Consider the following 57,671-nt stretch of genomic DNA (forward strand, 5'->3'; position numbering starts at 1 on the left):
CTTATTTCCTTCAAGATTAATGTGAATAAGATTTTCGTTGTCAATGGAATCAATTTTTAAACCATTTTGTTTCAGTTGGTTTTTAAGTATTTCAAAAACAATATCCTTTTTTTTATTATTGAATTCAAAAAGTTCAGACATAAATATCAGTGTTTATTATAATTTTAAATTGCCTTCTAATACAAGCTATAATTGAGGTTTTGCAAAGTCTGGTTTAGGCATACTTTGCGCCACAAATAAGCTTTTAATAGGCTAATATAGCACTATTTTTAGTACAAATAATGCATGAAATTATGATAATCCTGAAGAAAATATTTTTAAGAGTAAGAGTTGAGTCTAGTATCCTAAAGATCTAGGAATGCGAATGCAATATCTGATCGACTGACAAAAAATAAAAATAAATAGGAAGAGAATAAAGACAAGAAACGTTTTTAGAAATAAAAAGAAGGGGATCAGGAAGGGGATATAATTTAAATGCAACTTAACTTTACTTAAATTAAGCTGCATTTTTTTTACTACAAGTTTCATTAATGTGAAACCGATTTTAATCCGATGATTGAACCAACCAATGTTGCAATAAAGAACAATCTCCAGAAGTTTGTTGGATCTTTAAACACAAAAATGCCGACCAAAACTGTTCCAACAGCACCAATTCCAGTCCATACAGCATAAGCAGTACCAATAGGTAATGTTTGTGTACTCTTGATAAGAAGCAACATACTTATAATAAGCGAAACCAGGAATCCTCCATACCATAAATAAACATCATTTCCTGTTGCCTCTTTAGCTTTTCCTAAACACGAAGCAAATGCCACCTCAAATAATCCTGCAATAACCAATAGAATCCAATTCATATTTTAAATTTTAATACGACAAAGATCCTCTAGCCGATTCAATTAAAATTTAACAAATGATAAAAAATGAATTTATTTTATTTCGGCTCGTATTCGGCTTAAACTTACTTGAGTAATCCCGAGATAGGAGGCAATATGCCCCAATTGAACTCTCTTAATTAAATCGGGGTTATTGGTTATTAGTTCTTTATATCTTTCAGATGCTGTTTTAAACTGCCTAGAGATTAACCGCTCTTCTGTTTTTATGAGTTCACTTTCTGCAAATTTTCTTCCCCAATTTGCAATATGTATATCTTCTTCAAATAATCGTTGCAGATTTACTGTTTTTAATTCATATAAATCACACTCCTCAAGAAGTTCGATATCTTCATATCCTTTTTGGTTTTCGACATAACTTCTCATAGAAAGAATGGTTTCTCCTTCTTTGCCAAACCAAAAAGTAACATCGCTATCATTTTGATTGACATAGGCTCTAACAATTCCCTTTTTTATGAAATAGATATTCGATTCGATTTTTCCTGCTTTTAATAAAATATGTCCTTTGGGGTAATGTACCAATGTAATGTTTTCCTCCAATGTTTTTCTGGAGTTTTCTGGTAGTTTAAATATTTTGTCAAAAATAATGTTACTGTTCATTTAGGGATATTGTTCTGGATAAATTGAATACAGTTTTAATTTTTATTTAGCCCGTTGGGTATAATTCACAAAAATCTCATTTAACACATAGAAACATAGATTTTAAAATAAAAGCCAAAAGAGTTTTCTAGAAAACCATGATTTTTTCGCATAGCACTATGAGATTTATTTTAAGCGAAACATCTTTTTTTACACTTTTTAGGCTATGATTCTATGTGTTAAAATATATTTACATTTTTTTTAGTTAATTACTAAGCGTAGAAATAAGGTGTTCCCACTTTAATTGTTTTGCAATATCTAATGCTGTTTTTCCTTGATTCGTTTTCATATCTTTATTTGCTCCAGACTCTAGTAAAACAGCCACAGAAGTCACATTTCCAGCAATTGTTTCTCTATGTAACAAAGAAAATCCATCTTCATCCTGAAAGGTAATTTCATCTGGATTTTGCTCTAAGAACTCCTGAAGTTTTTCTTTCATGTTTTTGCTCATAGGATGTTCTACAAGGTTTTCAGGCTTTTCTTTTTGTTCATTAACGAGAAGCACTTCGTTAAAATCCCCAAAATCCAATCCCCAGGCTTTATCATGATCTTTTCTTTCTTGATTCGTCATTTCTGAACGTATTGCCTGTATTGTAAATCCTCCATAAGCTCTTGGCTGAGACGAAGAAAATAGTTTAGAAAGCCCTTTTGGTGAACTGCCCTGAATGGCAAATAACCAATCACTAATTTGATTTAAAGGAACTGCAACATCGTCTCCATTTTGAATATTTGTTAATTCATCAGGATCGTTTATTAAAACACCTCTTACTTGTTCACCATCAAAATCAATATCATTAATCCACATATGTTCAATAGTAGGATTTTCACTTCCATTTATATTTTGTGAAAAGGCAACCTTTACGCACGCTACAGTTAATGCAGGAACAATTCGTCTAGATTCCCATGATAATTCTCTCCAAAAATATTTAAAAGTTTCTTGTGCATTTTTAAAAGCTTCAATCATTTTTGGGCTATCTCCTTTAGCGAAGAATATTTCTTGATTTGCCATTGGTTTTAAATTTTATACTATTATTTAATCTTATTAGGTGTTTTACAGTTCGGTTACAGAAATTTCAGGTCTAATTTGAAATTAAAACCGCTTATATATAGCTAATATAGGACTATTTTATTATTAATAATGGAATGCGTTTTTATAAATACGATCCTTTTCAGTAATAAACCTTAAGATATTTGCTCTTAATTTCGCATAAAAAAGTATGAATAGAATAGCATTTTAATCATAAAAAAACTCCTTAATTTCTTAAGGAGCTAGGCTTTATAATTTCAATCAGGAAGAATTTGTATTTTATATCCTTCAGATTAATAGTAGGGTAGGAGCCCTTTTTTTAGTTTAGTGCTGGTATTTATTATTTTGAAAATAAAAATTCTTTTCCACCTTGTTTTAAAAGCATTTGTTTTTTTTCGGTATTAAATTCAAGAATAATTCCTGCTTGTTCAAATTTAAAAATAGTAGTTTCTGTAGCTTCTAATGGAAATGCTGGCTGCCCAGTTCCTTGTGCAAATAATTTATCATCCTTTATGGTAACATCAATTTTTATTGGAATTTCCGTACTTGCATATTGTCCTGTATATAAATTTAATACTTCTGGTTTTAACTTTAAAGCTTTAAAAGTAGGCATAGCAAATGGAGTATTGAAATAACTACTCAAAGCACATGACAATATACTATTATTAGGATAAATCATTCCATTTGAAGTAATTGCGACAGCGAGTTTTTCATTTGGAAAGTAAGTTAAAACAGATCTAAAATCATCTACGCCGCCTGTGTGTCCATACCCTTTATGTTCAAAATAAGGAGTTTCAAACATGCCCATACCAAAATTTTGGTTTAACGTTTTCATTAGCGATAAAGACTTTTCAGAAACTATTTTGCCATTAAAAAGTCCTTCTATGAATAGTGTCAAGTCAGTTGGATTTGATACGATTGCCCCAGCTCCCATTGGAATTGATGGGTCTGTATCTGTTGCCTTCAGCCACTTATTATCAAAATGATAAGAATACGTTTCATTGTTTTGGATTTGAGTTTTACTTCCAAAATAGGTATTCTTTAAACCTAATGGTTTTGCAATTTTAGTTTCTAAAATGATCGAATATGGTTTTTTGTAAACTTTTTCGAGAATATAACTCAAAAGAACATAGTTAGAATTACTGTATTCAGCTTTGCTATTAGGCTCAAAATCACTTTTTAGTTTAGTTATCACTTCAACCATTTCTTGCTCAGATTTCGGTGTTGTAATAAACTCATCAGATCTACAATATTCCTCGTTAGTAAAATTATGAATACCGCTTCGATGATTTAGTAAGTTACCTATCGTTATTTTTTTTGAATTTTCTATTTGCGGAAAATAGGAGTCAAGAGTTTGATTCAATTTTAATTTATTCTCTTCAATTGCTTTTAAAACTAATGTGGCTGTAAACATTTTAGAAATAGAACCAATCTTATATTTAGTTTCAACATCAGCTTTTTTAGAATTTTCCAGATTCGAATAACCTATGGTTTTGGCATATAATAATTTTCCATCTTGAGAAATGGCTATGCTTCCCATAAATTTATTATTTTTTTCTAGAACCATAAACAAACTATCCATTCTTTGATTATTGAATGTTTGTGAGAAACTCATTGTGGTGCTTAAGATAAGCAGACCGGTAATTAGAATTTTTTTCATAGTGATTGATTTATTATTGATTGATTTCTTGAATTTTAATAATAATGTAATTAAGATGTAAAAGAGTAGTATAGAAGCTATCATTGCTGGTATGAATGCATTGCCTAATATTTCAGTCATTCCGGTTTGGTTTGCCTTATTACTTAATCCTAAATAAAAAGAGGAACTATCTTTATACCAGAATCCAACTTCAGCTGGATTTATTATTTTGGCAATTATTACAAATACAAAACCAAATAAGAAAAGATATAGCAGGAAGAATATTATATACGAAAAGCCATTGGTAATATTTAATAGCAATGCTTTAAAAACATGAATAGGATTAAATGTTTTGGTAGCCTGCTCCAGCTTTTTATCTGCAATAAGCGGTTTTAAAACTTCTTCCGGAATACCTAGTTTTTCAATAACATCCAATAACACATCAATTTCATTAGCTCCGTTTTTATGTTGAAGTGCCTCAAAGATATGACTGTTAAATTCCATATAAATATCTTGTTTGTCATCTTTCGATAAGGAATCTGTAACTTTTAAAATGCGCTTCATATAATCGTTATAAACTCTTTTTGAAGCTTCTTGACTGAATTTTATTTCTCCTGTTTTCATTTGATTATTTTTTGAATAGCACTTTCTAAATTTTTCCAATATTCATTCATATGAACAAGCGTTTTAATTCCTGTAGGGGTTAGAGCGTAATATTTTCTGGGAATTCCGGTTTCTTGCTCAACCCATTTAGAGTCTACTAAATTCTCAGTTTTGAGCCTATTCATCAATGGATATAAAGTACCCTCAGCAATTTCTATTTCAGTATGTTGCTTTATTTGTTCAATAAGTTCATAACCATAATACTCATTCTCTTTGAGTACATTGAGGATAATAAAAGTAAGTGTACCCTTTTTTACCTGTGATTTCCAGTTTGTTACAAAAGTTTCATTCATGACAAAGTTTTATTGGTTAAAACAAATATATAGCAAAATACATAGCTATACAATGTATCTAGGTGAAAAAATGAACATATTTTATAATATGCTCATTTTTAAAAACATAGAAATATTAAAATCAGCAGAACCAAATAGTTTAATGGCAAATTTTACAATAAAATTGTTCGTTCTACGTTTATTTGTTCCAAAAAGTGTTCATCGTGTGATATAACAATTAAGGTTCCTTTAAATTCATTAATTGCTGCAGTTAGTATTTCGATGTTTTGTATATCAAGGTTATTGGTCGGTTCGTCAAGAATAATACTATCTGGCGACTGATTCCCTATTGTTATACAACAAAGCATCAATCGCATTTTTTCTCCTCCACTTAACACACTGCAAGGTTTATCCCAATCTTCACTGGTAAATAAGAAACGGTTAAGCCTCATTTTGATGTCATGTTCTTGTAATCCAGCGGTATTAAACTGTTGTGCTTGGTCGTACACTTTAAGCTCATTGTTTATAAGGGAATAATCTTGATCGATATAAACAGATTTATTCTCAGCGCGGGATAGTGTACCTACTTTAGGTTCTAATTTTCCTAATATTAATTTTATCAAAGTGGTTTTTCCAGAACCATTTGCGCCTTTTAAAGCAATACGTTCGCCGCTTATAATTTGAATATTTAGGTTTTGTTTCCAAAGAAACTCATCATCATAACAGAAATTGATATTTTTGGCATTAAATAGTATTTTGCCTTTGTGCAATAACGAATTATCAAAACCAAATTTCATTTTGTCAATGTCTGGCAAAACCGATCGTAATTCTTGTAGTTCTTGCGAGATACCATCAATTTTTTCGGTGTGCATGCCTTTTATTTTTGATGTACTATTTTCGGCATTATTCCTTAGAGTATTTATCATTATTCGGGCAACACCCGCTTTTTCCTGTTTCTTTTTTCCGCGAGCGTCTAGTTTTTGTTGACGTTCTAGAGTTTCACGTTCTTTTTCTTTAGCTTTTCGCAACGCTTTTTCTTTACTGTGCAGATCCTGATTTAATGCGTTTTGTTCTATTTGCTTTTGCTCAGCATAAAAATCATAATTGCCACCATAGACATTAATCCCTCGTTTACTTAATTCAAAAACAATGCTAATAATATTTAGTAATTTTATGTCGTGACTTACTATAATCAAAGTGCATGATGTCGATTGGATAAAATCATACAATAATTGCCTCGCTGCATTATCAAGATGGTTACTGGGTTCGTCTAAAAGAACCAACTCAGGCTGATGAATAGCAATACCAGCAAGGAAAACCTTAGTCTTTTGTCCACCGCTTAAAGTTTCCATTTTTTGTGATAAATCTAAGTCTATTAATTGCCAATGTTTTAGAGCATTATTACAACGTTCCTCAATAGCCCAATCATCATTTAGTACATTAAGATTGTTTTCGGATACATTACCCTCTAGTATTTCTTTTAGTGCAGTTAGTTTCTCATCAATTTGTAATGCTTGGGCAATTGTAAAATGATTGTACTGACCAAATACTTGTGGTATGTAATAAGGTTCGGAGTTGCATCTAACTTGCCCATTTGAAGGCTGTAATTCACCTGCAATGATTTTGAGTAAAGTCGATTTTCCTGTACCATTGTTGCCTATTAAGGCTATTTTTTCGTTATTATTGACAGTAAAACTAATGTTGTCAAATAATAATTCCTTGTTCGGATGTGTATATGAGATGTTTTGTAGAATAAGCATAATTTCTTTCTTGTGAGATGAATAAATAGAGCAGACCACATTTGTAGTCTACCTTCTTGATTGTCTGAAAGAAATTGTTTTTCACATAAATTGTTACGCTTGTTTAGAGTTAGCAAAGATACAATTTTTCTTAATTAGTGTTTCTTTTCTCGTTAAACGAAAAAAAGCTCCTTAATTTCTTAAAGAGCTTGATTGTATATTTTTTTAATCAGAACAGAATAAATAGTCTAAAATAGGAGGTAGGAGCTTTATTATCGACTGCATATTTGCTGATAAAAAGAAGCTTTAAACGATCTATTTTCTATTAGAAATTACTGTTTTAAGGGACTCACCTAAATTTTTGAATTTATTAAAAGTACCATTAGAAATCATATCCTTTTCTATGCTTATTTTTAATTGATCATTAGTAACTACAAAAGAAAATACTGGTTGACCATTTTCTTCTTTAATCCATTTAAAAGTTTTACCGGAAACACTTCTATATTCTTCATCGATATTATCAGATAATAATTTTATAATTTCTTCTTTTTTATCCAAAGGAAATTTAGCTCTCAAACTATAAAAAGTATCCGAATCATTAACAGATATTGAACTGTGTTGTCTTTCAACTCCATCAATTTTAGTTATTGATGACGATGAACTGCTACTTGTTGTTTTAGATTGTGCATTTATTAAAAAAGAACAAAGCATAAACACTAACAAAGAAATTATTTTTATCATTTTACTAATTATTTGATTTAACATTAAACTCAAGACCAATTCCGCGAATACTCAAAATAGAAATAGATGTATCTTCTTTAAAATACTTCCTTAAACGGCTGATAAATACATCCATACTTCTGCCCAAAAAGAAATCATCATTACCCCATATTTCTTTTAGTATATCTTCTCTTTTTAAAAGCTTATTTCTGTTATTGTATAAATATTGAATTAAATGTGCCTCACGTTCAGTAATACGGTGAGTTACTTTATTATGAGTCAGCATAAAATTTTCAATATCAAACATATAGTCTCCGATAACCATTTGTTTGGCTGATGCTTTAAATACAGGAGCCTTATTAATACGTTTTAGAATATTAGTAATTCGCAAAATAAGTTCGTCTACTTCAAATGGCTTCACTACATAATCATCTGCACCGAGCTTAAGGCCTCTTATTTTATCTTCTTTAAGTCCTTTTGCAGTAAGAAAAACAATCGGTATCTCAGGATGAGATTCAATTATCTTTTCTGCTAAGGTAAATCCATCCATATTTGGCATCATAACATCAAGCACACATATATCTGGTTTTATTGTAGAAAAAAGAGCGTATGCTTCAACTCCGTCTTTAGCCCAACTGATCTTAAAACCAGATATTTCCAAAAATTGCTTTAAGATAAAAGCATAATCTAAATCATCTTCGGCCAATAAAATATGTACCATTACAATGGGATTGAAATTAATAATAAAGTCCCTTTTTTTTCTATGCTTTTTACACTTATAGTTCCTTTATAAGTCTCTACAATTTGCTTTACATAAAACAATCCTAAGCCAAGTCCTTTTGTATTGTGAATATTATCTTTTTCTATTCGATAGAACTTTTCAAAAATATTTTTTTGTTCATTTTCAGGAATTCCTCTACCATTATCTTCTATCGAAAGCGTTGTAAATACTTCAGATTGCTCACAAGTCAACTTTATATCATCTGCTCCGTATTTGACTGCATTATCCAATAAATTAATCAATATCGTATTCAGATGGAATTGTTTCATAGAGATTTGTGTAGCAGTATCAATGGAGTAACTGATCGTAATATTAGGATACGATAATCTAAAATCGGCTATTATTTCCTCTATTTCCTTTCTGCTGGCTATATTATTATCAATGGCTATTTCTTGTGAACTAAGTGAGGCTCCTGCGACCTGACTGAATATCGATTGTAAACGTTGATTTTGTCTTTTTATAATAGCAATCGTATTTTTATGTTGCTCTTCGGTGATAGTATCCAATTCAAACGTTTTTACGGCTATATCCATTGCCGCAAGTGGTGTATTGAATTCATGAGTAATATTGTTTATAAAATCTGTTTTAATATCGGCTATCTTTTTCTGAGTAATTAAATTCCGAATAGATAAGTAAAATAGAATGATAACAAATGTTATGAGTAGAACTGAAAACACTAATAATCCTATCATTTCTTGTAAGATTATTTTCTGCAGGCTGTCAAAACTATAATTGCGTTCTGAACGTATTTCGATATTATAAACATCTCGATCTTCTTCACTGCTAGAACTAATTTTTGTTTGCCATATTCCAGTAGCAAGAGAGAACTCCTCTTGACTTTTTATATTATTACTCAACACCAATAGTTTTCCTATATAAACGGTATCTTTTTTTATTCCTTCATTATCAAATATTGCAGTTATAGCTATTGAATAGCCTATTTTATGTTTAAAATTTACTTTTTTATCCATAATAGATGAAAGCGCAGCCGAAAGAGAATCCCTATTTTTCTTAATATAATTGAAATAATCCTCTTTAGAAAACTTTTTACCTTTATGTGTTTTTACAAAATCCCTCGATTTTTCCATGCAGGCATCTTCAATAGCTATAAATTCAGGATCATCTTCAAATGCTAATAATTGCTTTCTTATCACATCTTTAACTTCCTTCTTTTTCAGTTCATAGGTATTACAAATGAAATAACCTTGAATACAAGTCAATGCAACAACCGTAAGAATACATCCTGTGATTAGTAGTATTATTTTTCTTTTCATAGAAACAAAGCTAAAATATTATACTGTTTAAAAATAGATAAGTGTGCCTATTAACCCTTCATTAACCAAACTTTATAAATATACTGCATCGCCTCTTGATTGAACACCTTTTTTCAGATAAGAATATAGTTAACCCAAAATAACATTAACCCATCGTTAACCAAGCATTAACCGAGACAACAAGGTACTTTGCTGAAATTTGTCCGAAACAAAAAACGTTATGAAAAAAGTTATTTTCTTATGGTGTCTTATTCCCTTTATCAGTGTCGCGCAAAATATAAAAGTTTCAGGAATTGTAAAAGATTCCGACAAGCAACCCATTCCATTTGCAGATGTGAAAATATTAAATTCATTGGATTCTTTAGTTTATCGAAATACAGCTACTGATAAAATTGGTTTATTCAAATTAGAAAATATTGCAAAGGGCAAATACATCTTAAAGATAAGTCTCTCTGGTTATGCAGATTATTATACAGATTTTACACTTAATAAAGATAAAGAATTTGCAGAAATAGCAATGATGAAAAATGCCGAAGCGCTTGATGATGTAGTAATTACACATAAGAAGCCTGTTATAAAACGAAAGATTGATCGGATGGAATTTAATGTAGAAAATTCTGTACTATCTAATACAAATGCATGGGAAATATTAAAAAGTACTCCGGGAGTTACAGCTTCAAATAATGGGACAATTGCAGTAAGAGGTAGCACCGGAATATTGGTTACTATCAATGATAAAAAAGTATATTTAAGTGGAGAAGAGCTAAAACAATTGCTTGAAAATACAAATGGAGATACTGTAAAATCTGTAGAAGTTATAACAAATCCTCCTGCTAAATATGATGCTCAGGGAAGTACTGTTCTAAATATAAAAATCAAACAAAATAACCAAAATGGATATAAAGGAACTCTTAGTACGGCTTATGTACAAACGGCATATCCTAAAGGCGTCATGTCAACAAGTCAATATTACAAGACTAAAAAACTGGCGTTATCAGGAAACTACAGTTTGGGAGCTGGAATATATTACAGAGAAGGTGCAGATGTAGTTTATTATAAAGACAATCAGGATCAGGTAACCTCAATTTGGGAAAGCATATTAAACCGTAAGAATAAATCATTATCGCAAAATACCTATCGCATAACTGCCGAATATGAAATAGATAGTCTTAATACCTTAACTCTAGGCACCAATGGATTTATTAGTCTTAAAAGTCATGGAGAATACAATGTTCCTACATATATTTATGATGCTAACAGACAAATTGATTCACTTTATACAACACAAAACAAAAGGAAAAACCCAACAAGGACAAATGCTTACAATGCCTCTTTTGAACATAAGTTTTCAGAAAAACAATCAATAGTTATTTCATCAGATTATACACGGTATTTCAAAAATGAAAATCAAGATATATATTCCGTTTTTTCATTACCTCAAAGCGCACCCTATCGCGACACTCGCTTTGTAAGTGATAATACACAAAAAATTGGATTATTTTCTATACAAGCAGATTATAACAACGAAATAGCAGAAACTAAGATTGAAGCAGGAATTAAATTTGGAAATGTAAATGCCAATAGTAATCTGGATTATCGAGACGACATAGCAGGAGAATTACAACTAAATCCAAACAGAAGTAGTCAGTTTTTATATGATGAAAATATTTATGCTGGTTACTTAAGCCTTGGTAAAGAAATTGGTAAATGGAGTTTAAAAGCAGGATTACGATCTGAATATACAGAACTGGAAGGAAACTTATTAACTGGAAATGAAGTAAATACACAGCATTATTTTAAACTATTTCCAACATTATATGCTTTATATAAGCTTACAGAAAACCATGAAATTGGAATATCTTATGGAAAACGAATCAACAGACCTCAATACAGTTCTTTAAATCCATTTCGTTCCTATTATAATTCTTATTCATATTATACAGGTGATCCTAAATTGCAACCCGAAATTGTTCATAACGTTAGTTTACAATACACACTTAAAAGCAAATATAATTTTGACTTATATTATCGTAATTCTATAAATCCATCAATGGAAATTTCCTATCAGGATTATGAAACAAACACTGTAATATATCGACATACTAATATTGAAAGAAAAATAGGTTATGGATTGGATTTTAGTGCAAATCAAGAGATATTTCCTTGGTGGCAATTTATATTTTCAAATGGAATAAGTTATTCAAAGGATACTTTTCAGGGTGGTGATGGTACTTTGTATCACAACAATATCTGGTCATATAACAATAATATCAACAACCGATTTACCTTAAATAAAAAGAAAGAACTAAGCATGGAATTAAATTGGTCGTATGATTCTCCTTCAGTACAAGGAACTTTTACTGTAACAGGATCTTCAAGTCTTTCCATGGGTATTTACAAGAAAGTTTTTAATAATAACGGACAAGTATCCATTTTATTCTCAGATATATACAAAGGGCAGAAAGTACGTGTTACTACAAATTATGCGAATCAATACAATTATTTTGATGATTATGGCGATACACAAAGTGTACGTATATCTTTTAAATATAATCTAGGCAATCAAAAATTAAAGAACAGCAATAACAAAGAAAAAACAGAAGAACAACAAAGGCTGTAATTTAAAAAACAAAGTTGTCCTTTTTGGGACAACTTTGTTTAAACTCTTTAATTTTTATCGAGAGTGAGCGTCATATCCTCTCCATCTAATACCAGTTGTTCTTTATCTATAGTACTTGTAAAAGGGTAGGGAGTACCTACTTCATCTTTAATAATTAAATTTTTACCGCCTTTATTTAGAGCATAAGTTCCATTTAATTCAACATCAAGAAATCCTGTAACCTTTCCATCTTTAGAAAATTTGAGATTTCCTTTAGATAGAATTACGTTTTTAATAGAATCAGAAAGTGTTTTTTTGGCTTCAACATTAGTAACTTTCCAAGAATTAACAAGCTTATTTCTTTCCTTTTGACAAGAAATCATTAGCAATGATAAAAAGACAAACCCAAAGATAAATAGTGTAGATTTTTTCATAGTTATTTCAATTTAAGGTTAAAGATGGAAGTTACAAAAAAAATACATTCAAACAAATAGTAAAACGAAAGCATATAGAGCTAAACTATTTGTATACTAGAGTATTATGTTTACTGAGGTTAAGGCAAATTTAATTCTGAATCATGCATGCATCATGATTTCATAATAGCATCGATAGTATGACTACAAGATTAATTATTGCTTTTAATTAGAAGAATTTTAGCGCTTAAAAAATTATCTAAGGGTAAGTGCACCTAGAATTTCTTCGGACATAAATGGTCCTCCAGGATATTTTGCTGTATAGTCAAGGTTTAACCATACTTGTCCACGCTCATCAATATGATAATGTAAAGTTTTACCATAGCTTTCTTTTACAAATAGGACATTTTTAACCAAGTAGTTTACTTTTTCTAAATCTAGTAAAGATCCGATCAAAATTTCTGGGTAAATGTGTCCTTTAGTATGAATAAGTCTTGGTGTACCGCCAATAGAACGTATTGCAGCAGCCATTAAAATAGAATGATCATCGCAATCACCTGAGAAATACATTAATGATTCACTTGCAGTAGCAATATAATCACCTTCTTTAGGATCATTTACATAATTCCATCGACTATTAATTTCTTTAAAAACAGCAAAACATTGTATTATGGTTCTGTAGTCAGAATATCCTTTAATGTTTTTAAAATGCTTAGTTGTTGCCATTATAGCAAAATTCCTCACTTTAGGATTTTGATATTCAATTGCATTAATAATTTTGGATTTATTAGGAAACGGAAGCAATTTAGCAACAATAATATCTTGTGGGTAGGGATTATCAGACATGGTGTAGATTATAGCGTTATAGTCTTCAGCAACTTCACCAAAACCATAATTACCCAAAGCGGTTCCGTAAAATAAAACCAGGAGATATAAAACGATACAAATAATAATGATCGTTTTTAATTTCATTAAAAGGAAATATAATCCAACAAGAACAAAAATAAAAAGTAAAACCCTATCAAAATTAAAAGGCCAATTAAAATCTATTAAATTTTGGTGCATTATGATAAAAGTAGGAAGCGTGATTAAAAAACTCAATAGCATAATAATAACCTCGTTCCAAGGTGATTTTACCTGAAGGTTACTTTTAAGTTTATTTAAGTCAATTTTTCTATTTTTTATCATAATGCCCAAAAAGCAAATTTTAAAGAAATTTTACTGTTTCTACAAAAGTACTTTTTTTATCAATAATACCCAGTTCAAATAACTGATTTTGGATTTTATTAAATGTTTTTTCATTCAACGGTTTTTGTGACCATTGAGTCAATTTTAGCCACTCCTGTATATCCTCAACCTTTTGTTCAAATAACTCAGATAAAGTCCTGTCAATACTTGGAATAGCTTTAAAATCTTCGGTGGTTACATTGATAATTTCAAGAATTGAAGCAATTATTTGCGGATCATTTTTTAATACTTCGTCACGCACAGCAATTACAAACGATGGCCATGGAGTAGGGCAGTCAGTTATACGTCTGAAAATTCCTTTGTCAACTAATGGTTTTGTCATAAAACGTTCCCACATAAAGTAATCAGCCGTTTTATTAGTCAAAGCTTCGACAGCACCATCGATAGTGTTTACAATTTCAAATTCTAAATTATCAGTTTTCCAACCCTGATTGTTCGCATTTACATAGGCCATTAATTGAGAACCTGAACCCAGACGCGAAATAGCCACTTTTTTATTTTCTAAATCACCTATGGTTTTATAATCGGATTTTGCAGCAACATGAATTCCCCAAATTAAAGGTGATTGCACATATACCTGCACAATTTTACTTGGATTTCCTGCAACAATATCTTTTACAATCCCTTCAGTTAATATTACAGCAATATCGGTTTCACCATCTCGAAGCATTTGGCACATTTTGCCAGTACCTTCAGGAACATCAGTCCATTGCAAATCGATTCCTTCGGCTTCAAATTCTCTATTTTCAATGCATAAATGCCATGGTAAATTAAAATGCTCCGGAACACCAGCTATTTTTATAGTTTTCATTCTTAGATTTTTAGATTAGTTAGACTGCTTAGATTTTAGAAAATTTATTTAGCTTTTAATGACGAAATAATAATACGAAAACCATCTGGATCAAGAAACATTTTTCCGTTTTCATTCCAATATGGATTTTTTGCCTTTATAAATAACATATCATTATTTAAAACATTAATCACTAATCTGTTATATTCTAAAATTGTTTCTGGATATAGCACTAAAGCATCATCTTCATCTGAAGTATGATTGGCTTTATCGTTCGACTTTGTAAATTCAAAATGCCAGTCTAAATTAGGTTTACCAATAAAAGCTCCGTCATAATTATTATGATTTTCAAAACCTCCTAGTCTTTCAAATCCCAAAATATCGATATAGAAATTTATTAGTTTTTTCAAATCATTCGTATGGCGTGCTACTCTTAGTGTCATGCTATTTTTTTATTTGATTAATATGATGTTCTAAATGATCAACATAATCTTTCATCAAGAAATCCAGATTAATGATAGAACCATCGCTTAATCGGATTTCATAATCTAATGCTTTTTCATCAACAGATTTAAATAGTCTAATAATTTGCTTATTTATCGAGTACCAAAGCTGTATTAACTCATCCGTATCCATAGTTTGATATTGGTTAATGGTAACCAAATCATTCTGGTTATATGGCCTGTGATTATACGGCTTTGGCAGATAATTTATCTCTGTAAAACGAACTAAATTATGTATAGATGAATCTACAAGATGTCCTAAAATTTCTTTTTTTGACCATTTTTCAGGAAGTTTCTTTTCTAAAGTTTCTTTGTCTAAAGATTTTAAATATTCTGAATTTTCATGAAGCAATTTTTCAAACTTGTAGATTGCATTTTGCATATTAATTTGCGATTAACTTGTTCAGAGTATATTTAATCAATTCATCAACAGCTTTATACGGATCTTCACTAAAAGTACCTGTAGCACGATTAGCAATAATAGCATTCAATGATAATGCGTGATGTCCTAATAATGCTGAAAGACCATAAATAGCAGCAGTTTCCATTTCTAGGTTTGTAATACGGCTGTCATTAAATGTAAAATTGTCCATTTTAGAGTTTAATTCTTCATCTTGAATGTTTAAACGTAAAACGCGCCCTTGTGGGCCATAAAAACCACCAGCAGTTGCAGTAATCCCTTTATGCATTTTATCACTTTCAATAAGCTTTTCTAATTTCTCAGAGCATGCAATTACATAAGGCTTTCCTTTACGAATATCCCAATTGGTATGGTTTATAAAAGCTTCTTCGATAGCATCATTGGAAACCTCGTCAATTAAATAAGAACGAAGCATATTGTCAAGTCCTAACCCAAAAGTCGACATTACAAAACTATCAACTGGAATATCTGCTTGTAATGAACCCGAAGTTCCAATTCTGATAATGTTCAGAGAAGTTAGGTTTTCTTTTGGTTTACGAGTTTCTAAATCAATATTTACCAAAGCATCTAGTTCATTGACAACAATATCTATATTGTCTGGACCGATTCCTGTTGACATTACCGTAATTCTTTTTCCTTTATAGACTCCAGTTTGAGTTTTAAATTCTCTTTTTTGAGTAGAAAACTCGATACTGTCAAAAAACTGTGTTATTTTTTCAACGCGATTTTGATCGCCTACAAAAATAATGTCATTTGCAATATGTTCTGGGCGAAGATTTAAATGATAGACACTTCCGTCTGGATTTAGTATTAATTCTGATGATTGTATCATTGTTTTATTTTTTTTAAGGTTCAAAGAGACAAAGGTTCTGAGGTTCTAAGGTTTATTATAGAAGCGCATAATTAGATGTCTTTATTTTTTAAGGTTCAAAGAGACAAAGGTTCTGAGGTTCTAAGGTTTAACATAAAAGCGCATAATGGATGTCTTTATTTTTTAAGGTTCAAAGAGACAAAGGTTCTGAGGTTCTAAGATTTAACATAGAAGCGCATAATGGATGTCTTTATTTTTTAAGGTTCAAAGAGACAAAGGTTCTGAGGTTCTAAGGTTTAACATAGAAGCGCATAATGGATGTCTTTATTTTTTTGTGATTTAACCGCAAAGGGCGCAAAGGTTTCATACTAAACTTTTACAAACGCAAGGGTTCGCAAATGAAATTTTAAACTACAAAGTATGTAACTGAAAACCGAAACTGATTACTGACACTAAGCACTAGCCACCTACGCGTTTTACTTTAAATCCTTTTGCTTTTAGTATTTCCATTATTTTATCACGGTAATCCCCTTGTATAATAATAGAATCATCTTTAAAAGTCCCGCCAACACTTAATTTAGTTTTAATTTCTTTGGCTAGGATTTTAAAATCTTCATCAGTTCCTTCGTAACCTTCAATAATTGTGGTGGCTTTCCCTTTTCGTTTTTCGTATTTACAAATCATAGGTTCTTTTTGGATAAAAAGAGTATGATCTTCTGGAACCACTATTTCATCGGGAGATACTTCGTGATCTGGGAAAAGATTTTTCAGTTGGTCTTGTAAGTCCATTTGTAATTTATTTTAAAATTAAAAAGACATTAAGTATAAACTCAATGTCTTTTTATAATTAGGTAAATTTAAAGATTATTTTTTGATTAAACCCAAATCTACCAAACGTTCGTATAAATATTCTCCAGCAGTAATATCCTCGAATTTTTTAGGATTCTCAGCATCAATACAATTTTCTAAACAATCCAAACGCATATCGCTTACTGGGTGCATAAAAAACGGAACAGAGAAACGAGATGTTCCCCATAATTCTCTTGGAGGGTTAACTACTTGGTGAATAGTCGATTTTAGTCTGTTGTTGGTATGACGTGAAAGCATGTCTCCAACATTAATTACCAATTGATCATCTTCGGCAATGGCATCAATCCATTCTCCATCATGATTCTGAACTTGTAAACCTTTACCTTGCGCTCCCATTAATAAGGTAATAAGATTAATATCACCATGAGCAGCAGCACGAATAGCATCTTTTGGTTCAGATGTAATTGGTGGGTAATGAATAGGTCGTAGGATAGAATTTCCGTCTTTGGCATATTTGTCAAAGTAGAATTCATCTAATCCAAGGTGTAATGCTAAAGCTCTTAAAACGTAAACTCCAGTTTTTTCAAGCATTTGGTACGCTTCTTTACCAACTGCATTAAATTTAGGGAGTTCTGTAACTTCAACATTTTCTGGATATTCCGAAGCATACTTAGAGTTTTCACTCACATACTGACCAAAATGCCAGAATTCTTTTAAGTCGCCTTCTTTTCTTCCTTTGGCGTGTTCTGTACCAAAAGAAACATAACCTCTCTGACCTCCAATACCTGGGATTTCATAATTATGTTTAGATTCTATTGGCAATGCGAAAAATTTTCTAATTTCGCCATAAAGTTCGTCAACTAACTGATCATCTAAAAAATGACCTTTTAGGGCAACGAAGCCAATGTTTTCAAATGCATTTCCGATTTCATTTACAAATTTTTGTTTACGTTCCGGGTTGTCCGAAAGGAAATCACGTAAGTCTACACTAGGAATGTTTTGCATACTTTACATATTTATTGATAACTTGATACGGCTATAAACCATATCTTAGAGCAAATGTAAAACTAATTTGTTATTTTTATTTCAACAAATGCTAATAATTAATAATTATATAACAAAATATAACCAAGTTGTTATAATTTTACAACATTCATTGACTAAATAATAAACCAAAAAATGATTTTTGACAGAAAAAAATTGACCAACGAGCAGCTATTAGATTTATACAAGAGATTATTAAAACCAAGATTGATAGAAGAGAAAATGCTCATCTTAATCCGCCAGGGAAAAGTATCTAAATGGTTTTCAGGAATAGGACAAGAAGCAATATCTGTAGGAGTTACAGCCGTTTTGGACTCCGATGAGTACATCTTACCAATGCACCGAAATCTGGGTGTTTTTACAGGAAGAGATATCCCATTATACCGTCTTTTTTCGCAATGGCAAGGAAAAGCCAATGGTTTTACCAAAGGTCGTGACAGAAGTTTTCACTTTGGAACACAAGAATATAAGATTATTGGAATGATTTCGCACTTAGGACCTCAATTAGGTGTAGCCGACGGAATTGCCTTAGCCAATAAATTAAAAAAGAACAATAAAGTAACTGCTGTTTTCACAGGAGAAGGTGCAACTAGCGAAGGTGATTTTCATGAAGCATTAAATATTGCTGCTGTTTGGGAATTGCCTGTAATGTTTGTCATCGAGAATAATGGTTATGGACTTTCGACTCCCACAAACGAGCAATATCGTTGTGAAAACCTAGCAGACAAAGGAGTTGGTTATGGTATAGAAAGTCATATAATCGACGGAAATAACATACTTGAAGTTTATAATCTTTTATCTGAATTAAAACTTTCGATGATAGAAAAACCACGACCTGTTTTATTAGAATTCAAAACATTCAGAATGCGTGGACATGAAGAGGCGAGTGGTACAAAATATGTTCCGCAAGACTTAATGGATATGTGGGCAATAAAAGATCCTGTAAACAATTACAAGAACTATTTGACTGAAATAGGAGTATTAACTACAGAATATGATGAAGAATTACATGCTGAAATTAAGAAAGATATCGACGACAGCCTTGTTTTAGCTAATGAAGAGCCAGAAATAGAAGCTTCATATGAAGAAGAGTTAAATGATGTGTATAAACCTTATAGCTATAAAGAAATTACACCTGACTTGGAGACAAAAAACATTCGCTTTATAGATGCCATTTCGTCCAGTTTAAATTTATCAATGCAGCTTCATACCAATTTGGTTATTATGGGGCAAGACATTGCTGAATATGGTGGTGCATTTAAAATAACAGATGGTTTTGTAGAAATATTTGGTAAAGATCGTGTACGGAATACGCCAATTTGTGAGAGCGCTGTAGTTTCAACAGGAATGGGACTTTCTATAAATGGTTATAAAGCAATTGTCGAGATGCAATTTGCAGATTTTGTTTCAACAGGATTTAATCCGATTGTGAATTTATTAGCGAAATCACATTATCGATGGTTAGAAAAAGCTGATGTTGTAGTTCGAATGCCTTGTGGCGGAGGTACTCAGGCAGGACCATTTCATTCGCAAACCAATGAAGCTTGGTTTACAAAAACACCAGGTTTAAAAGTAGTTTACCCAGCTTTCCCTTATGATGCTAAAGGTTTATTAAATGAATCTATCAATGATCCAAATCCTGTTTTATTCTTTGAACACAAGCAATTATATCGAAGCGTTTATCAAGATGTACCTACAGATTATTATACAATACCATTAGGAAGAGCTGCATTGTTAAAAAAAGGAGATGATGTTACAATTATTGCTTTTGGAGCACCTGTACATTGGGCTTTAGATACACTTGCCAAGAATCCAGAAATTTCAGCAGATCTATTAGATTTAAGAACTTTGCAACCTTTGGATACCGAAGCAATTTATGAATCGGTTAAGAAAACAGGGCGTGTAATAATTTATCAGGAAGATTCACTTTTTGGTGGTATTGCCAGTGATATTTCGGCATTAATAATGGAAAATTGCTTCCGTTATCTCGATGCTCCAGTTAAACGTGTTGCAAGTTTAGACTCTCCAATTCCTTTTACAAAAGCACTAGAAGATCAATATTTGCCAAAAGCGCGATTTGAAAAAGAATTGATTGATTTGTTAGCTTACTAATTTACATTAAGGCTCTAAGTGGCAAAGATTCAAAGGCTTTCCTAGCTTTGCATAAAGTTTTGCGAACTTTGCAGTTAAATTTTAATCCATTATAATAGCTCGCCATAAAGATCATTTTTTATCTTTAGCGGTTAAATACATTATATATATGAAAAAACTTTTTATTCCTATTGTTATTGTTGCTTTACTTGTTTCCTGCAATAAAAATGCTAAATCAGGTAACGATAAGGTTGCAAATGAAAAATTTGAAAAATACAAGGACGGCTTTATTACCGACTTATGGAAACTAAATCCTGATTGGGCAGCAAGCCAAGGATATCATAAATTTGATAGTGTTTTGGTTATTCCAAATGCTGAAAATCAAAAGAAACAAATAGCTTTTGCTAATTCTCAATTAGATTCATTAAAACAATATCCATTAGAAAACCTTTCTGATAATAACAAAACTGATTTTTATATGATTAAAAATCAGCTTGAAGGCACACTATTTGGTATAAAAGAGCTTAAATCATCTGAGTGGAACCCATCATCTTACAACGTTTGTGGTGCTTTTGCAGAAATATTAAATGGTAAATATGATTCTCTAGATGTGAGATTACGTAATTTCAATTTAAAAATGAACGGGATTCCTGCTTATTATGAAGCAGCAAAGTCAAATATTAAAAACCCAACCAAAGAACATACTGCACTTGCAATAGATCAAAATCTAGGTGGAACTTCTGTTTTTAAAGAAGATTTAGTAGCTGCTTTAAGCAAAAGTAAATTATCTCCAGAAGAAAAAAAGAGCATCATCGATAAAGCAAATGTATCAGTAAAAGCAATTACAGATTATGCAAACTGGTTAAAAAATCTAGATAATAAAACCCCTCGTTCTTTTAGATTAGGTTCTGAATTATATGCTAAAAAATTCAACTTTGATATTGAGTCTGGATATACTGCTGATGAAATTTATAAAATTGCAGTAAATCATAAAAATGACTTACATGAAAAAATGTTTGTTCTCGCTAATAAATTATGGACAAAGTATAATGGAACAGCTGCAAAACCAACTGATAAACTCGAACTAATTAAGCAAGTAATTGATAAAATATCATTACAACATACAACTCCTGAAAAATTTCAATCAGAAATTGAAAAACAAATACCAGAGCTTGTAGCTTATGTTAAAGCCAAAGATTTACTTTACATAGACCCATCTAAACCACTTGTAGTCAGAAAAGAACCTGCATACATGGCAGGTGTTGCAGGAGCTTCAATATCTGCACCAGGGCCTTATGATAAAAATGCAAATACCTATTATAATGTTGGAAGTATGACGGGTTGGACAGCCGAAAATGCTGAAAGCTATTTAAGAGAATATAACGATTACATCTTGCAAATTCTGAATATTCACGAAGCAATTCCAGGACATTACACACAATTGGTTTACAGCAATCAATCGCCAAGCATCATAAAATCTATTTTAGGAAATGGAGCAATGATCGAAGGTTGGGCAGTTTATACTGAAAGAATGATGCTAGAAAGTGGATACAAAAACTCAGATGAAATGTGGTTAATGTATTATAAATGGAATCTTAGAACAACTTGCAACACAATATTAGATTATAGTGTTCATACTAAAGACATGTCAAAAGAAGCAGCTATAAACTTGTTAACCAAAGAAGCTTTCCAACAGCAAGCGGAGGCAGATGGAAAATGGAAACGCGCAACGCTGTCACAAGTACAATTATGTTCTTATTTTACAGGATATACCGAGATTTATGATTTTAGAGAATCATTAAAAAAAGAACAAGGAGCGAAATTTAACCTAAAACAATTTCATGAAAAGTTCTTAAGCTACGGTAGTGCTCCAGTAAAATACATAAAAGAGCTAATGACTAGTAAAGAACAATAAAATAAAAAAATTTTAGATTATCCTAAAAAGCCCCCAAATAGTTTAAAACACTATTTGGGGCTTTTTGTGAAAATAAAATCCAAATTTTAGAATATATTTACTCTTTGTGAAAAATTAGATTAAAATGAAGAAAAATCGCTTATCATTATTATTTATACTAGCTAATCTATCGATAGTTTTAGCTCAAACAACCCAACAGGAAATGTTTGATACACCAGAAAAAACGGCTGGTGTTTACTACGCATATCCTGCCAAAGATATTATAGCCTATACGGCTGCACCAAAAGGATATGAAGCATTTTATATAAGTCATTTTGGACGTCACGGTTCTCGTTATCTGATAAGTGATAATGACTATAAAGAAGTATTAGATTTATTTGAAAATGCTAACAAAAATGCCGCACTTACCGATCTGGGCAAAGATGTATTAAAACGTTTGCAACAACTTTGGGGCGAAGCTGAATTTAGAGGTGGAGATCTTTCACTTATAGGGGTACAAGAACAAAGAGGTATTGCAGAACGCATGTATAATCTTTATCCAAAGGTATTTACAAAAGAAGCACAAGTAGATGCCAGCGCAACAACAGTAGTACGTGTTGCATTAAGTATGGATGCTTTTTGTGAGCGCATTAAAGAGTTTAATCCAAGCTTACAAATTACTAGAAATTCAGGTATAAAATGGCAGCGTTATCTCAACTATCACACACCAGAAGCAATAGCTTTTAGATCAGCAAAAGATACATGGCGAGAAGAATACCAAAAATTTGAAGCAAAACATCTAAATCCAGATCGTTTGATAAATTCTTTATTTTCTGATGAAGATTATATTATCAAAAAAGTGAATCCAGAAACGGTCATGAAAAAGTTATTTGCTATAGCAGGAGGGATGCAAAATGTAGAAACAAAACTGAGTTTTTATGATTTATTCGAAAAACAAGAGCTTTTTGATTTATGGCAATGTACAAACTATCGCTTGTATGTAAATGATGCTAATTCAGCTATCAATAACGGACTCATGTTTGAAAATCAAAAACCAACTTTAAAAAATATTCTAGAGAATGCTAATAAAATGATAGCATCAAAAGGAAAAGGAGCAACGCTTCGTTTTGCACATGATGGCAATATAATTCCGTTGGCAATGCTACTGCACTTAGAAGGAACCTATAATAGTATTTCTGATACTAATAAATTTTATGAAGCATGGAGCGATTTTAAAGTAGCACCTATGGCAGGTAACATTCAAATTGTATTTTTCCGCAAACCAAAATCGGAAGATGTACTTGTAAAATTCCTTCTTCATGAAAAGGAAATTCTTGTTCCAACTATAAAAACAAATACTGCTCCTTATTATAACTGGAAAGATGTAGAGAGCTATTACAAAAGCTTACTCGCTAGTTAAAACAAAATCTCAACTCTTTATAAATCAAAAAAAAATCCGCTAAAGAATATTTAAATTCTCTAGCGGATTTTTATATAGAATACTTTTTACTTAACGTAAGCTAGCACCAAGTTCATTTTCAAAACTTTGTTGTAATTTACCCATGATTTTATCAATTTGAGCATCAGTGAGTGTTTTTGTGTTATCCTGAATGGTAAAACTTAATGCATAAGATTTTTTGCCTTCAGGAAGATTTTTACCCTCATATACATCAAATAAATTCACATCTTTTAACAACGATTTTTCTGTTTGTTTAGCAAGGGTATAAATACTATCGTAGGTAACATTTTTATCAATCAATAACGCTAAATCTCTACGTACTTCAGGGTATTTAGGAATTTCAGTATATTTTATTTTACCAGTAATTATTTTCAAAATAAGATCCCAGTTAAAATCTGCATAAAAAACCTCTTGTTTAATTCCGAAGTGTTTTAAGATTGATTTTTTAACAACACCCATTTCAACTAAAGTATCATGACCATATCCAATTGCAGCACCTTCAGAAAAAACATCTGATTGTGATGGGATATTATTAATTTTATCAATTCCCAATCGAGAAAGAACACCGTTTACATATCCTTTTAATAAAAAGAAATCTGTAGATTGCTGTCCATTAGTCCAAGTTTCTTTATTTCTGTTTCCAGTAATAAACAAGGTTAAATGTTTATGTTCTTCATAACCATTAAGAAATTTATGGTATGATTTTCCAAATTCAAATAATTTTAAATCCGAATTTTTTCTGTTGATATTATATGAAATAGCTTCTAATCCAGAAAACAATAATGATTGACGCATTACTGATAAATCACTACTTAACGGATTTAATATTGTAACATTATGTTCTTCTTTTAATAAACTAGAAAGATTAACATAAGCAGCTGTTGTCAATGAATTGGCCATCATTTCATGATAACCTTGTGAGTTTAATTGTGCTGCAATACTATTTTGTACTTTATAATCTTCTGTTCTTGGCGAGATAGAAACTGTCGCATTGAATTTTTTAGAAAAATTAATGTTGTTATATCCGTAAACCCTAAGGATTTCTTCGATAACGTCAATTTCGCGTTGTACATCTACACGGTATGCAGGAATTGTTAATCCCAATCCAGCTTCAGACACACTGTTTACTTTAATATCAAGAGATACTAATATTTTTTTGATAGTATCTTTTGGAATCTCCTGTCCAATAATTTTTGAAACATGGCTAAAGTTTAAGAAAACAGAGAAATCTTCTATTTTCTTTTGATAGATTTCAACAATATCAGAAGTAATCTCTCCACCAGCAATTTCTTTTATCAATAAAGCTGCACGTTTTAATGCGTATGCAGTAATCGAAGGATCAATACCTCTTTCAAATCTAAAAGAAGCATCAGTGTTTAATTGGTGTCTTTTAGCCGATTTACGAACAGTAACTGGATTAAAATAGGCACTTTCTAAGAATATAGAAGTAGTACTTTCTGTTACACCAGATTTTTTCCCTCCAAAAACACCTGCAATACATAACGGACCTTTCTCATCACAGATCATTAAATCTTCTTGGTGCAATGTTCTTTCAACATCATCAAGAGTAACAAATTTAGTACCTGCAGGAAGCGTTTTTACAATTATTTTTCCGTTAATTTTACTTGCATCAAAGGCATGTAAAGGCTGTCCTAATTCATGAAGAACATAGTTTGTAATATCAACAATATTATTTTTAGGAGTAATTCCAATTGCTTTTAATCTGTTTTGTAACCAACTTGGAGATTCGCTTATTGTAATTCCTGAAATGGTAACACCACAATATCTTGGTGCCAAAGATGGTTCTTCGACATTTACATCAATTTTTAAAGTTCTCATGTCAACTCTAAAATTACTTACAGATGGTGTAATTAACTCTACGTTTTGACCTCTTTGTAATAATCCTGCACGTAAATCACGAGCTGTACCAAGATGACTCATCGCATCAGCACGGTTTGGAGTTAATCCTATTTCGAAAACTTCATCATTTTCAATATTAAAAACTTCAGACGCCGGAGTTCCTGGAACCAAAGCTTCATCCAGAACCATAATACCATCATGACCTGTTCCTAAACCTAGTTCATCCTCAGCACAAATCATTCCGTGGCTTTCTTGTCCGCGTATTTTCCCTTTTTTAATAATAAAAGATTCACCACTTTTATCATATAAAACAGTACCAATAGTAGCAACAGGAACTTTTTGCCCTGCAGCAACATTAGCTGCTCCACATACAATTTGTATAGGATGTTCTAATCCTAAATCAACAGTTGTAATTTTTAATCGATCAGCATCAGGGTGCTGTACACAGGTTAATACATGCCCTACAACAATACCTTCTAATCCGCCTTTTATTGATTGGTATTTTTCAACTACTTCTACTTCAAGCCCTAAGTCAGTAAGTAAAGCAGATGTTTCATCGGATTTCCAGTCTATTTTAATGAATTGTTTTAACCAGTTGTAAGATATTTTCATTTGAGTAATATTATTCTTGAATAAGTTTACAAATATAGGCATTGCACATTGTAGTAGGAAACAATTTATTTGGTTTTTTACAGCTCTTTATTAATTGAGCTCAAATAAAACCATTTTATATATTATCTATTTTTTGTCATAATATTTTACTAATAGAGTATTAAAATTTAGTTATAAAAGAGAATCTGTTTTTTTTGTGCTATTACATGAATGAATTGTGCTATTCTTTATAAAAGAATGAAAGTAAATTTGAAATGAATCCAAAAAAAATATTTTATGAGTACTCTAGCAAAAAGACCTGAATTTAAGGCAAAATACGATAATTACATTGGCGGAAAATTTGTAGCACCACTAAAAGGAGAATATTTTGATGTACTTTCTCCAATAGATGGAAAAGTCTTTACAAAAGCAGCACACTCTGGTAAAGAAGATATTGATTTAGCAGTTGATACAGCTTATGAAGCATTCAAAACATGGGGAAAAACCTCCGTTACAGAACGTAGTATTTTATTAAATAAGATAGCACAAAAAATAGAGGATAACTTAGAATATATTGCTACTGTAGAAACGATAGATAACGGAAAACCAATACGAGAAACCTTAGCAGCTGATATTCCGCTCGCAATAGATCATTTTAGATATTTTGCAGGAGTAATACGTGCCGAAGAGAGCTCAATTGCTGAATTAGACTCGCAAACAGTTTCAATTGCATTAAGCGAACCATTAGGAGTCGTAGCACAAATTATTCCTTGGAATTTCCCAATATTAATGGCTGTCTGGAAAATAGCTCCAGCACTAGCAGCAGGAAACACAATTGTTTTAAAACCTGCAGAAAGCACACCAATTTCTATATTGGTATTAATGGAACTTATTGGCGACATACTTCCTCCGGGAGTGTTAAATATTGTAAATGGTTTTGGTGCGGAACTTGGACGCCCATTAGTTACTAATAAAAAAGTTTCTAAAGCAGCATTTACAGGCTCTACAACTACAGGAAGATTGGTAATGCAATATGCTACCGAAAATATAATACCAGTTACATTAGAACTCGGAGGTAAATCACCAAATATATTCTTTCCATCTGTAGCTGATCATGATGATGATTTCTTTGATAAAGCCATAGAAGGAGCTGTTTTATTTGCTTTAAATCAAGGAGAAATCTGTACATGTCCTTCCAGATTATTAGTTCATGAAGATATCTATGATAAATTTATTAAAAGAGTAATAGAAAGAACAGAAGCTATTATTGCAGGAAATCCACTGGATAAAACGACAATGATAGGAGCACAGACATCAATTGTACAAAAAGAAAAAATCCTTTCTTATATAAAATTAGGAAAAGAAGAAGGAGCAGAATTGCTTACTGGTGGCGCAGAGAATAATTTAGGAGGCGAGCTAGAAGGTGGTTATTATATCAAACCTACATTGTTTAGAGGAAATAATAAAATGAGAATTTTTCAGGAAGAAATTTTCGGGCCAGTACTAGCTGTTACTACTTTTAAAACAACCGAAGAAGCTATTGCTATTGCAAATGATACCATGTACGGTTTAGGGGCTGGTGTTTGGACACGTGATGCACACGAAATTTACCAAGTCCCAAGAGCAATTCAAGCTGGTAGAGTTTGGATAAATCAATACCATTCTTACCCTGCAGGCGCACCGTTTGGAGGATACAAACAATCAGGAATTGGTCGTGAAAACCACAAAATGATGTTAGGACAATACCGTCAAACTAAAAACATGCTGATTTCTTATGATAAAAAGAAATTAGGTTTCTTTTAAAGAATTATATCAACCAAAGACTGGTATATAAATGTGCTGGTCTTATAAATCAATACCATTATGTTGCCAAAAACAATGAAAGCCGCAGTTGTAAGAGAATTTGGTTCTCTGTTAAAAATTGAAGAAGTAGAAGTAAAACGACCAGGTAAAAATGAAATACTTGTAAAAGTTATCACCAGCGGAGTTTGTCATACCGATTTACATGCTATAGAAGGGGATTGGCCCGTAAAACCTAAAATGCCACTAATTCCAGGACACGAAGCTGTAGGTTATGTTGTAGCTGTAGGTCAGGATGTTAAAAATGTAAAAGAAGGTGACGCTGTAGGTGTGCCGTGGCTATATAGCGCTTGTGGAGGCTGTGATCAATGTATTACAGGCTGGGAAACCTTATGCGATACCCAACAAAATGGTGGTTATAGCGTAGATGGCGGGTTTGCCGAATATGTAATTGCCGATGCAAGATACGTTGGAATCCTGCCATCAAATGTAAATTTTATGGAAATGGCACCAATACTATGCGCTGGAGTAACAGTTTACAAAGGACTAAAAGAAACCGAGGTAAAACCAGGAGAATGGGTTGCTATTTCAGGAATTGGAGGTTTAGGTCACGTTGCTGTACAATATGCCAAAGCAATGGGAATGCATGTTGCAGCAATAGATATCGCCGATGATAAACTTGATTTAGCCAAAAAACTTGGAGCAGATTTGGTAGTAAACGCAAAAAATCAAAATCCTGGAGAATTTTTAAAAAAGGAAGTTGGTGGAATGCATGGGGCATTAATTACGGCCGTTTCTCCAATAGCTTTCAAGCAAGGTCTTGAAACTTTAAGACGTAAAGGTACGATGGCACTTAACGGACTTCCTCCAGGAAACTTTGATTTATCAATTTTTGATACTGTTTTAAACAGAATTACAATTCGTGGTTCAATTGTAGGCACACGTAAAGACATGAGAGAGGCAATAGAATTTGCTACAGAAGGAAAAGTAAAAGCTACAATCACTCCTGCAAAATTAGAAGATGTCAATGATGTTTTTGACAAAATGAAAAAAGGACAAATTGAAGGAAGGGTTGTGCTCGAAATTGCTAAACCTTAATTGAATTAAATCATGAAAGCAACAAACTCTCAATAACTACAAGAGTTTGTTGCTTTTTTTAAACCTAAAATCATGATAAAAAGAATTGATGCTTCAGAAAAAGCCATTGAATTAATAAAAATATTAAAAGAAAAACATGGCGAATTAATGTTTTATCAAGCGGGCGGATGTTGCGAAGGAACACAGCCGCAATGTTTTGAGAAAGGTGGTTTTTACCAGCGAACAGGAGACATATGCATTGGAACAATAGAAGATACCGAATTTTGGGTTGATAAAGATTTATTCGAATATTGGAAACATGCACATTTTACACTCAATGTAATTGATGCATTTGGAGTTGGCGGTTTTTCATTGGAAACACCATTAAAAAAAACATTTCAAATCGAATATCGAATTTTCACCGAAGAAGAAGAGAAGGAATTAGAGCCAGTTAAGATTATTTTTTAAGGTGCAAAGGTTTTTTGGTAAAAGGTACAAAGGTGCAAAGGTTCTGAGGGACTAAGGTTTTTAGCGAAACGTGAATCAATCTATCTTGTTATAAAGAAATTTTAGCGCGAGATAACCACAATTTTGTCGCCCTGACGAAGGAAGATTTTCTACTAGTAACTCGGTAATTATTGTGCAAAAAAAAAAGACGCACTGCGGTGCGCCTCTACAGGAAATCTTTGAACCTTTTTTTTAGAACCTTTGTGCCTTTTACCAAAAAACCTTTGAACCTTTGAACCTTAAAAAAGAACCTCTAATTAATAAACAACAACTGATATTGCTTTGGAGTAATTCCTTCGTGCTTTTTAAATAATCGGATGAAATAATTAGCATCTTCAAAACCTGATAAATAACACACCTCATTAATTTGTATCGAAGGATTTTTTAGTAATTTCTTCGCACATTTAATTTTTTCATTCAATACATATTCTATTGGACTCATTCCTAGTTCTCTCTTAAAAAAACGATAGAAAGAGGCTGTACTCATACATGCTTTATCACTCAGACTTTTTAAATTTATATTTTCCTTCAAATTCTGCTTGATAAATTCTGTAACTTCTTTTATTGGATTATTTGCCTGAATTACTATTCCTTCATCAATAGATTTTAAAGTTTGCGTTTGTATAATACGAATCAATAATTCTTTCAGAGTTAGATCAGCTAAAATATCTTTAGAAATAGATGAACTCATGCATTCCTTAATGAGCTTATTGATAGTAGCTGCCATATCAACACTATTGTAAAAAAAATAATTTTGATAATGCAATTGCCAAAGCACATCATTTTCTTTCGGATATTTCTCGTTTAAGAAATTTAATGTTTCTGTAATCTTATATTGTTCAATGGCTAAAGCCAGACATTGTGTAGGGTTATTTCTTGTTGCGTCTGGAAAATCAATCTTCATTTCTACGTTTGCAGGAACAACAACAGTTTGTCCCGGTAAATATTCGAATTCAGGATCATCAAAAAGATGCATTATCTTTTTTCCTCTCAACATACTTGTAACTACCAAATCATCAAACTTTAAAGGAACTAAAGTAGAAGATTCGTATGTTTCGAAGATATTTAACTCGCAATGATTCAAGTTATAAATCGTTCTATTTTCAACAAGAGTTTTTAAGGATTTCTCTTTTGATAATTGAAGTGGATTTATTAAAAAATGTTGATTATTCATTGCTCTAAATTTTAAGTCGAAAGCTTAAATTTAAACATAATAATCATAAGAAAAGAAGATTTAACATTAAATCAATTCTTCAACATGTTTTTTAATATTTTCGGCTATTTTTTTAGTAGGTAAATCATTTTCATCTTCACCAAATGGATCTTCAATTTCTTCAGCAATAAGTTCTAAACTCGCTAGTACATAAAAAACAAAAACAACTACAGGAGCAACATAATAACCTAAACTTATAGAGTAACCAAAAGGCAAAGTCATGATATAAAAGAATATGAATTTTTTGATAAATGCACTGTAAGAGTAGGGAATAGGTGTGTTTTTTATTCTCTCGCAAGCACCACAAACATCTGTAAAAGCTTTGAACTCGTCGTTTATAATAATAAGTTGATTGCCCGATATTTTTTTAGCATCATACAAATCATTTATTTTGTGATACATAATTCTCTTTACCTGATTTGGCTTGTGTTTATGATGATCTATTTCTAAATCAACATCTTCAAAAAGTTGCTTTCCAGTTTCTGAATCATGTAAATGCTTGTGTAAAATATCAGCATACACAGGAATGAATTTTCTAAAGAACTTCCTGTCATTTTCATCTTTTAAGATTACCGAAAGCTTGATTGCCAGATTACGACTATTATTTACAAGAATCCCCCATTGTTTTCGACCTTCCCACCAACGATCGTAGGCAGTATTTGTTCGAAACACTAATAGTAGCGAAATTACAAAACCTAACATTCCGTGCATGATCGGAATATTCTGTACATAATCGTTTTTACCTATCTTAAAATAATAAACTTCAAGATAACCAACTAGACTAGAGTAAATTGCTATAGCAATCATGATAGGAAATAATTTCCTAACTGTATCTGATTTATGGAAATGAAAAATAAAAGTAAACCAGTCTTTAGTATTATATGATATCATTTGATAAAATTTTAAAACAAATTTAGACTAAAAACTAATATTTCCTGCTAATTCTTTTAAAGCAATTTCGGATAATTTAGCTTCAAATTGAGCGTTACTATAACGTACTTTTGCATTCACGTAATTAAGTTGTGCTGTTCTAAACTCAAGAGTTGTAATCGTCCCGATGCGAAATTTATCTAGAGTAATCTCTAAATTTTGTTTAGCAATAGCTTCATTGTTTTCTTCTAAATTTATCAACTCTAGATTCGTTAGATACGTTTGATAAGAAGTAGCTAATTGTGTACTCAAAATTTGATTTTGTTGCTCTAAAGCGTATTTAGTATTTTCAATTGTTAGTTTAGAAGTTTTTTCATTTCTATGTTGAGCAAAACCATCAAATAAATTTAAAGAAGCACTAAAGCCATAATTTAATCCTCTGGCAGTTGATTCACTTGTAAATCCTAAACTAGAATGACTTTCTGCAAAATTATATCCAGTATTTAATTTAACTGTAGGATAGCGATTTGCTTTTACTTGTTTTAATTGTAATTCGGCGATTCTAATATTTATAATCTGCGACTCTAATTGTGGATTTTGTTTTTTAGCTAATTCAAGTAAATTATCTAAAATCAATGCATTATCTACTTTTACTTCATTTATTACTTTAAAATTAATTTTAGAATCTCTTGCCAAAATTTGATTCAATAAAATCTTTGCATTTGCATACAATTCTTTTTGTCTCAATAACGAAACCTGGTCTGTATTTAAATCTACTTGCGCATTTAAAACCTCTAACTTAGAAGCTTTTCCAATAGCAAATCTATTTTGTGCCAAAGTCAATCTTTGTTTGGAAATTACAATAGTTGTATCCAAAGCTGCCAATTGCTGTTGCTGTTGAACCAAATCATAGTAAGTAGAATTTACCTGTCCAACTTTTACTAAAATAGTACGTCGCAATTCAGCATCACCTAATTTTTGAAGTTCTTTAAGCTGGTCTAATTGGGCAAACATTCGCATACCATCAAATATGGTCCAATCTAATCCAACACCATAGTTTAAACTATTATTTTTTGCATTACTCAAAGAAGTCGAAGTTCCATCCTGACGAATTTGCGAGGTATTTTGTATGCTATTATTATCTACAACACTAGCTGTTACTTTTGGCAACATACCAGCATTTCCTATTGTTGCATTAGTTTCATTAATTTTTAAATTATTTGAAGCTATTTTTATTTCAAAATTATTATCTAATGCTATTTTAACTGCATTTTCTATAGTAAGAACTTCTTGCGCATTGCTTTTTGCAACACAAAAAAGCAACAAAACCAAGCATTTAAATAGAGTTTTAGTGTACATCATTTTTTATATTTATTACCACGAATCTGCAAATCAAATTTTATTTAAAAGCGATTCGTGGTTACTATTTTATTTAAAGTATGCGTTTGCAGCTTATTTACTGCTTTCTTTTTCATATTCTTCGATATGATCAAACTCAGGATAGTGCTTACGGGCTTTAGACCACATTAAATACATTGCTGGAATTACAAATAAGGTAAGAATTAATGAAAAGATAGTTCCTCCCACAATTACAACTCCCATTCCTATACGGCTTGTAGAAGCTGCTCCAAGCGACATTGCAATTGGCAAAGCACCAAGTGCAATTGCCAAACTCGTCATTAAAATTGGTCTTAATCGCGCTTCTGAAGCTTCTAAAATAGCTTCTAATTTTGGTTTGCCTTGTTCTCGCAATTGATTGGCAAATTCTACAATTAAAATACCATTCTTGGTAACCAAACCAATCAACATTACGGTTCCGATTTGGCTAAAGATATTCCATGTTTGGTTAAACAACCATAATGAAAACAGTGCTCCAGCAACGGCCATCGGTACAGTTAAAATAATAATAAATGGATCAATAAAACTTTCAAATTGAGCCGATAATATCAAAAATATTAATAATAAAGCCAATCCAAATGCAAATGAAGTATTCGAACTACTCTCCACAAAATCCCGAGATTCACCACCTAAATCAGTAGTAAAACTATCATCAAGAACTTTGGCCTTTATTTCGTTCATAGCATCAATACCATCGCTAATACTTTTTCCTGGAGCTAAACCAGCAGATACGGTAGCCGACATATACCTATTGTTATGATACAATTGTGGCGGATTACTTTGTTCTTCAATCGTAACTACGTTATCCATTTGTATTAATTGCCCTTTTTTGTTTTTTACAAACATCGAAGTTAAATCCAATGGTTTCGAACGGTCTTTTTGGTCAAATTGTCCAATTACCTGATATTGTTTTCCGTTTTTAATAAAATAACCAAAACGTTGTCCGCTTAACGAAAGCTGTAATGTTTGTGCAATATCAATAATCGAAATACCTAAGCTTTCGGCCTTTTCACGATCGATACTTACATTAATTTCAGGCTTATTAAATTTTAAATTTACATCAGTTACAGAAAAAGTATCATTCTTATTGGCTTCCTCCATAAATAAAGGAATTTTTTCTTCTAATTTCTGAAAGTTAGGCGCTTGGATAATATACTGAATTGGTAATCCTCCACGGCGATTTACTGCAATAGTAGGCTGTTCGGTTACTGAAGTTTTTGCTTCAGAATATCTTTTAGTCCATTTTGTTAGTTTTTCGGCAATTTCTTTCTGAGAACGAGTTCTTTCGTTAGCTTCTTTAAGCGCGATTCTAACTCTACCACTGTTTACAGATGAAGATCCAAATCCTGGCGAAGTAATTACTAAGCTTACTTTTTTCTCTGGTATCGAATCATCTATTAACTTTCCTAGTTCTTGCATAAAACGATCTGTATATTCGTATGAAGATCCTTCAGGAGTTGTTACGCTTAAAACAAGCGCACTTCTGTCATCATAAGGAGCCGTTTCTTTTGGCAAAATGCTAAAAAACAGATAAATTAATCCAAAACAAATTGCGATAATAGGAAAGCTCAACCATTTTTTCTTCATAAAACGAGCTAATGCATCAGCATATCCGCTATTTAATTTCTCGAAGTATGGTTCTGTTTTAATATAGAAATTTGATTTTTTTTGTTCGCCACCTTTCATTAAATAAGCATTTAACATAGGGGTTAGGGTCAAGGAAACAAATGCAGAAATTAATACTGCTGCACCAATAACAACTCCAAACTCTCGAAATAGCCGCCCTACGAATCCTTCTAAAAAGATTACTGGTAAAAATACCGCTGCAAGCGTTACTGAGATAGATATTACAGCAAAGAAAATTTCATTAGATCCTTTAATTGCGGCTTCTATTGGCGACATTCCTTCTTCAACTTTCTTAAAAATATTCTCTGTTACCACAATACCATCATCAACCACAAGTCCTGTTGCCAAAACAATTGCTAATAATGTTAATACATTAATCGAGAATCCAAAAAGCCACATAATAAAAAATGTTGCTATTAAGGAAACTGGAATATCAATTAATGGTCTAAATGCGATTGCCCAATCTCTAAAAAACAAAAAGATAATCAAGATAACCAGAACAATAGATATCATTAATGTTTCTGCAACTTCCAGAACCGATTTCTTAACAAAAAGGGTACTATCAATTGCAATATCAAGTTTGATATCTTTAGGAAGATCCTTTTTTAAAGCATCGTATTTTTTATAAAATTCTTTTGAAATATCCAGATAATTTGCTCCTGGCATAGGCACAATAGCAAGTCCTATCATAGGAAGCCCTGATTGGCTTAATTTTGTTTCCGTATTTTCTGGACCTAATTCGGCATTTCCAACATCGCTTAAACGAACTATTTTTTCACCATCAGAACGAATAATAATATTATTAAATTCTTCTGGTTTTGATAAATTTCCAACTGTTTTTACAGTCAACTCTGTATTATTTCCTGTAAGTTTTCCTGAAGGTAACTCAACATTCTGAGCATTTAAGGCAGCACGAACTTCTGATACTGTGCATCCGTATGCAGCTAGCTTTATAGGATCAATCCATAAACGCATTGCATATCGTTTTTGCCCCCAAATTTGAACACCACTTACTCCCGGAATAGTTTCTAGTCGTTGCGAAATAACATTCTCGGCATAATCACTTAATTCAAGAGCACTTCGTGTATCACTTTGAACTGTCATAGAGATTATAGATTCACCATTGGCATCTGCCTTAGAAACAACTGGAGGAGCATCTATATCCTGAGGTAAACTTCGAACAGCTTGTGATACTTTATCACGGACATCATTTGCTGCTTCTTCAAGATTTTTGTCAAGATTAAACTCAATAGTAATATTACTGCTTCCTTGTACACTTGATGAAGTAATGTTTCTAATTCCATCAATGGCATTAATTGCTTTCTCAAGCGGTTCGGTAATTTGAGATTCTATAATATCCGAATTTGCTCCTGTATAATTAGTACGAACAGAAACTTGTGCTGGATCGATAGATGGAAATTCTCTTACACCTAAAAAACTATATCCTATAAGACCAAATAATACAATTGCTAGATTTAAAACAATTGTTAATACGGGCCTCCTTATACTTGTAGTTGATAAACTCATTTTTTTGAATTATAAATGGGGAAATGAATTATGTTTTTTAATTATTTAAGATTTAGCAAAAGTGCTAAGCCTTATAATTTCAAATTCATAACTTATAATTTAACTTTTACTTTAATTGGATTGTCATTCTTTAATGACATTACACCACTTGTTATAACGGTATCTCCCTTTTTTAAACCTGAAAGAATCAAAATAGATGCATCAGTTCGTGTAGCTGTTTCTACCATAACTTCTTTGGCTTTACCAAAATTTGAGATAAAAACTTTTTTACCATTTTGTACTGGTATAATTGCTTCGGTAGGTACTACAATAGCGTCTTTTATGATATCTAATGGTAGTTTTACATCAGCAAACGTTCCTGGAAATAATTTACCATCTTTATTTTCAGCAATAGCTCTAATTTGAAGCGTTCTTGTTTCTACAGCAACTTCTGGCTCTATAGCATAAATTTTTGCTGTATATAATGTATTTGATCCTGAAACACTAAAGGTTATAATTGAATTATCTCTTACCTGACTTGCGTATTTCTCTGGAATCGAGAATGTAATTTTTAGTTTACTTGTATTAACCAATTTGGCTACCAAAACTGTTGGGGTAATATAAGTACCTGGAGAAATAGAACGCAATCCTATTTTTCCAGAAAATGGAGCTTTTACAGCAGTTTTTGCAATTTGTGCACGTATCAATTGGCTTTGTGCTTGTGCAGAAGCATAATCAGCTTTTGCAACATCGTATTCTTCCTGACTAATAGCTTCTTTTTGTAAAAGTAATTTAGCTCTTCTTGCATTTTCTGCAGCCAGACTTTCTTTGGTAGTAGCCTGTTTTAACTGAGCTTTTAATTCTAAATCATTTACTTTAAAAAGTACCTGACCTTTAGTTACATTACTCCCTTCATTGAAATAAATACCTTCGACTATTCCCGAAACTTCACTTCTAATTTCTACTTGCTCATTAGCTTCAATAGATCCAGATAAGGATAGATTATTATCAAAAGTCTGCGTATCTACTACAATACCTGAAACTGTAATTGGATTGTTTTTACTGTTTTGACCTTTTGATTCGTCATTCTTATTTTTATTGGATACAATTCGGTAGGCAATAAATCCTCCTATTCCGATTATTAGCAAGGCATAAACTAGGTTCTTTATTTTCATAAGATTTTTGGTAAAACTAGAATTAATAGATTTTGGTTTTTAAGTGAATTCACAAATTTAGTTTTTTGCATCCAAAACTAAATGCCTTATCTTTATATTTAACAGTTGTATGTACAAATATTAATATTTTAATTAAAGAAAGACAAAAAGAGGCAGAATTACAATTGTACTAAGACTTAGTTCTCGAAGAAAGGTTTAACAGGATAATCAAAAAAAAAAAAATCTTTTTAGGCTAAAAGTTGCAAAGGCACTGAACCACTAAGATTTAAAAGAAGAAAATAGTGGCTTTTTTTGATTGTATCTCTTGATATATAGCAATAGAGTATATACACAACCCGTTGATTGCATTTACTTCGTCTTCTCGCTTAGCTCGGCTTGCAAAATTTCATTTAAAACATAGGTTTTATTTGTGAAAAAGAAAACAAAAAGAAATACATTTCTTTCACAAAGCTAGTTATGTGCATTTAAAACAAGTATAACGCCTTTTTGAGTGTGCAAAACCTATGTTTCTTTGTATTAAAATTAATTGCACCCAACGGGTTATACTCAATTTGTTTTATCTTAATCTAAACTTAACCGCAAAGAATACAATCCCGATTGCTATCGGAACTAAGAGCCTTTAAACCTTAGCGCCTCAGAACCTTAGTCACTTAAAAAACTAGCTAATATAATTCCAGATATTCTTTTTCTTAGTTAACTCTATAAATACAGCTTTTAAGATAGCGTTTTCAGGTTTTTGTAATGGTGCATCTTCTTTAAGAATCATTAAAGCATAATTTCTAGCCAGTGACAAAATATCACGATCTCGAACAATATCGGCTATTTGAAGATTTAAAACCCCACTTTGTTGCGTTCCCATTAAATCACCAGGTCCGCGAAGTTTTAAATCAACCTCGGCAATTTGAAAACCATCATTGGTTTGTACCATCGTTTCCATTCTTGTTTTACTGTCAGAGCTTAATTTATGGGAAGTCATTAATATACAATAACTCTGTTCGGCACCACGACCAACACGGCCTCGTAATTGATGTAATTGCGAAAGTCCAAAACGTTCTGCACTTTCTATAATCATTACACTCGCATTTGGTACGTTTACTCCAACCTCGATAACAGTTGTAGCAACCATTATATTTGTTTTACCTTCAGAAAAGCGTTTCATTTCCGAATCTTTATCTGCAGGTTTCATTTTTCCATGAAGAATAGAAATCGAATAATCGGGTAGGGGAAAATCACGAGAAATACTCTCATAACCATCCATTAAATCCTTGAAATCCATTTTTTCTGATTCTTGAATCAATGGATATACGATATAAATTTGTCTGCCTAAAGCAATTTCATCGCGCAGGAATTTCCAGACTTTCAATCGGTTACTATCATAACGATGAACAGTTTGAATTGGTTTACGTCCCGGTGGCAACTCGTCAATTACTGAAATATCTAAATCACCATATAAACTCATTGCCAAAGTTCTAGGAATAGGAGTAGCAGTCATAACCAAGACATGTGGCGGAATTTCGTTCTTTTTCCATAATTTAGAACGTTGCTCTACTCCAAAACGATGTTGCTCATCGATTACAGCTAATCCTAAATTTTTAAACTTAACCTTATCTTCCAATAAAGCGTGCGTGCCTATTAAAATATGTAAACTACCATTTTCTAATTCTTCATAAATCACTCTTCTCGCAGCGATTTTAGTAGATCCTGTTAGTATTTTTATATTGATATTTAATGTTGCTGCTAATTCTGACAATCCTATAAAATGCTGATTGGCTAAGATTTCTGTTGGAGCCATCAGACAAGCCTGAAAACCGTTATCAAGTGCCAATAACATACTCATAAAAGCAACGATTGTTTTTCCAGAACCTACATCTCCCTGCAATAATCGATTCATTTGGGCATTACTTCCCATGTCAATGCGAATTTCCTTAACCACCCTTTTTTGAGCATTCGTAAGTTCAAAAGGCAAGTGGTTCTGATAAAATACATTAAAATATTCACCTACTTTTGTAAACGGATGCCCTTTGATTTTATGCTTTCTAATCAGATTCTTAGTTATCAGCTGTAGCTGAATATAAAATAATTCCTCAAATTTTAACCGGTATTGGGCTTTCGCCAAAGTATCTGTGCTTTTTGGGAAATGTATATTAAATAAAGCGGCTCTTTTAGGAATCAGTTTTAATTCGTTTGTTAAATAATCAGGTAATGTTTCTGTAAACAAAGCTTGTGTTTCCAGAAATAGCTGCTGCATGAGCTTGTTAATTACACGATTTGAAATACCTCTGTTTGTCAAGGTTTCTGTTGATGGATAAACGGGTTGCATTGCTGAACGCAGACTTTGCTCATGCTCAGCCATTAATTCAATCTCTGGATGCGCCATACTAAACTGACTGCCATACAAACTGCACTTTCCAAAAATCACACAAACTTCGTTGAGTTTTAAACTTTCACGAATCCATTTGTGTCCTTGAAACCAGTTTAGGTCTAACTGTCCGGTATCATCAACAAAAGTTGCAACTAATCGCTTTTTGTTCTTTGCAAATTCAACCGTTTTTATATTGATGATTTTACCAATAATCTGAACTTCTGAACCTGTATTTTGTAATTCGTTAATCTTATAATATCGAGTCCTGTCTATATATCTATTCGGGAAAAAGTTAACCAAATCTATATATTTATGAATCCCCAATTCCTTACGAAGCAATTCGCCCCGATTAGGACCAACACCTTTTAAATATTCGATAGGAGTTTGAAGAAGATTATAAGACATTCTTAATTATTAGTTTATTCAGATTTAAGAATTGTTAGATTATCCAGTTTTGTTAATCTAACAATTCTTAAATCATTAAAATATTTATAAAAAGCGAAGATAGATTTTAATTAGGAAAATAGAAAATACAATTGTTTTGAAAAAGTTAAATGCTATCATTTAGAGTAAGAAAGAATCATTTATCTATCTCACAAAAGAAACAGACAACTCTACAAACCCCATATTTTAAGAATAAATTTCTTAAAAAAGTTTCTTTTAGTAAGTTTTTTATACGAAAGAAAATACTTATTTTTGAAAAACTCTAGAGGAAGAGCTAATTAATTCAATAATAAATTCTTCTCTCAACATTATTTGAGATGAAGAATTATAATATAAAATTACTGCTGAAATAAAAATTATGCAAAGGCTTCCTTACCACATTTACCTAAATAAAAAAACAATTATAATCCGTTTTATTTTATTTCTATCGCTCTTATTAATTGCAGTTTGGATGTTATGGCATAATACAAAACAGTTTTATGACGGTCAAAGTTTTCATCCAGAGGTACTGTTTTTATCTCCTTTTATGATTATTGGAATGCTCTTTTATACAATAAGAGAAGTGCGCTTATTTGATAATAATGAAATACAAATAACGCTTAATCATAAAGGAATTATTTTTTACGGAAAATACTTCATTGAAATTGGAGTAGTAAATTGGGAAGACATAACAAGATGTGTTGAAACAAAGGAACAATACGACACTATATTAAATATAATTGTTCATCAACCAGATATTTATATAAATAAAATTCAAAATAAAAAGTACCGCAAAAAAGTAGAAACTTACTGCAACGAAAATGGTAATGTCTTATTATGGATAAATGCAAGGCTTTTGAATTGTGATCTTACGGAATTAAAAAGAAACATTTTTCAAATGATAGATTAAGACAAAGAATACAAATAACTAAGATTAAGCAATTATTTGCTATTTAATAACCCCCTAAACTAATTAACAAAATGATTTACGTTTACGAAATTGTAACAAAGCCTTTAACTTCAAAAATTATTTCTGAAGAAATCTGTCCAGTATGTAATAAAAATGAATGTATCGAATTAACATTGTATATGCGTTATACCACTTTGGTTATCCCTTTCTTTGGAATGGGAAGGAAAACAGGAGTAGTTTGTACCAATTGCGGTGAAGTTTTAAAAAACCCTGATGTATCTGTATTTGCAAAGAAAAAATACTCAGCCAATATAGAAGCTGAGATTAAGCAGATTAGAAATAATTACAAAAGAACCTTATGGCAGTTATTATACCCATGGTCATTTTGTATTGTATTGCCATTAATCGTTTTAATTGCATTAGGATATAATAAGATTAATAACAAATCAATTGAGAAAAAGTCTGAGGAGTATGCTGCATTAATTACTAATCCGCAATCTGGAGATATTTACAAATCAACATGGTCTCAAGAAAATAGCCAGTTGCAAGGTGCATTGGTGAAACTAATACGAATTGATGCTGATACGATGTATGTTATTCGTAGTAAAGAAATGATTCCTATGAGTTTTTCTAAAGCAGAATGGGATAAACTTTCTTCTAATGCCGATGCATTCGATTCTAAAGAGTACAAAGTAAAGAAATTTACAGATTTAAATGGAGACAATTTTGGGCAGTTTTTCATGTACAATAAAGATGATAATGGTAAAATAACTCCAAAATATTTGGGAGCAATACTTAATAATAATGCTGCAATGGATTTAAATTTTGAAACGATTGAACGAGCAAAATAAAAAACATAATATCAGTAGCTTTTAGGATTCTAAATAGTTTTAGAAAAGCTACTGATATCTTGATAAAATAAGAATCTATCATTTACTGAGGCAAAAGAAAAACTTCAACAAAAATTCGTTCAATTTTTATTGAAATTTATTATCGAAACTTATTAGTAATTGGCAACTATTTTTAAATCACTCTAGGTTTTAATTATAATTGAATCTTTATCTTTGAACAATAAATTAAAACAAATGACAACTCATCTCGCATTACTTCGTGGTATCAATGTTTCTGGACACAACATGATAAAAATGGAAGCTTTAAAAACTACTTTAGAAAATATAGGTTTTCAAAATGTACAAACTTACATTCAGTCAGGAAATGTTTTTGTCGATACTGATGAAGACAATGCATCAAAAGTTGGTTTTTTAATCAAACAGGAAATATTTAAAGTTTTTGGACACGAAGTACCAATTGTTGTTATTAGCAAAGAAGATTTAGAAGCTTCTTTTAAAAACAATCCCTATTTAAAAGAAAAAGACGCAGACATTAAAAAATTATATGTGGCTTTTGTATCGATAGCATTGCGAAGCGAAAGTATCAATGATTTAAAAATTAGTCAATTTAAGCCTGACGAAGCTAGTATTGATGGCAATAGAATATTCATTAAATATGCTGTTGGGGCTGGAAAAACTAGATTTGATCAAAAGTATATCGAGAAAAAATTAAATGTAACAGCAACTATCAGAAACTGGAATACTGTAACGCAATTATTAAAAATATACGAAGAAAGGCAAGAGGCATGAAAATAATTCTAAGATCATCTTTTGTAATTTTACTATTACTTGCTGTAAGTTGTAAAAAAGAAATAGCGCCTCAAAATAGCATTATTTTAAAAGACGAAACAGAAAGCATTCTTACAAACGATGAAAAAGAACCTGAAGACGCAAGTGATAAAACCAACCAAGAAGACTTCAATCATTTCTTTAGGTTATTTAATCATGATGCTGTATTTCAAATAAGTAGAGTTAATTTTCCATTGAAAGTAAAAATCAATAATGATGACTTAGAACTAGTTGATTACATAATTCCTAAAGAGAAATACACATCTATTGACTTGGATAAAAAACCTGAAGAAAGAGGATATAAACAACAACTAATTCTAAAAAAAGACAAAGCAGTTATTCAACAACGCGGAATCGATAATGGAATTTTTATAGATTATTTTTTTGAGAAAAAAGATGGGAAATGGCAACTTGTAACTTGGGTTGATATTTCAACTTAATACATCAATTAAGAACTGGAATTGCTGTTTTCTTCAAATAAATAGTATCCGCATTATGAACAGCGCCTTTTCTCATTCCGCCACCAAAAGGATTATGTAAATCAATAGATTTCTTTTCGTAACCATCTTTATAAATAACTTCATTAACATGTAGTGGAGGAGCTTCATATCCCACAAAAGTAAATTGAGAATACCTCATTTCTTTTAAATTAAAGTAACCCATTGCATTAGTTAAACTTTCTCCTACCTTACAATTTACAATAGGTGTATTAGTACTTTCATCATAAATATAGCCCATAATTTGTGGTCTTTTACATCTGCTTACCAAGCAACTTTGAAATAAAAATGCAATAACAATTAAGGTAACTAGTATTCCATATTTTCTTAAATTAGACATATTCACTTATGTTTACTTTTCAACACCACAATGGTGTAATTAATTTTAACATATAGCAACATAGATTTTTGTACTTTTAAAAAAGGTGTTTCACTTAATTTAAATGTACATAGCTAACTATATGAAAGAAATATTTTCTTTTTATCTTCTTTTGAGTTCTATTTTACACATAAAATCTATGTTCTTATGTGTTTAGATGAAATTTTATGCATTACGCACCCAGCAGTTTTTAAATAATTAAATCAGCCTTTATTGCTCTAGATTTTTAATCATTTCATCTGCCATTGGTGTATTCATTCGGCGTAATTCACTAATTACAAGCTGTTTTTGCTCATCACTCATCACAGGAATTGGTTTTACAAATTGTTCTTGAGGAGCTTCTTTATAAAACATAGCATCAGTCCATTCGTTTCTAACACCGTCGATAACAAGATGAATACGATCTTGTGTTCCTCTATTGGCAACCGAATGTGTAAAATTAGCATCTATATACCAACATTCACCTTCATTCATAATCAAGCGAGTACCATCCAGAATAAATTCAACATCGCTATTTGTAATTATCGGAATATGCAATCGAAAAGAATCATCTTCATATCCCAAACAATTATCACTATGCGGCTTAACTTCAGCACCTACAGCCAACTGTAACAATCGCACAGCTGTTTTCTCAAATAAAAAACCATCTAATATTTCTTTAAAATAGGTACAGGAATTTAAAATTTCGGTAGCAACTAGTTTTTCATTATTAGTAGGTGAAGCATAAATAGCATCCGATTTACCGTTTTGAGACATTAAAGCAATCGAATTCCATTTTCCTGAGTAACAATCTGTATTGTAATGATCAATCCAATTTTCGTTTATAATCTTTTTTAGATCATTTTGTAGTTTTTCTGAATCAAATACAATTGGAAACTTTATAGAGCGTACTAATTTATCCATAATTTATTCTCTTATCCATTTTATCATTTTAGGAAATGCTTCTTTTCCTTCTTTTGCTGCTCGTTCTTCCCCTAAAGCCAATCCAGCCCATTCAAGAAAAGGTAAACCAATATAAACTTTATCATTAAAATTGGATATTAGCCACTCTGAATCATTTTTATATCCATTAGAATGAAATACAAGCTCTAAAGGCAATTCTAAGTGTTTTGCTGCTGCAAAAGACCAAAGGATTGCTGCAATTTCTTCGCCTTCAGTTGGCCAATCAGTAGCTATTTCATCAGTTTCTATTAATTTTCTATTAGCAGTAGGAGTAACCGCCAAATGTCCCGCTTCATGTAGAATATCCCCTGGATATAACATTTTTTTATAGTCAATATAAACACAACTTGCTCCTAAAGATAATCCCGGCAAGAAAGTTTCATCTAATTCTTTTTCAATAACTTTAATTCCTATTTCATCCAAGAAAAATATAATCTTTTCTACTTCTAAGCTTTTTTCTTTTACATGCATAGGAATAAGTTTTAAAATTAAATTTACAAATTATGTTTTTAGTTTAAATCAAATCGCAATACCAAAATCCATAATCAAAAGCATCATCTCCATTCGAATCGCAGGCTGTGTTAGTGGATTCTGTTTTTGGTTTTTCATATTTTCGATGTACAATTTCTCCTATTTCAAATTTAACTGGTTCAGAAAAAATAGGTCCATCAAAAGTAAAAGTATGAAATTCACCGTTTTCTCCACAAACATCTACATTATCTGGTAAATCATTTATAAAATCCTGATCAATTACACGACCAACAAAGCTCTTATCAAGAAAACGCTCATTTACACAAACTACAATCGTTTTGAACCCCAAAGAAATAAATTCCTGAATTAGATCTTTAGTTGGAATTTTCCATAATGGAAATACTGCCTCAAAACCTATATCAACTAATTTGTCCTCACGATATTTACGCAAATCTTCTAGGAAAATATCTCCAAAAATAGAATATTTAACGCCTTGTCCTTTCAGCTTAGCTAATGTTTTAGTCATTACTTCTTCATACACTTCCATGGTTGGCATTTCTGGAATTTGCATGATTTCTAAAGGCAATCCTATACTTTTTGCTTGTTGTTCTAATAACTCTACACGAACACCATGCATCGAAATGCGCTGAAATTGTTGATTTACACTTGTAAGCAAACAACTGATTTCGAATTCTTTTGCTTGTTGTATTTTATATAATGCTAATGCAGAATCTTTGCCACTGCTCCAATTAAATAAGGCGATCTTTTTCAATAGAATTGTTTAAGTATTTTCAAAAAGTAAACTTACAAATTTACTTCGATTAGTTCATTAAACCTTTGTAACTTTGGAATCAACAGAAGTTAATTTATGTTGTTATTTAAAAATAAATACAAAATACAGTCAAATAGATTACAAAATTGGGACTATTCCAGTTAAGGGATCTATTTTATTACATTAGCTACTTATAATAGAGAAAATATTTTTGATTCAATAGATTCTGATTTGATGATTCTAAACGATAATGGAAAAATTATTGAATCTATTAAAATCAGGGATAACTGGATTTTTCATAATTGGATTATAATGCCAAATCATATTCATTTATTAATTGAAATTCAAAACAATGATATCCAAACCGCAGATATACAATCTACTGACACGCAATATGTAAATGCGCAAACTGTAGAGACGTACCGCAGTGCGTCTACATTCAGCACATCAAACAACACAGAGACAAACATTGCGAAGACGCACTGCGCCACACAAAAAACGCTCGTCTCTAGAACATCAATTCGGCAATCAAATTATCACGATCACATTGTTCGTAATTACAATTCATTCGAAAAAAACAGATTCTTATATAACCAATAATCCTAAAAATTGGAATTCAGATTCTATCAATATCTCCAATACAAATACATCAATATGAAATACATTCTTTTTTTCTTTACCTTTTTCAGTTTTGCACAACAAACTCAATATGTTGATTTTAAAACCGTTTTAGGAGAAATTAACATCAATACAACAAATAAAACAGTATCTGGAAATGTGAAATATGATTTTGAGGTTCTTCAACCCACTGATACCATTAAAATTGATGCGCAAAACATGACGTTTACTGATGTGAAAATAAATGGTAATGAAATAATTTATACAAATACAAATAAACAATTACAATTAATTTTTCCATTTCAAAAAGGAAAAAACATACTTACTTTTAGCTATACAGTTCAGCCTAAACAAGCTTTGTATTTTATAAATGCAGAAAATAAAGAGGATACTGAAATCTGGACACAGGGTCAAGGAAGATATACCAGCAACTGGTTTCCAAGCTTTGATGATGTTAATGAAAAAGTAATTTTTAATATGGATATTACCTTCGACAAAAACTTTAAAGTTATTTCAAATGGTATCCTGAAGAACAAACTAGAGAATGGAAATTCTTTTGTTTGGCAATACCGCATGCAAAATCCTATGAGCTCCTATTTATTAGTACTTGCTATAGGAAAATATGAAGAAAAGACATTGAAATCAAAATCCCGAATCCCTTTAGAATATTATATCGAAAATAATGACGTTTCTCGTTTTGAACCAACCTATCGTTACTCTAAAGAAATTTTTGATTTTCTGGAAAAAGAAATAGGAGTAAAGTATCCTTGGGAAACATACAGACAAGCTCCAGCCCGCGACTTTCTATATGCCGGCATGGAAAACACAACTGCTACTTTATTCTCTACCAGATATGTTGTCGATTCTACAGGCTTTGAAGATAGAAAATACACTAATATTAATGCACACGAACTAGCGCACCACTGGTTTGGAAACCTAATTACTGCCGAAAGCAGTACTCATCATTGGCTACAAGAAGGTTTTGCAACCTATTATGCTTTACTTGCCGAAAAAGAAATTTATGGTGAAGACTATTTTTATTCCAAATTATACGAAACAGCACAGCAACTAAAATTTGCATCCAGAACCGATACAATACCGGTTTTAAATGCTAAAGCAAGTTCACTTACTTTTTATGAAAAAGGAGCTTGGGCTTTATTTGTTTTACACGATGCATTAGGTGATAAAACTTTTAAAAAAGTAATTAAAAACTACTTGAAGAAGTATGCTTATAAAACAGTAAATACAGATGATTTTTTTGAAGAAATAAGAAAACTATCTAATTATAACTTAAAAGAATTTTCTAAAGTATGGCTTGAAACAACTAATTTTAATACTCAGCAAGCCAACGAATTACTAAATAAAAACAAAGCCATACAAATACGTTTAGAGGTTGACAAATTCAATAAAAAAACAATTGCAGACAAAGAAGAGTTTTTATCGAAAGTTTTACAATCAGATGTTTATTTTACAGTTAAAAAAGCAATTGTAAACCAACTAAAAAATGAGAAATATGATGCTAAAAAGCAATTGCTTACATTGGCTTTAAACACAAATAATTTACAAGTCCGTCAAGAAGTAGCTGCTACTCTATATAAAATCCCTGAAGACTTTAGAACTCAATATGAAACATTGCTGGATGACAAATCCTATCAAACACAAGAAATAGCATTATTTTATTTATGGAATAATTTTCCGTCTCATCGCAATGAATATCTAGATAAATCAAAAAACTGGATTGGCTTTAACGATTATAATCTAAGAACATTATGGCTTTCATTGGCATTATCAACCGCAAATTACACTTCAGAACCAGAAATACTAGTAAATGAATTAATAGAATATTCATCCCCTAAATATGAGGCTACCACACGTCAAAACGCTTTAGAAAAATTAATCAATTTTCGATTAACAAATGATGTAGTATTAACAAATCTGGTTAATGCAACGACCCATCATATGTGGCAATTTTCTAAATTTGGAAGAGAAAATATTCGAGTACTCTTAAAAAATAGTGAAATGCGTAGTTCATTTGAAAGAATTTTGCCTAATTTGTCATCGAATGAACAGTTTCAATTAGAACGTTTGTTAAAAGAGTAAGTAGAGAATTGATTTAATAGAGTCAAGAAGTAAGAGAATAGCATTAAGATGATAGAATTTAGAGAATAAAGTTAAGATAACAGAAGAATAGAGAATAGATTTAGTCTGTTTTTTGCTTCTAGCTTCTTTTTATCTATTTCCTTTCAGATAAAAAAACTACAATACATTTATGAGAGCATTGGTTATTTCAGGAGGAGGAAGCAAAGGAGCTTTTGCTGGAGGAGTTGCACAATATTTATTAGAAATAAAAAAATGTCAATATGATTTATTTCTAGGCACTTCAACCGGAAGCTTACTAATCCCGCATTTGGCTCTTGGAAACATTCATAAAATTCATGGTATTTATACCAATGTAAACATGGGGAAAATATTTAATATTAGTCCATTTGTAGTAAAAGAAAAGGGCGGAATTGATATTGTTACCATAAATCACTTTAATGTAATCCGTCAATTTTTTAAAGGAAAAAGAACATTTGGAGAAAGCAAAGGATTGCAAAAATACATCAAAGACCATTTTTCTATATCTGAGTTTAATCAGTTAAAAAAACTTAAAACCGATGTTGTTGTAACGGTCACAAATTTATCAAGAAATGAAGCAGAATACAAATCAATAAAAGATTGTAGCTATGACGAGTTTTGCGATTGGATTTGGATATCTAGTAATTACATTCCGTTTATGAGTTTAGTTACCAAAAATAACTCCGAATATGGCGATGGAGGATTCTCTAGCTTGGTTCCAATTCGTGAAGCTATACAACGTGGAGCAACCGAAATAGATGTCGTCATCCTTGAAACAGAAGTAAATATAACCAAAAATGCTATTGGCAAAAATCCATTTTCATTAATGATAGATTTATTCCGAATAGCATTAGATCAGGTTGAGAAACATGATATCGCAATTGGAAAACTAATAGCAAAAAATAAAAATGTAAAACTAAACTTGTTTTATACCCCAACAAAACTAACCAACAACGCATTAATTTTTAATAAAGAAGAAATGAAAAAATGGTGGGAAGAAGGATATGAGTATGCTCAGAATAAGTCTGAGATTATGAGTGATAACAGGTAATTTTTAATTTCGATATAATTATACAGATGTAATTTAAAAGATCAAAAAACAATTGATTTTTTTGATCTTTTAAATCAAATTACTAAGAAAGTCCGAGTTGTGGCATTAACAAACTCTTATGTTTATTTTTATTAAGCAAACGCAAATAAAAATAGCCTGTTCCTGCAATACCCATCATAAGTCCAGGAGTATACTGTCCTGTGCTTAATCCGGTTGACCACTGAATATTATTATCCTGATATTTGCTAATACCTGCATCACCCACAGCCTCTGCAAGTTTCTGGTATTCAATTCCCCCACAATCAAGAATAATATCTGCATTTCCAGCTATACCGTGGCAAATTGAATAATTAGTATTACTCAGATTTTCCATCAAACTATGATAAATAGAATTGGTAGTAGTTGTAAGAGCAATATTCATCTCGTTTATAAAAACTGTATTCGGATGTAATTGATTTGCTTTTAATCTTGATATTGTAATACCCGGTGCGCCATGGCACCATGCTAAACCACATACATTTACAGTTGAATTTGAAACATCATCTCTAAAATCTGGCCAGTTTTGTTGCGATACATCAAAAGACTGACGTTCATAATTAAAACCACCTTCTGCACCTTCTAAAAATACAGAATTCCCTGTCGCCTGATACAATTGTAACAAAGCCAAAGCTATTCCAGATGAACCATGTGAAAAGCCTGTCAGATTTTTTTGCGATGGAACTGTTGCCCAAGACCAAACGTTATTATTTTTAATTGCTGTATTGCATAATAAATAACCTAAAGCAACTGCTTTATCAAGAAACTCAGGCTTTTTAAAGTTTAGATGAACATCTAATAAAACTGGAATTGTTCCGGCCGCTCCACTTATAATATCAATTTCATAAGACTGAAGTGAATTAGAAGGAATACTATCAAGTAAATCGATTCCATCCTTTATCCAGTCTTCTCTATTTAGTACTTTTCCAATTCTTATTAATGCCGTAGCTATACCGGGTTTTCCTGCATAAAAGCCATGATTAATTGCATCATACATAGTAGTTCTAACTTGCTCAATGCTACCTTCTATCGTTTTTAATAAAATAGGATCTTTTCTCTCTGTATATAAAGCAGTTAAAAATAAAGCAATCCCAGAAGTACCGGAGTAAACATCTGGACCAAAGGTTTTGATAACAGGCTGATAAGTACCATCTAAGGGCTCAAATGAATACCCTTGCCATGTACAGGATTTATCATGCCATATACTGGTTTTCATTAAATCACTTCCAATATTCCATGCGGTTTCAAGGAAATTATTTTTATTTATCTGATTCATAATTATCACTTTTAATTGAATAGTATTTTTGATCCTTTATTAAGAAAAGTTTTTTTAGGATCTATTCCTCTTTTCATAAAAGAGGTAGCAATTTCATTAACAACAATATTCGCAGCGAGTTTCTTTTGTGAAGTACGAAATAAGGTTTCAGCTATTATTGTTACTCTGTTCATTCCAAAACTTTCATGTGCATTTGGGCTTTCGGCTATACCAATACCTTTAGCATATCGATAAGTAAAAAGAGGAACATCTTCCTGTAAATAATCTTTCATTTCATCATTTATGCTAGGTAATAACATTTTTATTATCGGCATTATAGAGTCTTCAATATAAAGCACAGCTGCATCTCTACGAGAGTAGAAATCAGGATGATTAAGGCATTTAAAAATAAAAGAGATATTGTAATAATTTAATTTTTCAGTAAGGATATTAATAAGTATAGGCGCTCCCTCACTGATGCAGTTCCAATAAATTCTGGTAAAATTTTGAGAAGCATTTATTGGCTGGTTACTAAAAACATAATAAAATGTAGGCTGTCTTTGTTTGTCTTCTTTTGGAAATAATACAGCAACAGTTTGCCCCAACTCTATTGCAGATGGTGACGAAATACCTATTAATGAAGAAACAGAAACTACTCGTATTTCGGTTTGTTTTATAACTTCAGCATATCCATTCGGGGCAATATATTTAACAACCCAGCCTTGCTCAATTCTGTCTTTACTATTGTTATTTTGCGATAGCTTTTCTATAAAAACAGTATCATTATTAATATCATTTCCAATAAATTTATTTTCTCTGTTGTCCTGACCTGACTGATAGGATTCTTTTAAAGCATAACATTCAGAATATAATATACCAATAAGATATGACATTGCATTGTCTTGAGTAATTGCATATTGTTTTTCTCTGAAAGTTATTTGCAAGTCAGAGATATGCAACTGACTTACAAGTCGAGTAAGTTCTTTAATAATAGTTTTATCCTCAAACATATTCATATACTTTAATATTAAACAATTCATATAATAGAGACTCAGGATCCTTCATAATATTAAAAGCAAGCTGGATACAACGCATATTATTAGCTTCTATTTTAGTATTATATGTTATACCTTCTACACTTGTCTGGATAATTCTAGCCGCTGTAAATTGCATAATTCTAATTAAAAAGGAGCTGTAATATGACTCTGGATATCCCTGTAACTCCATATATTTATAAAGAAATGTCCGTGCAGATGATTGAGTGTTTTTAATATCATAGGGCTGCATATAATCAGGTAACTTATAATTTTTAGGATCATTATTATCAAAACCCAAAAGCCATACTGTAATATAAGATTGCATCAAACCAGCCACGTCCCACATTGGATCTCCAATATCTGCTAATTCCCAATCGATAAGTTTTTGTTTTATTCCATCGCAGTCTTCTGTAGTTAAAAAATTAATCCATTTAATATCTCCATGAATAAAATGGGTATATTGCCAGGATACCGCCAAATTAATTAATGCATTCTGCAAGACTTGATTTTGTTTGATAAGATCAATAATGTTTGCACTGGCTTCATTATTAACAAAAAATTCATTGGCTTTGAATTTATCCAATTGCAATACCCAAGGTAATGTTTTAGGAAAAGCAGAAGTATCTGTTTTTGTATCTGGAACAATATGACATGTCGATAATATTGTGGCTTGCTCGCGAGCAAGATTTAAGTCAAAGTTTTTTGTGAGCATATAATACTCATGTAAGTTTTTGGCATTATATAAAAGCTCCGTAACCATTATGTTATTTTCATCATCATGATCTAACAGTTTTGGAACAATAGCAGCTATTGATGCAAATTCGATGTTGTTTTTAAAGAAATTATATGCGCTAATTTCTCTTTGAAATAAACTATTAGCAACCTTATCATTGCCCATTTGCTTCACAAACAGAGAATTTTCCGGCTGAACTAAAATTTTCATGATATTATTCCTGGTTTTTACAGGATGCACCATAAAATGACCTTTAACAACAGCATCTTCATTAATAAGCTGTCGCTTATGTAGATATTGGTATACAGATTCGGGCGCTAATTGCATAAGTTATGATTTAAAATTAAAAAAATAACCGCAGAACATAAATGCTCTGCGGTAAAAAAAATGATATTAACAAATAGGAGGTATTCCTGTACAAGATACAGTTGGAATACACTGGCTTATAGGTAATGTAGGTATAGCCGCTGCTGTATCAACTTTTTGCTGTTGTGCAAGACAAATAGGAGTTATTCCTGTACAAGAAACAGTTGGCACACACTGACTAATAGGCAATGTAGGAAATGCTGCTGCATTATGACCAACTTGCTGTTGTGCTAGGCAAATAGGAGTTATTCCAGTACATGAAACAGTTGGTACACACTGACTAATAGGCAATGTAGGAAATGCTGCTGCATTATGACCAACTTGCTGTTGTGCAAGACAAATAGGAGTTATTCCAGTACATGAAACAGTTGGCACACACTGACTAATAGGCAATGTAGGAAATGCTGCTACATTATGACCAACTTGCTGTTGTGCAAGACAAATAGGAGTTATTCCAGTACAAGAAGCAGTTGGAATACATTGGCTTATAGGCAATGTAGGTATTGCTGCTGCATTATGACCAACTTGTTGTTGTGCTAGGCAAATAGGCGTAATTCCTGTACAAGACGCAGTAGGTATACATTGACTTATTGGCAATGTAGGTATTGCTGGTGCGTTAGCAGTATGACAAAAAGGTGTTGACGTTGGACTACAGAATAATGTATAAGATGTTTGACTTGAGCCGCCCTGTTGAGTAGCGCAAATAACTGGTATCCCTGTACAAGATACAGTTGGAATACACTGACTTATAGGCAAAGTAGGTATAGCTGCCTGATTATTCAGGTAATTATTATAGATATCACCTTTAAGTGCTGAAGAACCCGAATGGTCATCACACTGACATGGTGCATTTAAAGAACCTGTAGCATGTAATGCTAATATACTTGAAAATTGGCTATCATCAATTTCGTTCTCAATACCATGTAATAGTAATGGCACAGAGAATGTATGATTGTAGTTAAAACATTTCCATCCAAGGAATGGAACGTCAATGCAAGGATTTAAACCTAAATCAAAACTAAAAACACCGCTTGCTTCATTGAAGTTAGCGATGCTCACTGTAATTTTGAATTTACTAAAAGGCTGCCAAGTAAAACTTGTATTTGTATTAAAGCTAAAGCTTTTGTTCACATTACCAAAAGGAGTTTTTAATCCTAATGTAATTGTAACCTGACCCTTTACAGCACTAGCAGAGACGCACATGCTGCAACCTAAGAATGATGGCGTACACCACTCTGAGGCAGCAAGGCTATCGTACCCTTCGTACACAGCCCCGTTTTCTACGTTTAAAATTTTAGACATAACTTAAATGGTTGATTTGGTACCTACTTTTTTTTAGGGTTTTCGGCTTTCTTCCCTGTTTTTTGGTTGGATGAACTTATTGTATAAAATAAATCGTGACTATAACTTTTTTAAGTATCATGTAAACACATGTAGGTTTTTATTGTCGTAAATTCTTTTATTAATAAGAGGAGAAACAAATGTTGCTAGCTTTTCGTTTGTTATTCTGAAATAAAATTACAAGGATCATTAACTAGTTTAAGGAGAAATGACATGAATAGGATAATTTCTGTCATGGAAGAAGAAAAAAAAGAGCATAAAAAAACTCTTCCAAATTATAAAAGAGAATAAAATAAGAAATACACACGCAAAATCGTAACTATTTAAAAATAAACAATTTAATAAATAATTATAGAGGATTTAAGTTCAGAAAACGAACATAATATTTTTTGTAACAAGACGGAAACTACATAATCTTAATCGTGATGATCTATAAGATCTGAAATAGTTATAAAAAATAAATCATTACTATAGTGTAATAATGTGTTGAAAAGTTACAGCGTAGTAACTAAGAATAGGAGGAGAATAAAAGGAATATATCTTAGAATAAATATATACTGAATTTAGAAAGGTCAAAAGCTTTTCAACCTTTCTAAATTATTTTTTACCACATTTCGCTCACTTCATTTTTAATATAAGATAAAGCAGCGCTACTAGGTGATTGTTTATCAAATAAATCATTTAAGATAACCTCACGTAGTTTATCAGCACTATCAACACGGTCACTCATGCTAGCTTTACGAATCATTTGGATAGTAGCATTTTTAGCAGTCGTAACAATAGTCCAACATTCGTCAGACATATATATTTGCTGCGTTAGATTATGTTCAAATTCTTGTTCAATTTGTGCAATAACAAGATTTTCATACTCATTTTTATCATTAGATGTTGGCGTAACACGTATTAACAACTTAGTTAAACTAATACGTTCAAGATACAATGTAATACGCTCATACGCTTGTAAACGCAATGGTAAAGCTTGTTTCTGAGCATCTTTTTGCAATAACCACCTTCTGGTGCTTTGTTTGTCAGTAAGATAAGATTTGAAAAAATAATAAGCTACACTACCAGTTACAACAGAAGGTAAAGTATAAGCAATAATTTCTATAATTTTATTTGAATCCATTTTTTAAATTTGAGAAAACAAAAATATACTTTTTGAACGTAATTCAGCATCATTTTAATTGTAATATTTACTTAAGAAGGTTAATTTTACCAACTTTCAAATTTTAATAAAATACTACACATAATTGGAAGACTACATCATAATTTTACTTTGTTTAGCTGCCTTTGCAGCAGGATTTATTGATGCCATTGTGGGCGGTGGTGGATTGATCCAAACGCCAATGGGATTGATTTTATTACCCAATTTACCTGTATCTACAGTTATTGGAACATTAAAATTGCCAGCCTTTAGCGGAACCGCTTTTGCAGCTTATCAGTATTTAAAAAAAGTGGTCATTCAATGGAAGTTACTGATCATTATGATGCTTTTAGCAGTACCATCTGCATTTCTAGGATCTACTTTATTAACTTATGTAAGTAATGACTTTATGAAACCACTGTTATTAGTTGTTTTATCTCTATTACTTATTTATACCTATGCAAAAAAGAATTTTGGACAGCAAGTAGTCAAAGACCATTCAGCAAAAACACAAATTATATACGCTGTTCTAATTAGTGTAATCGTAGGTTTTTACGATGGGTTTATTGGTCCAGGAACAGGCAGTTTTTTTGTAGTAGCTTTTATTGCTTTAATGGGGTTTGATTTTTTACACGCTTCGGCAAATGCAAAAATGGTCAACTTAGCAACAAATTTCGGATCAATTTGCTTATTCATTATAAAAGGAAAAATCATTTGGTCAATAGCATTACCAATGGCAGCAAGTAATGCTTTAGGAGGTTGGCTAGGAGCCAAATTAGCTATAAATAAAGGAAATGGATTTATTAGGGTTTTCTTTTTGATTGTAGTAATCGGTACTTTAATCCGTTTTGCTTATGATGTGTTTTATAAATAAGAGGCATTGAGAAGCTGAGTTACTAGGGTTCTCCGTTTTTTAGCTAATTGTCAGGCTTGCTTTCAAGAATCGGGTCCTTTTTGTTCAATAGTATAATATAATTTTTCATAAGATGGAAAAACTACTTGATGTAAGATGCCGAGACGCTAAGAATTTAAGTTGCTGAGTTTTTTTGACACTTAGAACCTCAGAACCTTTGCAACTCAGAAGCTTGTTTAGCTGTATAATTTAAATAAAATCTTAGTCGCTTAGATCCTTAGTATCTTAGTAGCTATTTCAATCAATAATTCTTATTTTTGCATCAATTATGGAGAAAAATTTCATGCAAAAATACATTGACCAGCTCAATGAAGCACAGAGACAGCCTGTTTTAAAGAAAGACGGGCCAATGATTATTATTGCTGGGGCAGGTTCAGGTAAAACTCGTGTTTTAACAATTAGAATAGCTTATTTGATGGCTCAGGGTGTTGATGCATTCAATATCTTGTCGCTTACTTTTACAAATAAAGCGGCCCGTGAGATGAAACACAGGATATCTGATATTGTGGGAGCATCGGAGGCAAAAAACCTTTGGATGGGAACTTTTCACTCAATTTTTGCGCGAATTCTTCGTGCAGAGTCAGATCATTTGGGATATCCATCTAATTTTACTATTTACGATTCTCAGGATTCTGCTAGATTGATTTCTTCAATCATAAAAGAAATGCAACTGGATCGTGATGTTTATAAACCAAAGCAAGTTTTAGGCCGTATTTCCAATTACAAAAACAGTTTGATTACGGTAAAAGCATATTTTAATAATCCTGAATTGGTAGAGGCTGACGCCATGGCAAAAAGACCAAGATTAGGAGAAATTTATCAGCAGTATGTAGACCGTTGTTTTAAAGCCGGTGCTATGGATTTTGATGACTTATTATTAAAAACTAATGAATTATTAACTCGTTATCCAGAAGTTTTAGCGAAATATCAAAATCGTTTTCGCTATATTTTGGTTGATGAGTACCAGGATACAAACCATTCTCAGTATTTGATTGTTAGAGCATTATCAGATAAGTTTCAGAATATATGTGTGGTAGGTGATGATGCGCAGAGTATTTATGCTTTCCGTGGAGCGAATATTAATAATATTTTGAATTTCCAGAAAGATTACGAAGGTGTAATCATGTATCGTTTAGAGCAAAATTATCGTTCAACGAAAAATATTGTTGAAGCGGCAAATACCGTGATGGAACATAATAAAACAAAACTGGATAAAATAGTTTGGACTGCGAATGATTTTGGTGCAAAAATTAAAGTGCACAGAAGTTTAACAG

The 57,671-nt window shown here is 31.6% G+C and carries 49 protein-coding genes (1 of these 49 running past the window's edge); 16 read left to right on the top strand and 33 right to left on the bottom strand.

The annotated features are described in order from the left end of the window. Positions 1-527: 527 nt before the first annotated feature. From OIU80_RS15820 to OIU80_RS15860, 9 genes are all read right to left on the bottom strand, one after another. Positions 528-854 carry a DMT family transporter gene (locus tag OIU80_RS15820; RefSeq protein WP_264287956.1) on the bottom strand — a complete coding sequence of 109 codons (327 nt, stop codon included), beginning with the start codon at positions 852-854 and terminating at the stop codon, positions 528-530. Between the two features lie 72 nt (positions 855-926). Beyond that, positions 927-1,490 carry a Crp/Fnr family transcriptional regulator gene (locus OIU80_RS15825; protein WP_264287957.1) on the bottom strand — a complete coding sequence of 188 codons (564 nt, stop codon included), beginning with the start codon at positions 1,488-1,490 and terminating at the stop codon, positions 927-929. Between the two features lie 244 nt (positions 1,491-1,734). Continuing rightward, entirely contained in the window at positions 1,735-2,538 is an 804-nt protein-coding gene (locus OIU80_RS15830) for a DUF2314 domain-containing protein (RefSeq protein WP_264287958.1), read from the bottom strand. Between the two features lie 358 nt (positions 2,539-2,896). Continuing rightward, positions 2,897-4,819 (bottom strand): serine hydrolase domain-containing protein, encoded by a 1,923-nt coding sequence (locus tag OIU80_RS15835; protein ID WP_264287959.1) that lies wholly within the window; start codon positions 4,817-4,819, stop codon positions 2,897-2,899. Next, positions 4,816-5,151 carry a PadR family transcriptional regulator gene (locus OIU80_RS15840; RefSeq protein ID WP_264287960.1) on the bottom strand — a complete coding sequence of 112 codons (336 nt, stop codon included), beginning with the start codon at positions 5,149-5,151 and terminating at the stop codon, positions 4,816-4,818. Before OIU80_RS15840 ends, OIU80_RS15835 begins: the two co-directional genes overlap by 4 nt. A gap of 152 nt (positions 5,152-5,303) precedes the next feature. Then, positions 5,304-6,890 carry a ribosomal protection-like ABC-F family protein gene (gene abc-f / locus OIU80_RS15845; protein ID WP_264287961.1) on the bottom strand — a complete coding sequence of 529 codons (1,587 nt, stop codon included), beginning with the start codon at positions 6,888-6,890 and terminating at the stop codon, positions 5,304-5,306. 294 nt (positions 6,891-7,184) lie between these two features. Continuing rightward, the gene (locus tag OIU80_RS15850; protein WP_264287962.1) at positions 7,185-7,610 is read right to left on the bottom strand and encodes a hypothetical protein; all 426 of its coding nucleotides are present in this window, start codon (positions 7,608-7,610) and stop codon (positions 7,185-7,187) included. Between the two features lie 4 nt (positions 7,611-7,614). Then, a complete protein-coding gene (locus OIU80_RS15855; protein WP_264287963.1) occupies positions 7,615-8,310 on the bottom strand; it encodes a response regulator transcription factor in 696 nt (231 codons plus the stop codon). Then, positions 8,310-9,644 carry a sensor histidine kinase gene (locus OIU80_RS15860; RefSeq protein WP_264287964.1) on the bottom strand — a complete coding sequence of 445 codons (1,335 nt, stop codon included), beginning with the start codon at positions 9,642-9,644 and terminating at the stop codon, positions 8,310-8,312. The genes OIU80_RS15855 and OIU80_RS15860 overlap by 1 nt, the downstream gene beginning before the upstream one ends. Positions 9,645-9,864: 220 nt before the next feature. Between OIU80_RS15860 and OIU80_RS15865 the strand changes: the two genes are divergently transcribed. Continuing rightward, complete coding sequence (locus OIU80_RS15865) at positions 9,865-12,264, top strand: TonB-dependent receptor (RefSeq protein WP_264287965.1); 2,400 nt, start codon at positions 9,865-9,867, stop codon at positions 12,262-12,264. A 47-nt stretch (positions 12,265-12,311) separates the two neighbouring features. On the opposite strand, the gene OIU80_RS15870 is transcribed toward OIU80_RS15865, so the two are convergent. The 8 genes from OIU80_RS15870 to OIU80_RS15905 all read right to left on the bottom strand — a co-directional run bounded on the left by OIU80_RS15870 (position 12,312) and on the right by OIU80_RS15905 (position 18,244). Continuing rightward, a complete protein-coding gene (locus OIU80_RS15870; protein ID WP_264287966.1) occupies positions 12,312-12,677 on the bottom strand; it encodes a hypothetical protein in 366 nt (121 codons plus the stop codon). Between the two features lie 234 nt (positions 12,678-12,911). Next, the gene (locus OIU80_RS15875) at positions 12,912-13,844 is read right to left on the bottom strand and encodes a transglutaminase (RefSeq protein WP_264287967.1); all 933 of its coding nucleotides are present in this window, start codon (positions 13,842-13,844) and stop codon (positions 12,912-12,914) included. A gap of 19 nt (positions 13,845-13,863) precedes the next feature. Then, positions 13,864-14,715: a substrate-binding domain-containing protein gene (locus OIU80_RS15880; protein ID WP_264287968.1), complete on the bottom strand. Its 852-nt coding sequence runs from the start codon at positions 14,713-14,715 to the stop codon at positions 13,864-13,866. 44 nt (positions 14,716-14,759) lie between these two features. After that, positions 14,760-15,137, bottom strand: coding sequence for a VOC family protein (locus OIU80_RS15885; protein ID WP_264287969.1), 378 nt, complete (start codon positions 15,135-15,137; stop codon positions 14,760-14,762). Between the two features lies 1 nt (position 15,138). Then, the gene (locus tag OIU80_RS15890) at positions 15,139-15,579 is read right to left on the bottom strand and encodes a DinB family protein (protein WP_264287970.1); all 441 of its coding nucleotides are present in this window, start codon (positions 15,577-15,579) and stop codon (positions 15,139-15,141) included. 1 nt (position 15,580) lies between these two features. Then, positions 15,581-16,450 carry a nucleoside phosphorylase gene (locus tag OIU80_RS15895; RefSeq protein ID WP_264287971.1) on the bottom strand — a complete coding sequence of 290 codons (870 nt, stop codon included), beginning with the start codon at positions 16,448-16,450 and terminating at the stop codon, positions 15,581-15,583. 438 nt (positions 16,451-16,888) lie between these two features. Continuing rightward, entirely contained in the window at positions 16,889-17,218 is a 330-nt protein-coding gene (locus OIU80_RS15900; protein ID WP_039114137.1) for a translation initiation factor, read from the bottom strand. 75 nt (positions 17,219-17,293) lie between these two features. Further along, entirely contained in the window at positions 17,294-18,244 is a 951-nt protein-coding gene (locus OIU80_RS15905; RefSeq protein ID WP_264287972.1) for an isopenicillin N synthase family dioxygenase, read from the bottom strand. A 174-nt stretch (positions 18,245-18,418) separates the two neighbouring features. Here OIU80_RS15905 and OIU80_RS15910 point away from each other — a divergent pair, with 174 nt between their 5' ends. From OIU80_RS15910 to OIU80_RS15920, 3 genes are all read left to right on the top strand, one after another. Then, positions 18,419-20,395, top strand: coding sequence for an alpha-ketoacid dehydrogenase subunit alpha/beta (locus OIU80_RS15910; protein ID WP_264287973.1), 1,977 nt, complete (start codon positions 18,419-18,421; stop codon positions 20,393-20,395). A 148-nt stretch (positions 20,396-20,543) separates the two neighbouring features. Next, entirely contained in the window at positions 20,544-22,289 is a 1,746-nt protein-coding gene (locus OIU80_RS15915; RefSeq protein ID WP_264287974.1) for a DUF885 domain-containing protein, read from the top strand. 124 nt (positions 22,290-22,413) lie between these two features. Then, positions 22,414-23,688: a histidine phosphatase family protein gene (locus OIU80_RS15920; RefSeq protein ID WP_264287975.1), complete on the top strand. Its 1,275-nt coding sequence runs from the start codon at positions 22,414-22,416 to the stop codon at positions 23,686-23,688. 90 nt (positions 23,689-23,778) lie between these two features. On the opposite strand, the gene pheT is transcribed toward OIU80_RS15920, so the two are convergent. Continuing rightward, positions 23,779-26,199 carry a phenylalanine--tRNA ligase subunit beta gene (gene pheT / locus OIU80_RS15925; RefSeq protein WP_264287976.1) on the bottom strand — a complete coding sequence of 807 codons (2,421 nt, stop codon included), beginning with the start codon at positions 26,197-26,199 and terminating at the stop codon, positions 23,779-23,781. A gap of 276 nt (positions 26,200-26,475) precedes the next feature. Between pheT and OIU80_RS15930 the strand changes: the two genes are divergently transcribed. From OIU80_RS15930 to OIU80_RS15940, 3 genes are all read left to right on the top strand, one after another. Further along, positions 26,476-27,981: an aldehyde dehydrogenase family protein gene (locus OIU80_RS15930; protein WP_264287977.1), complete on the top strand. Its 1,506-nt coding sequence runs from the start codon at positions 26,476-26,478 to the stop codon at positions 27,979-27,981. Between the two features lie 75 nt (positions 27,982-28,056). Next, a complete protein-coding gene (gene adhP / locus OIU80_RS15935; protein ID WP_264287978.1) occupies positions 28,057-29,076 on the top strand; it encodes an alcohol dehydrogenase AdhP in 1,020 nt (339 codons plus the stop codon). Between the two features lie 72 nt (positions 29,077-29,148). Then, entirely contained in the window at positions 29,149-29,523 is a 375-nt protein-coding gene (locus OIU80_RS15940; protein ID WP_264287979.1) for a DUF779 domain-containing protein, read from the top strand. Positions 29,524-29,815: 292 nt separating this feature from the next. Here the strand turns inward: OIU80_RS15940 and OIU80_RS15945 are convergent, their stop codons facing one another. From OIU80_RS15945 to recG, 6 genes are all read right to left on the bottom strand, one after another. Beyond that, entirely contained in the window at positions 29,816-30,736 is a 921-nt protein-coding gene (locus tag OIU80_RS15945) for an AraC family transcriptional regulator (RefSeq protein ID WP_264287980.1), read from the bottom strand. A 66-nt stretch (positions 30,737-30,802) separates the two neighbouring features. Continuing rightward, complete coding sequence (locus OIU80_RS15950) at positions 30,803-31,666, bottom strand: bestrophin family protein (RefSeq protein WP_264287981.1); 864 nt, start codon at positions 31,664-31,666, stop codon at positions 30,803-30,805. A gap of 27 nt (positions 31,667-31,693) precedes the next feature. Next, entirely contained in the window at positions 31,694-33,004 is a 1,311-nt protein-coding gene (locus OIU80_RS15955; RefSeq protein ID WP_264288065.1) for a TolC family protein, read from the bottom strand. Between the two features lie 93 nt (positions 33,005-33,097). Beyond that, positions 33,098-36,196 (bottom strand): efflux RND transporter permease subunit, encoded by a 3,099-nt coding sequence (locus OIU80_RS15960; protein ID WP_264287982.1) that lies wholly within the window; start codon positions 36,194-36,196, stop codon positions 33,098-33,100. A 92-nt stretch (positions 36,197-36,288) separates the two neighbouring features. After that, the gene (locus tag OIU80_RS15965; RefSeq protein ID WP_264287983.1) at positions 36,289-37,350 is read right to left on the bottom strand and encodes an efflux RND transporter periplasmic adaptor subunit; all 1,062 of its coding nucleotides are present in this window, start codon (positions 37,348-37,350) and stop codon (positions 36,289-36,291) included. Between the two features lie 658 nt (positions 37,351-38,008). Further along, positions 38,009-40,117, bottom strand: coding sequence for an ATP-dependent DNA helicase RecG (recG, locus tag OIU80_RS15970; protein ID WP_264287984.1), 2,109 nt, complete (start codon positions 40,115-40,117; stop codon positions 38,009-38,011). A gap of 397 nt (positions 40,118-40,514) precedes the next feature. On the opposite strand from recG, the gene OIU80_RS15975 reads away from it, so the two are divergent. From OIU80_RS15975 to OIU80_RS15990, 4 genes are all read left to right on the top strand, one after another. Then, a complete protein-coding gene (locus OIU80_RS15975; RefSeq protein ID WP_264287985.1) occupies positions 40,515-41,045 on the top strand; it encodes an STM3941 family protein in 531 nt (176 codons plus the stop codon). Between the two features lie 71 nt (positions 41,046-41,116). After that, the gene (locus OIU80_RS15980; RefSeq protein WP_264287986.1) at positions 41,117-41,896 is read left to right on the top strand and encodes a hypothetical protein; all 780 of its coding nucleotides are present in this window, start codon (positions 41,117-41,119) and stop codon (positions 41,894-41,896) included. Positions 41,897-42,130: 234 nt separating this feature from the next. After that, a complete protein-coding gene (locus OIU80_RS15985) occupies positions 42,131-42,685 on the top strand; it encodes a DUF1697 domain-containing protein (RefSeq protein ID WP_264287987.1) in 555 nt (184 codons plus the stop codon). Continuing rightward, positions 42,682-43,164 (top strand): DUF4348 domain-containing protein, encoded by a 483-nt coding sequence (locus tag OIU80_RS15990; protein WP_264287988.1) that lies wholly within the window; start codon positions 42,682-42,684, stop codon positions 43,162-43,164. The genes OIU80_RS15985 and OIU80_RS15990 overlap by 4 nt, the downstream gene beginning before the upstream one ends. A gap of 4 nt (positions 43,165-43,168) precedes the next feature. Here OIU80_RS15990 and OIU80_RS15995 read toward each other — a convergent pair whose 3' ends face one another. From OIU80_RS15995 to OIU80_RS16010, 4 genes are all read right to left on the bottom strand, one after another. Continuing rightward, on the bottom strand, positions 43,169-43,561 hold the full coding sequence (locus OIU80_RS15995) for a hypothetical protein (RefSeq protein WP_264287989.1): 393 nt from the start codon (positions 43,559-43,561) through the stop codon (positions 43,169-43,171). Positions 43,562-43,810: 249 nt separating this feature from the next. Then, entirely contained in the window at positions 43,811-44,503 is a 693-nt protein-coding gene (locus tag OIU80_RS16000) for an aspartyl/asparaginyl beta-hydroxylase domain-containing protein (protein ID WP_264287990.1), read from the bottom strand. Between the two features lie 3 nt (positions 44,504-44,506). Continuing rightward, positions 44,507-45,013: a hypothetical protein gene (locus OIU80_RS16005; protein WP_264287991.1), complete on the bottom strand. Its 507-nt coding sequence runs from the start codon at positions 45,011-45,013 to the stop codon at positions 44,507-44,509. Between the two features lie 43 nt (positions 45,014-45,056). Next, positions 45,057-45,785 carry a Dph6-related ATP pyrophosphatase gene (locus OIU80_RS16010; RefSeq protein WP_264287992.1) on the bottom strand — a complete coding sequence of 243 codons (729 nt, stop codon included), beginning with the start codon at positions 45,783-45,785 and terminating at the stop codon, positions 45,057-45,059. Positions 45,786-46,019: 234 nt separating this feature from the next. Here OIU80_RS16010 and OIU80_RS16015 point away from each other — a divergent pair, with 234 nt between their 5' ends. From OIU80_RS16015 to OIU80_RS16025, 3 genes are all read left to right on the top strand, one after another. Continuing rightward, positions 46,020-46,385 (top strand): transposase, encoded by a 366-nt coding sequence (locus tag OIU80_RS16015; RefSeq protein WP_264287993.1) that lies wholly within the window; start codon positions 46,020-46,022, stop codon positions 46,383-46,385. 54 nt (positions 46,386-46,439) lie between these two features. After that, on the top strand, positions 46,440-48,503 hold the full coding sequence (locus OIU80_RS16020; protein ID WP_264287994.1) for a M1 family metallopeptidase: 2,064 nt from the start codon (positions 46,440-46,442) through the stop codon (positions 48,501-48,503). A gap of 169 nt (positions 48,504-48,672) precedes the next feature. Continuing rightward, complete coding sequence (locus OIU80_RS16025) at positions 48,673-49,572, top strand: patatin-like phospholipase family protein (RefSeq protein WP_264287995.1); 900 nt, start codon at positions 48,673-48,675, stop codon at positions 49,570-49,572. Between the two features lie 82 nt (positions 49,573-49,654). Here OIU80_RS16025 and OIU80_RS16030 read toward each other — a convergent pair whose 3' ends face one another. The 5 genes from OIU80_RS16030 to OIU80_RS16050 form a co-directional block, all read right to left on the bottom strand. Then, positions 49,655-50,884 (bottom strand): lanthionine synthetase LanC family protein, encoded by a 1,230-nt coding sequence (locus tag OIU80_RS16030; protein WP_264287996.1) that lies wholly within the window; start codon positions 50,882-50,884, stop codon positions 49,655-49,657. Between the two features lie 11 nt (positions 50,885-50,895). Further along, the gene (locus OIU80_RS16035) at positions 50,896-51,879 is read right to left on the bottom strand and encodes a T3SS effector HopA1 family protein (RefSeq protein WP_264287997.1); all 984 of its coding nucleotides are present in this window, start codon (positions 51,877-51,879) and stop codon (positions 50,896-50,898) included. After that, positions 51,866-52,960, bottom strand: coding sequence for a phosphotransferase family protein (locus OIU80_RS16040; RefSeq protein WP_264287998.1), 1,095 nt, complete (start codon positions 52,958-52,960; stop codon positions 51,866-51,868). Before OIU80_RS16040 ends, OIU80_RS16035 begins: the two co-directional genes overlap by 14 nt. 66 nt (positions 52,961-53,026) lie before the next feature. Then, complete coding sequence (locus tag OIU80_RS16045; protein ID WP_264287999.1) at positions 53,027-54,301, bottom strand: hypothetical protein; 1,275 nt, start codon at positions 54,299-54,301, stop codon at positions 53,027-53,029. Positions 54,302-54,944: 643 nt separating this feature from the next. Next, a complete protein-coding gene (locus tag OIU80_RS16050; RefSeq protein WP_264288000.1) occupies positions 54,945-55,466 on the bottom strand; it encodes a DUF7935 family protein in 522 nt (173 codons plus the stop codon). Between the two features lie 124 nt (positions 55,467-55,590). Here OIU80_RS16050 and OIU80_RS16055 point away from each other — a divergent pair, with 124 nt between their 5' ends. Both OIU80_RS16055 and OIU80_RS16060 read left to right on the top strand, forming a co-directional pair. After that, the gene (locus OIU80_RS16055; protein ID WP_264288001.1) at positions 55,591-56,358 is read left to right on the top strand and encodes a sulfite exporter TauE/SafE family protein; all 768 of its coding nucleotides are present in this window, start codon (positions 55,591-55,593) and stop codon (positions 56,356-56,358) included. A gap of 322 nt (positions 56,359-56,680) precedes the next feature. Continuing rightward, positions 56,681-57,671: the beginning of an ATP-dependent helicase gene (locus OIU80_RS16060; protein ID WP_264288002.1), read on the top strand. It continues 1,346 nt past the right edge of the window; only the first 991 of its 2,337 coding nucleotides appear in the window; it begins with the start codon at positions 56,681-56,683; the stop codon falls past the right edge of the window.

Origin of the sequence: Flavobacterium frigoritolerans (assembly GCF_025847275.1) — a bacterium.
GTDB classification, from domain to species: Bacteria; Bacteroidota; Bacteroidia; order Flavobacteriales; family Flavobacteriaceae; genus Flavobacterium; species Flavobacterium frigoritolerans.

Bases quoted from the DNA above. Each gene is read 5' to 3' on its own strand.
- OIU80_RS16015 (WP_264287993.1), top strand. From the start codon at position 46,020: ATGATTCTAAACGATAATGGAAAAATTATTGAATCTATTAAAATCAGG.
- OIU80_RS15895 (WP_264287971.1), bottom strand. From the start codon at position 16,450: ATGATACAATCATCAGAATTAATACTAAATCCAGACGGAAGTGTCTAT.
- OIU80_RS15995 (WP_264287989.1), bottom strand. From the start codon at position 43,561: ATGTCTAATTTAAGAAAATATGGAATACTAGTTACCTTAATTGTTATT.
- OIU80_RS15955 (WP_264288065.1), bottom strand. From the start codon at position 33,004: ATGTACACTAAAACTCTATTTAAATGCTTGGTTTTGTTGCTTTTTTGT.
- OIU80_RS15860 (WP_264287964.1), bottom strand. From the start codon at position 9,644: ATGAAAAGAAAAATAATACTACTAATCACAGGATGTATTCTTACGGTT.
- OIU80_RS15820 (WP_264287956.1), bottom strand. From the start codon at position 854: ATGAATTGGATTCTATTGGTTATTGCAGGATTATTTGAGGTGGCATTT.
- recG (WP_264287984.1), bottom strand. From the start codon at position 40,117: ATGTCTTATAATCTTCTTCAAACTCCTATCGAATATTTAAAAGGTGTT.
- OIU80_RS15830 (WP_264287958.1), bottom strand. From the start codon at position 2,538: ATGGCAAATCAAGAAATATTCTTCGCTAAAGGAGATAGCCCAAAAATG.
- pheT (WP_264287976.1), bottom strand. From the start codon at position 26,199: ATGAAAATATCTTACAACTGGTTAAAACAATTCATTAAAATAGACTGG.
- OIU80_RS15865 (WP_264287965.1), top strand. From the start codon at position 9,865: ATGAAAAAAGTTATTTTCTTATGGTGTCTTATTCCCTTTATCAGTGTC.
- OIU80_RS16035 (WP_264287997.1), bottom strand. From the start codon at position 51,879: ATGAATATGTTTGAGGATAAAACTATTATTAAAGAACTTACTCGACTT.
- OIU80_RS15825 (WP_264287957.1), bottom strand. From the start codon at position 1,490: ATGAACAGTAACATTATTTTTGACAAAATATTTAAACTACCAGAAAAC.
- OIU80_RS16040 (WP_264287998.1), bottom strand. From the start codon at position 52,960: ATGCAATTAGCGCCCGAATCTGTATACCAATATCTACATAAGCGACAG.
- OIU80_RS15900 (WP_039114137.1), bottom strand. From the start codon at position 17,218: ATGGACTTACAAGACCAACTGAAAAATCTTTTCCCAGATCACGAAGTA.
- OIU80_RS15910 (WP_264287973.1), top strand. From the start codon at position 18,419: ATGATTTTTGACAGAAAAAAATTGACCAACGAGCAGCTATTAGATTTA.
- OIU80_RS15990 (WP_264287988.1), top strand. From the start codon at position 42,682: ATGAAAATAATTCTAAGATCATCTTTTGTAATTTTACTATTACTTGCT.
- OIU80_RS16000 (WP_264287990.1), bottom strand. From the start codon at position 44,503: ATGGATAAATTAGTACGCTCTATAAAGTTTCCAATTGTATTTGATTCA.
- OIU80_RS15885 (WP_264287969.1), bottom strand. From the start codon at position 15,137: ATGACACTAAGAGTAGCACGCCATACGAATGATTTGAAAAAACTAATA.
- OIU80_RS16020 (WP_264287994.1), top strand. From the start codon at position 46,440: ATGAAATACATTCTTTTTTTCTTTACCTTTTTCAGTTTTGCACAACAA.
- OIU80_RS15890 (WP_264287970.1), bottom strand. From the start codon at position 15,579: ATGCAAAATGCAATCTACAAGTTTGAAAAATTGCTTCATGAAAATTCA.
- OIU80_RS15920 (WP_264287975.1), top strand. From the start codon at position 22,414: ATGAAGAAAAATCGCTTATCATTATTATTTATACTAGCTAATCTATCG.
- OIU80_RS15930 (WP_264287977.1), top strand. From the start codon at position 26,476: ATGAGTACTCTAGCAAAAAGACCTGAATTTAAGGCAAAATACGATAAT.
- OIU80_RS15945 (WP_264287980.1), bottom strand. From the start codon at position 30,736: ATGAATAATCAACATTTTTTAATAAATCCACTTCAATTATCAAAAGAG.
- OIU80_RS16050 (WP_264288000.1), bottom strand. From the start codon at position 55,466: ATGGATTCAAATAAAATTATAGAAATTATTGCTTATACTTTACCTTCT.
- OIU80_RS16045 (WP_264287999.1), bottom strand. From the start codon at position 54,301: ATGTCTAAAATTTTAAACGTAGAAAACGGGGCTGTGTACGAAGGGTAC.
- OIU80_RS15905 (WP_264287972.1), bottom strand. From the start codon at position 18,244: ATGCAAAACATTCCTAGTGTAGACTTACGTGATTTCCTTTCGGACAAC.
- OIU80_RS15980 (WP_264287986.1), top strand. From the start codon at position 41,117: ATGATTTACGTTTACGAAATTGTAACAAAGCCTTTAACTTCAAAAATT.
- OIU80_RS15875 (WP_264287967.1), bottom strand. From the start codon at position 13,844: ATGATAAAAAATAGAAAAATTGACTTAAATAAACTTAAAAGTAACCTT.
- OIU80_RS15975 (WP_264287985.1), top strand. From the start codon at position 40,515: ATGCAAAGGCTTCCTTACCACATTTACCTAAATAAAAAAACAATTATA.
- OIU80_RS15850 (WP_264287962.1), bottom strand. From the start codon at position 7,610: ATGATAAAAATAATTTCTTTGTTAGTGTTTATGCTTTGTTCTTTTTTA.
- OIU80_RS15870 (WP_264287966.1), bottom strand. From the start codon at position 12,677: ATGAAAAAATCTACACTATTTATCTTTGGGTTTGTCTTTTTATCATTG.
- OIU80_RS16030 (WP_264287996.1), bottom strand. From the start codon at position 50,884: ATGAATCAGATAAATAAAAATAATTTCCTTGAAACCGCATGGAATATT.
- OIU80_RS16005 (WP_264287991.1), bottom strand. From the start codon at position 45,013: ATGCATGTAAAAGAAAAAAGCTTAGAAGTAGAAAAGATTATATTTTTC.
- OIU80_RS16025 (WP_264287995.1), top strand. From the start codon at position 48,673: ATGAGAGCATTGGTTATTTCAGGAGGAGGAAGCAAAGGAGCTTTTGCT.
- OIU80_RS15915 (WP_264287974.1), top strand. From the start codon at position 20,544: ATGAAAAAACTTTTTATTCCTATTGTTATTGTTGCTTTACTTGTTTCC.
- OIU80_RS15880 (WP_264287968.1), bottom strand. From the start codon at position 14,715: ATGAAAACTATAAAAATAGCTGGTGTTCCGGAGCATTTTAATTTACCA.
- OIU80_RS15835 (WP_264287959.1), bottom strand. From the start codon at position 4,819: ATGAAAACAGGAGAAATAAAATTCAGTCAAGAAGCTTCAAAAAGAGTT.
- OIU80_RS15950 (WP_264287981.1), bottom strand. From the start codon at position 31,666: ATGATATCATATAATACTAAAGACTGGTTTACTTTTATTTTTCATTTC.
- OIU80_RS15965 (WP_264287983.1), bottom strand. From the start codon at position 37,350: ATGAAAATAAAGAACCTAGTTTATGCCTTGCTAATAATCGGAATAGGA.
- OIU80_RS15985 (WP_264287987.1), top strand. From the start codon at position 42,131: ATGACAACTCATCTCGCATTACTTCGTGGTATCAATGTTTCTGGACAC.
- OIU80_RS15940 (WP_264287979.1), top strand. From the start codon at position 29,149: ATGATAAAAAGAATTGATGCTTCAGAAAAAGCCATTGAATTAATAAAA.
- OIU80_RS15855 (WP_264287963.1), bottom strand. From the start codon at position 8,310: ATGGTACATATTTTATTGGCCGAAGATGATTTAGATTATGCTTTTATC.
- abc-f (WP_264287961.1), bottom strand. From the start codon at position 6,890: ATGCTTATTCTACAAAACATCTCATATACACATCCGAACAAGGAATTA.
- adhP (WP_264287978.1), top strand. From the start codon at position 28,057: ATGAAAGCCGCAGTTGTAAGAGAATTTGGTTCTCTGTTAAAAATTGAA.
- OIU80_RS15960 (WP_264287982.1), bottom strand. From the start codon at position 36,196: ATGAGTTTATCAACTACAAGTATAAGGAGGCCCGTATTAACAATTGTT.
- OIU80_RS15840 (WP_264287960.1), bottom strand. From the start codon at position 5,151: ATGAATGAAACTTTTGTAACAAACTGGAAATCACAGGTAAAAAAGGGT.